Origin of the sequence: Streptomyces sp. NPDC127190, from assembly GCF_042672505.1 — a bacterium.
In the GTDB taxonomy this organism is placed as follows: domain Bacteria; phylum Actinomycetota; class Actinomycetes; order Streptomycetales; family Streptomycetaceae; genus Streptomyces.
Genome location: NZ_JBHXVE010000010.1, coordinates 17,988 through 72,120, shown reverse-complemented (window position 1 = coordinate 72,120; position 54,133 = coordinate 17,988). Strand labels below are relative to the sequence as shown.

Sequence of the window (54,133 nt, the reverse complement as noted above, 5' to 3'; positions counted from 1 at the left end):
CCAACAAGCACGACGACCCGGTGGCCGGCCCCACAGGCGGCCCCCATGGAGGCTCACTGCCCAGCGGCTCGGCCACCCCCTCCTTCGCGCCCACCAGCGCCCCGCCGCCACTGGACCCGAAGGAGTTCATCTCCAGCGCCAAGAAGGACACCGCCCCGCTCAGCGCCGACACCCTCTTCCCGGGCACCCGGCTGACCGAGAACGGGACGGTGTACAAGAAGGGCCTCACGGCCGACACCACCCGCTGCACCACGGCCGCCGGCGGCACCCTGCCCAAGATCCTCACCGCCAACGGCTGCACCCGGCTGCTCCGCGCCACCTACACCGACGGCTCCGGCATCGCGGTCACCGTCGGCGTCGCCGTCTTCGACGACCAGGCGCAGGCCACCAAGGTCAACAAGCAGGCCACCAAGAACGCCATGGTCCGCTCCCTGCCCGGCAAGGGGGTCAAGGACTTCTGCGACTCCGCGGTCTGCCTGACCACGACGAACGCCGTCGGCCGCTACGCCTACTTCACCACCAGCGGCTTCATCAGCGGCAAGAACGTCACCGACAAGGACACCAAGGTCTTCCGCGTCAGCAAGGACCTCCAGCAGTTCATCTTCAACCAGATCTACCGGCGCGGTCAGGCCCAGGCCTCGGCGGCCGCCAACCAGTAGGTCAGCAGCACCCCGCCGACGGCAGCGAGCGCTTGTTCCGCGCCTCCCTGCTGCGCGCCGCCAGCAGCTCGTCGGCGGGGTAGCCGACCTCCTCCAGGGTCAGCCCGTGCGGCCGTACGACATGGACGGCCGAGTCCCGCACCCCCGCGGCCAGCACCTTCCCGGGCCACTCGGGATCCCGGTGCCCGTCCCCCACGAACAGCAGCGCCCCGATCAGCGAACGCACCATGTTGTGGCAGAACGCGTCGGCCCGCACGGTGGCGGTGACGATCCCGTCGGCGCCCCGTTCCAGGCTCAGCTGCTGCAAGGTGCGGATGGTGGTCGCGCCCTCCCGCTTCTTGCAGTACGCGGCGAAGTCGTGCTCCCCGAGCAGCGCCCGCGCGGCCTCGTTCATGGCGTCCACGTCGAGCGGCCAGTCGTGCCACAGGACGTGGTTGCGCAGCAGCGGGTCCACTCCGCCGGGGTTGTCGGTCACCCGGTACGCGTACCGCCGCCAGATCGCCGAGAAGCGCGCGTTGAAGCCGCTGGGCGCCTCCCGCAGCGCCCACACCCGCACATCCTTGGGCAGCCGCCCGGCCAGCCGCTTGAGCAGCTTCTCGTGATGCTCGCGCCAGACCGCCTCGGGCAGATCGACATGCGCCACCTGCCCCCGCGCATGCACCCCGGCATCGGTCCGGCCGGCCACGGTCAGGTCGTAGTTCTCCCGGGACCGGGTGACGGTCCGCAGCGCGTCCTCGATCTCGCCCTGCACCGTCCGCTTGCCGCCGGCCTGCTTGGCCCAGCCGTGGAAGTCCGTGCCGTCGTAGGACAGGTCGAGGCGGACACGTACGAACCCGGGCTGTACTTCTTCGCTCACGTGCACATCCTCTCAAGTACGCGAAAGCGGGCCCGCCCCGTAGGGCGGACCCGCTCAGGCGTCAGGCAGAGCCTCAGGCCTCGGTGGCCTCGTCCGCGGCCGGAGCCGCGTCCTCGACCTTGGTCTCCTCGACCTTGGTCTCCTCGGCCTCCTTGACCGCACGCTTGGTGGCGGCCTCGGCCTCACCCACGGCGGTCTGCTGCACCGTCAGCGCCTCGACCAGCTCGATGACGGCCATGGGCGCGTTGTCGCCACGGCGGTTACCGATCTTGGTGATGCGGGTGTAACCACCGGGACGGTTCTCGTAGCGCGGGCCGATCTCGGCGAAGAGCGTGTGGACGACGCTCTTGTCCGTGATGACCTGGAGCACCTGACGGCGGTTGTGAAGGTCGCCCTTCTTCGCCTTGGTGATCAGACGCTCGGCGTACGGGCGCAGGCGGCGGGCCTTCGCCTCGGTGGTGGTGATACGGCCGTGCTCGAAGAGGCTCTTCGCCAGGTTGGCGAGGAGCAGCTTCTCGTGCGCGGCGCTGCCGCCCAGACGGGCACCCTTGGTGGGCTTCGGCATGTTCATTCTCCTGTGTGTCTGCCCCGGCCGTGTCAGGTACCGGGGTCAGGAACCCGATGAGCGGATGCTCACCGGCAACGACCGGTCAGTACGGTCAGTACTGCTCGGTCTCCACGAAACCCGCGTCCGCGTCGTCGTCGGCGCCGAAGGCGTCGGCAGCGGCCGTGGGGTCGAATCCGGGCGGGCTGTCCTTCAGGGCCAGGCCCATGCCGGCCAGCTTCGCCTTGACCTCGTCGATGGACTTCGCACCGAAGTTGCGGATGTCCAGGAGGTCGGCCTCGGAGCGGGCGACGAGCTCACCCACGGAGTGGATGCCCTCACGCTTGAGGCAGTTGTAGGAGCGGACCGTGAGCTCCAGCTCCTCGATCGGCAGCGCGAGGTCGGCGGCCAGGGCGGCGTCCGTCGGGGACGGGCCCATGTCGATGCCCTCGGCGTCGATGTTCAGCTCGCGGGCGAGACCGAACAGCTCGACCAGGGTCTTACCGGCCGACGCCATGGCGTCACGCGGGCGCATGGCCTGCTTGGTCTCGACGTCGACGATCAGCTTGTCGAAGTCGGTGCGCTGCTCGACACGCGTGGCCTCGACCTTGTACGTGACCTTCAGCACCGGCGAGTAGATGGAGTCGACCGGGATACGGCCGATCTCCTGGCCCGCCTGCTTGTTCTGCACGGCGGAGACGTAACCGCGGCCGCGCTCGACCGTCAGCTCCATCTCCAGCTTGCCCTTGCCGTTGAGCGTGGCGAGGACGAGGTCGGGGTTGTGCACCTCGACACCGGCCGGGGGCGCGATGTCGGCGGCGGTGACCAGACCCGGGCCCTGCTTGCGCAGGTACATCACGACCGGCTCGTCGTGCTCCGAGGAGACGACCAGCTGCTTGATGTTGAGGATCAGGTCGGTGACGTCCTCCTTGACGCCCGGCACGGTGGTGAACTCGTGCAGGACGCCGTCGATGCGGATGCTGGTGACAGCAGCGCCGGGGATCGACGACAGGAGGGTGCGGCGGAGGGAGTTGCCGAGGGTGTAGCCGAAGCCCGGCTCCAGCGGCTCGATCACGAACCGGGAGCGGAACTCGTCGACGACCTCTTCGGTCAACGAGGGACGCTGAGCGATCAGCATGTGTGGATCAGATCCTTCATTCGTGGACGCCCGCTATTTGACGTCCGACGGAAACCGCGCCCATGAAAAGCGCGGGTACTGCAAGGGTACGGGCGATACGGCCCTTTTACGGAGCCGTACCGCCCGAAAAGCCCTGAAGCAGCCGGTGCGTCAGACGCGGCGGCGCTTCGGCGGGCGGCAGCCGTTGTGCGGGGTCGGGGTGACGTCCTGGATGGAGCCGACCTCGAGGCCCGTGGCCTGGAGCGAGCGGATCGCGGTCTCACGACCGGAACCCGGGCCCTTCACGAACACGTCGACCTTGCGCATGCCGTGCTCCTGGGCGCGGCGGGCAGCCGACTCGGCGGCCATCTGCGCGGCGAACGGCGTGGACTTCCGGGAGCCCTTGAAGCCGACGTGGCCGGCGGAGGCCCAGGAGATCACGTTGCCGGACGGGTCCGTGATGGAGACGATCGTGTTGTTGAACGTGCTCTTGATGTGCGCGTGGCCGTGAGCGACGTTCTTCTTTTCCTTGCGGCGCACCTTCTTGGCAGCGCCCTGACGACCCTTGGGGGGCATCTATAACTCCTACGGGAGGTGGTCGGTCCTACAGCGAAGACCGCTGGACGGCGAGTCCGCTGCGGACTACTTCTTGCCCGGCTTCTTCTTGCCGGCGATGGCGCGACGCGGGCCCTTGCGGGTGCGGGCGTTGGTGCTGGTGCGCTGACCGCGGACCGGCAGGCCGCGACGGTGACGGAGACCCTGGTAGCAGCCGATCTCGACCTTGCGGCGGATGTCGGCCTGGATCTCGCGACGGAGGTCACCCTCGGTCTTGATGTTGTTGTCGACGTACTCGCGGATCGCGACCAGCTGCTCTTCGGTCAGGTCACGAACGCGGGTGTTCGGGTCGACGCCGGTCGCAGCCAGCGTCTCCTTCGAGAGGGTCCGGCCGATGCCGAACACGTAGGTGAGGGCGACCTCCACGCGCTTTTCGCGCGGGATGTCAACACCGGAAACGCGTGCCATTCAATGGCTCCTGGTGATTCTTCGGAGGTCTTCCGCAGAACCGGATTCCCAGCCGCCGTATCAGGTACGAACTGGGTCCCCGGCCTCCGAACCGGGGGTGTCGAGCCATCTTCCGGCTCGGGTTCTGCGTATGAACATATTCAGCTCGCGTCGCGCGAATCTCTGCGATAGAGGTGCAGAGGGTTCAGGTCGTGCGTCAGCCCTGGCGCTGCTTGTGGCGCGGGTTCTCGCAGATGACCATGACCCGGCCGTGACGGCGGATCACCCTGCACTTGTCGCAGATCTTCTTGACGCTCGGCTTGACCTTCATTGGGTGAGGTTCTCCGGGTCAGTTGCCGGCGGCCCCGCGTCACCGCGGGACTGTGGGCAAGATCTACTTGTAGCGGTAGACGATCCGGCCACGCGTCAGGTCGTACGGAGACAGCTCCACCACGACCCGGTCGTCAGGGAGGATGCGGATGTAGTGCATACGCATCTTGCCGCTGATGTGTGCCAGGACCTGGTGGCCGTTCTGGAGCTCGACCTTGAACATGGCGTTCGGCAGAGACTCGACGACAGTGCCCTCGATCTCGATGGCACCTTGCTTCTTGGCCACGCTTCGCCCTTCGAATCGACTACCTTGATCGACTTTTGTCCCACTCCCACGCACGAAGGCATGAGGGTGCACAAGAGCCGACGAGTCAGTCTACGTCGGCACCCCGAGAAAGGCGAATCGAGAAAGTCTGCCCTACCCGGAAGATCACTAAGCGAGCGGATGTTCCCTTTGAGCGGCTGCGCCGACCGGCGGTCCCGGTCGGGCTCCCGGTCGGGCGGCGGATCAGGCCAGCGGGTCCGGTGCTGCCGTGACGCCGTACTCCGCCAGCTTCGCCTTGCCGCCGTCGGGGGCGGTCAGGACCAGGGGGCCTTCGTCGGTCAGGGCGACGGAGTGTTCCCAGTGGGAGGACCAGGTGCCGTCGGTCGTGATGACCGTCCAGTCGTCCTCGAGGACCTCGGTGCGCGGGGTGCCGAGGGAGACCATCGGCTCGATCGCGAGGCAGAAGCCGGAGACCAGCTTGGGGCCCTTGCCGCGGCGCCGGTCGACGTAGTTCAGCAGATGCGGGTCCATGTGCATCTCGGTGCCGATGCCGTGGCCGCCGTAGTCCTCGATGATGCCGTAGCGGCCGCCGCCCGGCTTGGGCTGGCGGCGGATGTAGGTCTCGATGGCCCGGGAGATGTCGACCAGGCGGTTGCCCTGCTTCATCGCCGCGATGCCGGCCCACATCGATTCCTCGGTGACACGGGACAGCTCGATCAGCTCCGGGGCGTGGCCCGAGCCGACGAAGGCCGTGTACGCGGCATCCCCGTGCCAGCCGTCCACGATCGCGCCGCAGTCGATGGAGATGATGTCGCCGTCCTTCAGGACCACCTCGTCGGACGGGATGCCGTGCACCACCACGTCGTTCACCGAGGTGCAGATGGTCGCCGGGAAGCCGCCGTACCCGAGGAAGTTCGACTTCGCGCCGTGCTCGGCGAGCACCTTGCGGGCGACCTCGTCCAGGTCCTTGGTGGTGGCGCCGGGCACCGCGGCCTCGCGGGTGGCCGCGTGGATGGCGGCGACGACCAGACCCGCCGCACGCATCTTGGCGATCTGCTCGGGCGTCTTGATCTGCACCATGGGGGCCTGCGCTCTCCGTCACTCACGTCGACTGGGTTACGTACACGAACACGTACGCACACAACACTACGGCCGCGGCGCCCGGGAGGGCACCGCGGCCGGAAGGACCGCGAACTGCTAGTGCTGGGCCTTCTCGCGCTTGAGCGCCTCCAGCGCCCGCTGCGTGATCTCGTCCACCGGGCCCAGGGCGGAGATCGTGACGACCAGGCCCTGCGCCTTGTAGTAGTCGATGATCGGCTCGGTCTGCGTGTGGTAGACCTCCAGCCGCGTGCGGACCGTCTCCTCGGAGTCGTCGTCACGCTGGTACAGCTCGCCGCCGCAGACGTCGCAGACGCCCTCCTGCTTCGGCTTGCTGTAGGTCACGTGGAAGACGTGCGAGGAGTCGTTGCGGCAGATGCGCCGGCCGGCGATCCGCTTGACGACCTCGTCCTCGGGGACCTCCAGGTCCAGCACCGCGTCCAGCGTGATGGCCTCGGTGCGGAGCAGCTCGTCCAGCGCCTCGGCCTGCTGCACGTTCCGCGGGAAGCCGTCCAGCAGGAAGCCGCCCTCGGCGTCCGGCTGCTCCATGCGGTCCTTGGCCATCGCGATGGTGACCTCGTCCGGGACCAGCTCACCCTTGTCCATGTAGGACTTGGCCAGCTTGCCCAGCTCGGTCTGCTGGCTGATGTTGGCGCGGAACAGGTCTCCCGTGGAGATGTGCGGGATGGCCAGCTTCTCGGCGAGACGGACGGCTTGCGTTCCCTTACCGGCGCCCGGCGGCCCGACGAGGACGATACGCATCAGCGGAGGAACCCTTCGTAATTGCGCTGCTGGAGCTGGCTCTCGATCTGCTTCACCGTCTCAAGACCCACACCCACGATGATCAGGATGCTGGTCCCGCCGAAGGGGAAGTTCTGGCTCGCCCCGAAGCCAACCAACGCCATCGTCGGTACGAGAGCGATCAGTCCCAGATACAGCGAACCCGGCCAGGTGATCCGGTTGAGCACGTAGCTCAGGTACTCAGCGGTCGGTCGGCCAGCCCGGATGCCCGGGATGAAGCCACCATACTTCTTCATGTTGTCGGCGACTTCCTCGGGGTTGAAGGAGATCGCCACATAGAAGAACGCGAAGAAAACGATGAGCAAGAAGTACAAAGTGATGTAAATCGGGTGGTCGCCCTTGGTGAGGTTCGTCTGGATCCATTGCTTCCAGTTCGAATTGCCCCCCGCGAACTGCGCCACGAGCGCCGGGATGTAGAGCAGCGAGGAGGCGAAGATGACGGGAATCACACCCGCCTGGTTCACCTTGAGCGGGATGTAGGTGGACGTACCACCGTAGGAACGGCGGCCGATCATGCGCTTCGCGTACTGGACCGGGACACGGCGCTGGGCCTGCTCGACGAAGACCACCAGCGCGACCATGACCAGGCCGACCAGGATGACCGTGCCGAACTCGATCCAACCGCCGGCCAGGGTGCCCTGCTTCTTGATGGCCCACAGCGCGGACGGGAAGGTCGCGGCGATCGAGATGAACATCAGGATCGACATGCCGTTGCCGATGCCGCGGTCGGTGATCAGCTCACCGAGCCACATCACCACGGCGGTGCCGGCGGTCATGCAGATGACCATGGTGATCGTCGTGAAGATCGCCTGGTCCGGGACGATGCTCGTGGCGACCGAGCAGCCGTTGAAGAGAGCGCCGCTGCGGGCGGTGGCGACCAGGCCGGTGCCCTGAAGGATCGCGAGGGCGACCGTCAGGTACCGGGTGTACTGCGTGATCTTCGCCGTACCGGCCTGGCCCTCCTTCTTCAGGGCTTCCAGACGCGGGATGACCACGGTCAGCAGCTGAAGAATGATGCTGGCCGTGATGTACGGCATGATGCCGAGCGCGAAGACCGTGATCTGGAGCAGGGCGCCACCACTGAACATGTTCACAAGGCCGAACAGGCCCTGGTTGCCCTGTGCCTCGGTCACACACTGCTGGACGGCCTTGTAGTTGACGCCGGGGATCGGGATGTGGGTACCGACCCGGTAGACCACGATGATGGCCAGCGTGAAGAGCAGCTTCTTGCGCAGGTCGGGCGTCCTGAACGCCCGGGCGAACGCGGTGAGCACGGTGCCTCCTGCGACCCCCGCGCAACTGCGTCAAGGGTGACGGTCTGAGGTTCGACGAATACGAAGAAAGAACAGTGCAGGCCACCTTACCGGCGACACTGCCCCCCTAGGAACGACCGACCGGGGATACCTCATTGTGAGGTATCCCCGGTCGGGTTCGTTTACGTCATCAAGCCGACGCCTGAGGGTGTCAGACGAGCTCGGTGACCGTGCCGCCGGCGGCGGTGATCTTCTCCTTGGCGGAACCGGAGACGGCGTCGACCGTCACCTGGAGCGCCACGGAGACCTCGCCCTGGCCGAGGACCTTGACGAGGCTGTTCTTGCGAACGGCACCCTTGGCCACCAGACCCTCGACGGTGACCTCGCCACCCTCGGGGTAGAGCGCGGCCAGCTTGTCGAGGTTCACGACCTGGTACTCGGTCTTGAACGGGTTCTTGAAGCCCTTCAGCTTCGGGAGGCGCATGTGGAGCGGCATCTGGCCACCCTCGAAGCGCTCCGGAACCTGGTAGCGGGCCTTGGTGCCCTTGGTACCACGACCGGCCGTCTTACCCTTCGACGCCTCACCACGACCCACACGGGTCTTGGCGGTCTTGGCGCCCGGGGCGGGACGGAGGTTGTGGATCTTCAGCGGGTTCTGCTCCGCCATGATCAGTCGACCTCCTCGACCGTCACGAGGTGGCGGACGGTGTGCACCATGCCGCGGAACTCGGGGCGGTCCTCCTTGACGACCTGCGTGTTGATGCCCTTGAGACCAAGGGACCGCAGGGTGTCGCGGTGGTTCTGCTTGCTGCCGATGTAGGACTTGACCTGCGTGATCTTGAGCTGCGCCATGATTACGCACCCGCCCCGGCACGCGCACGCAGCAGAGCCGCGGGAGCGACGTCCTCGAGCGGCAGACCACGGCGGGCCGCGATCTCCTCGGGACGCTGCAGGCCCTTCAGGGCCTCCACGGTCGCGTGCACGATGTTGATGGCGTTGTCGGAGCCGAGCGACTTCGACAGCACGTCGTGGATACCGGCGCACTCGAGCACGGCGCGCACCGGACCACCGGCGATAACACCGGTACCCGGGGACGCGGGCTTGAGCAGCACGACGCCGGCAGCCTTCTCACCCTGGATCGGGTGCGGGATGGTGCCCTGGATGCGGGGGACCTTGAAGAAGTGCTTCTTGGCCTCCTCAACGCCCTTGGCGATGGCGGCCGGCACCTCCTTGGCCTTGCCGTATCCGACACCCACGGTGCCGTCACCGTCGCCCACCACGACCAGCGCGGTGAAGCTGAAGCGACGACCACCCTTCACAACCTTGGCGACGCGGTTGATCGCGACGACGCGCTCAACGTACGCGGTCTTCTCGGCGGCAGCAGCGCCGCCGTCACGGCCCTTCCGGTCCCGCCGCTCGCCGCCACCGGCACCGCTACCGCGGCGCTGGGGTCCAGCCATTGGATTACCTCTCTCTTTCCGCTAGCTACAAGCGGCTCAGAACTTGAGCCCGGCCTCGCGGGCGGCGTCCGCCAGGGCGGCGATGCGCCCGGCGTACTGGTTGCCACCTCGGTCGAACACGACGGCCTCGACACCGGCGGCCTTGGCACGCTCGGCGACCAGGGCGCCGACCTGCTTGGCCTGCGCGGACTTGTCGCCCTCGCCACCGCGGATCGAGCTGTCCAGCGTGGACGCCGACGCCAGGGTGTGGCCCTTGAGGTCGTCGATCACCTGCGCCACGATGTGGCGGTTGGAGCGGGTCACGACCAGACGGGGACGCTCCGCGGTACCCGAGATCCGCTTGCGGATCCGGATGTGACGGCGCTTGATCGCGGCGCGCTTGTAGGCGTCACCCTTGAGGATCTTCTGCCCGTATGCCATGGCTTACTTACCCGCCTTTCCGACCTTGCGGCGGATGACTTCGCCCTCGTACTTGACACCCTTGGCCTTGTACGGGTCGGGCTTGCGCAGCTTGCGGATGTTGGCCGCAACCTCGCCGACCTTCTGCTTGTCGATGCCCTCGACCTGGAAGCGGGTCGGGGTCTCCACCTTGAAGGTGATTCCCTCGGGCGCCTCGACGGTGATCGGGTGGCTGTAGCCGAGCGCGAACTCGAGGTTCGAGCCCTTGGCGGTCACGCGGTAACCGACACCACTGATCTCGAGCTTCTTCACGTAACCCTGGGTCACGCCGGTGATCATGTTCGCCACCAGCGTGCGGGACAGGCCGTGGAGGGCCTTGTTCTGACGCTCGTCGTTGGGGCGGGTCACCTGGAGGGTGCCGTCCTCGTTCTTGACGATCTCGATCGGCGCCACGACGGTGTGAGTCAGCGTGCCCTTGGGCCCCTTGACCGAAACCGTGCTGCCGTCGATGGTGACGTCCACGCCGGCGGGAACCGCGATGGGGAGCTTGCCGATACGCGACATAGCTGTTTCCTCCGTTCCCTTCTGCTACCAGACGTAGGCGAGGACTTCCCCGCCCACGCCCTTCTTGCCGGCCTGCTTGTCGGTGAGGAGCCCGTGCGACGTGGAGATGATCGCCACGCCGAGGCCGCCCAGCACCTTGGGCAGGTTGGTGGACTTCGCGTACACCCGGAGACCGGGCTTGGAGATCCGCTTGATGCCCGCGATGGAGCGCTCACGGTTCGGGCCGAACTTCAGCTCGAGGGTGAGGTTCTTGCCCACCTCGGCGTCCTCGACGCGCCAGCCCGTGATGAAGCCCTCCTGCTGGAGGATCTCCGCGATGTGAGACTTGATCTTGGAAGCCGGCATCGTCACGGTGTCGTGGTACGCCGAGTTCGCGTTCCGCAGACGCGTCAGCATGTCTGCGATCGGATCAGTCATGGTCATGAATTGGCCTGTGGCCTTTCTCGCCGGGGTTTCCTATATGCGCCATCCCTCTCCCCGTACTTCGAAGACGGGACGGGTGCGGCGCGGGGACCTACGGCGTAGTAAGTCGTTCAGGGCGGCAGAGGCCCAACCCTCCTAGCCTAAGCCATGAGGGGTGGCACCCCTGCCGTCCCGGTTGCTTACCGAGAGGTCCAGGAATCCCTAAAAAGCAGGGATTACCAGGAGCTCTTGGTCACGCCCGGCAGCTCGCCACGGTGAGCCATCTCACGAAGGCACACGCGGCAGAGGCCGAACTTGCGGTACACGGAGTGCGGACGGCCGCAGCGCTGGCAGCGCGTGTAGCCACGCACACCGAACTTGGGCTTGCGAGCAGCCTTAGCGATCAGAGCCTTCTTCGCCATCTCGCTCACGCCTCCTTGAAGGGGAAGCCGAGGTGACGAAGGAGCGCACGGCCCTCAGCGTCGTTGGTCGCCGTGGTCACCACGGTGATGTCCATACCCCGGACGCGGTCGATCTTGTCCTGGTCGATCTCGTGGAACATGACCTGCTCCGTGAGACCGAAGGTGTAGTTGCCACGGCCGTCGAACTGCTTGGGGGACAGGCCGCGGAAGTCGCGGATGCGCGGCAGCGCGAGCGACAGGGTGCGGTCCAGGAACTCCCACATGCGGTCGCCACGGAGCGTGACGTGGGCACCGATCGGCTGACCCTCGCGCAGCTTGAACTGCGCGATGGACTTGCGGGCCTTGGTGACGGCCGGCTTCTGACCGGTGATGGTGGTCAGGTCGCGGATCGCGCCCTCGATCAGCTTCGAGTCACGGGCGGCGTCGCCGACACCCATGTTGACCACGATCTTGACGAGGCCGGGAACCTGCATGACGTTCTCGTACTTGAACTCGTCACGCAGCTTGCCCGCGATCTCCTCGCGGTACTTCTGCTTCAGACGCGGAGTGGTGGTGGTAGCCATCAGATGTCCTCACCCGTCCGCTTGGCAACGCGGATCTTGTTGCCCTCTTCGTCGAAGCGGTAGCCGACACGCGTGACGACCTTCTTGCCGTCCTGCTCCACGACCAGCTGGACGTTGGAGACGTGGATCGGCGCCTCGGTCGTAACGATGCCACCGGCCTGCGAACCGCGAGCGGTCGGACCGGCCTTGGTGTGCTTCTTGACCCGGTTGACACCCTCGACCAGGACGCGCTCCTCGCGCGGGTAAGCGGCAATGACCTTGCCCTGCTTGCCCTTGTCCTTACCGGTGATGACCTGGACCAGGTCGCCCTTCTTGATCTTCATGCTTACAGCACCTCCGGCGCGAGCGAGATGATCTTCATGAACTTCTTCTCGCGCAGCTCACGGCCGACCGGGCCGAAGATGCGGGTGCCGCGAGGGTCGCCGTCGTTCTTCAGAATGACGGCGGCGTTCTCGTCGAAGCGGATGTACGAGCCGTCCGGACGGCGGCGCTCCTTGACGGTGCGAACGATGACCGCCTTGACGACGTCACCCTTCTTCACGTTGCCACCGGGGATCGCGTCCTTGACGGTGGCGACGATGACGTCACCGATGCCCGCGTAGCGGCGACCGGAGCCACCGAGCACACGGATGCAAAGGATCTCCTTCGCACCAGTGTTGTCGGCGACGCGCAGTCGCGACTCCTGCTGGATCACGTCTATCTCCTGTTTGTCTGCCGGTTCCCGGCAGGGGCCCTGTTACGAGCCCCTGCCGAGCCTGGCGGAACTGACCTGCGGGTTTTCCCCGCAGGAATTACTTGGCCTTCTCGAGGATCTCGACGACGCGCCAGCGCTTCGTCGCGGACAGCGGCCGGGTCTCCATCAGGAGGACGCGGTCGCCGACACCCGCAGCGTTCTGCTCGTCGTGCGCCTTGAGCTTGTTCGTACGGCGGATGACCTTGCCGTACAGCGCGTGCTTCACGCGGTCCTCGACGGCGACGACGACGGTCTTGTCCATCTTGTCGCTGACGACGAGACCCTCACGGGTCTTGCGGAAGCCGCGGGCCTCTGCGTTCTCAGTCACGTTGCTCTCGCTCATGCGTTCTCCACCGTTTCGATGCCCAGCTCACGCTCGCGCATCAGGGTGTAGATCCGCGCGATGTCCTTACGGACGGCCTTCAGCCGACCGTGGTTTTCGAGCTGACCCGTGGCCGCCTGGAAGCGGAGGTTGAACAGCTCTTCCTTGGCCTCGCGGAGCTTCGCCAGAAGCTCCTCGTTGCCCAGCTCGCGCAGCTCGGACGCCTTGGTACCGGCCGACATCACGCTTCACCTGCCTCGCGCTTGACGATCCGGCACTTCATCGGCAGCTTGTGGGCCGCACGAGTCAGCGCCTCACGGGCGATCTTCTCGTTGGGGTACGACAGCTCGAACATCACACGTCCGGGCTTGACGTTGGCGATCCACCACTCCGGAGAACCCTTACCGGAACCCATGCGGGTCTCGGCAGGCTTCTTGGTGAGGGGACGGTCCGGGTAGATGTTGATCCAGACCTTGCCGCCACGCTTGATGTGGCGGGTCATCGCGATACGAGCCGCCTCGATCTGGCGGTTCGTCACGTAGGCCGGGGTCAGCGCCTGGATGCCGTACTCGCCGAACGCAACCTGCGTGCCACCCTTGGACATACCGTTGCGCTTCGGGTGGTGCTGCTTGCGGTGCTTGACCCTACGGGGGATCAGCATGACGGTCAGGCCTCCGTTCCGGTGCTCTCAGCCGGAGCGGCAGCGGGAGCCTCGGCCTTGGGGGCCTCGGCGCCGGCAGCCTGCTGCGGCTTACGACCACGCCGCTCGCCACCGCGGCCACCACGGGCCGGGCGGTCGGCGCCACCGCGGGCCGGGCGGTTACCCGCACGGGCGGCAGCGTTCTCGGCGCGGACCTCGGCGATGTTCTTGACGTCGCCCTTGTAGATCCAGACCTTCACACCGATGCGGCCGAAGGTCGTCTTGGCCTCGAAGAAGCCGTAGTCCACGTTCGCGCGGAGCGTGTGCAGGGGCACACGGCCCTCGCGGTAGAACTCCGAGCGGGACATCTCGGCGCCGCCGAGGCGGCCACCGCACTGGATCTTGATGCCCTTGGCGCCGGCCTTCATCGCCGACTGCATGCTCTTGCGCATGGCACGGCGGAAGGAGACGCGGGAGGACAGCTGCTCGGCGACGGCCTGGGCCACCAGCTGAGCGTCCGTCTCCGGGTTCTTGACCTCGAGGATGTTCAGCTGGACCTGCTTGCCGGTCAGCTTCTCCAGGTCACCGCGGATGCGGTCGGCCTCGGCGCCGCGGCGGCCGATGACGATGCCCGGGCGAGCGGTGTGGATGTCCACCCGGACGCGGTCACGGGTGCGCTCGATCTCAACCTTCGAGATGCCGGCGCGCTCCATGCCGGACGTCATCATCCGACGGATGGCGACGTCTTCCTTGACGTAGTCCTTGTACAGCTTGTCGGCGTACCAACGCGACTTGAAGTCGGTCGTGACACCGAGCCGGAACCCGTGCGGGTTTACCTTCTGGCCCATTACCGGGTTCCTTCCTTGCTGCTGACGACCACGGTGATGTGGCTGGTCCGCTTGCGGATCCGGTAGGCACGGCCCTGGGCACGCGGACGGAACCGCTTCAGGGTCGGGCCCTCGTCGACGTAGGCCTCGGAGACGAAGAGGCTGTCGACATCGGTGTGGTCGTAGTTGTGCGCGGCGTTGGCGATGGCGCTGTCCAGCACCTTGCCGACCGGCACGGAGGCTGCCTGCGGAGCGAATCGCAGAACAGCCTGGGCCTCCGTGGCGTCCATGCCACGGATGAGGTCCACCACACGGCGGGCCTTCATGGGCGTGACGCGGATGTACCGCGCCTGGGCCCTGGCTTCCATGGTTGTCCCTTCAGAGTTACTTACGTGTCTGAATGCGATCCGCTACTAGCGGCGCTTCGACTTCCGGTCTTCCTTGACGTGGCCCCGGAAGGTGCGAGTCGGCGAGAACTCGCCGAGCTTGTGGCCGACCATCGACTCGGTGACGAACACCGGGATGTGGGTCTTGCCGTTGTGCACCGCGATCGTGTGGCCGAGCATGGCCGGGACGATCATCGAGCGACGGGACCAGGTCTTGATGACGTTCTTGCTGCCCGCTTCGTTCTGGGCGTCCACCTTCTTGATCAGGTGGTCGTCGACGAAGGGCCCCTTCTTCAAGCTACGAGGCATCTCAACCCGTCCTTAGCGCTTCTTGTTCGTCTTGCGGCGGCGGACGATGTACTTGTTCGACGCCTTCTTGGGCGAACGAGTACGGCCTTCCTTCTTGCCCCACGGGGACACAGGGTGGCGACCACCGGAGGTCCGGCCCTCACCACCACCGTGCGGGTGGTCAACCGGGTTCATGACCACACCACGGACGGTCGGGCGAACGCCCAGCCACCGCTTACGGCCGGCCTTACCCCAGTTGATGTTGCTCTGCTCGGCGTTGCCGACCTCGCCGACGGTGGCGCGGCAGCGGACGTCGACCAGGCGGATCTCGCCGGACGGCATGCGCAGGTGGGCGTAGGCGCCCTCCTTCGCGAGCAGCTGCACGGAGGCACCGGCGGAGCGGGCGAACTTGGCACCGCCACCGGGACGGAGCTCGATCGCGTGGATCGTGGTACCGACCGGGATGTTGCGGAGGGCCAGGTTGTTGCCCGGCTTGATGTCGGCCCCGGGACCGTTCTCCACGGTGTCGCCCTGCTGGAGGTTACGCGGGGCGAGGATGTAGCGCTTCTCGCCGTCCGCGTAGTGCAGCAGCGCGATGCGCGCGGTGCGGTTGGGGTCGTACTCGATGTGCGCGACCTTCGCCGGCACGCCGTCCTTGTCGTGACGACGGAAGTCGATCACACGGTAGGCGCGCTTGTGTCCGCCACCCTGGTGGCGAACGGTCACACGACCGGCGTTGTTACGGCCGCCCTTGCTGTGCAGGGGACGGACCAGCGACTTCTCCGGCGTGGACCGCGTGACCTCGACGAAGTCGGCAACGCTGGCGCCACGACGGCCCGGCGTAGTCGGCTTGTACTTGCGGATTCCCATTTCTCAGTCCTCGTCCGATATCGGACGATCCGGACCGCCCTTAGGCGGTCGGACCGCCGAAGATGTCGATACGGTCGCCCTCGGCGAGGGTCACGATCGCGCGCTTGCTGCCGGCACGCTGACCGAAGCCGGTCTTCGTGCGCTTGCGCTTGCCCTGGCGGTTGATCGTGTTGACCCCGGTGACCTTGACGTCGAAGACCGCCTGGACGGCCTGCTTGATCTGGGTCTTGTTGGCGTTCGGGTCGACGATGAACGTGTACTTGTTCTCGTCGAGGAGCGCGTAGCTCTTCTCCGAGACGACCGGCTTCAGCAGGACGTCACGGGGGTCCGTGTACGACTTGCTCAGCGGGGTCTCGACGGTGTTCTTGCCCTCGGTGGCGTGGCGCTTCGCCTTGGCGACGCGCGCGGCCTTGGCGGCCTTGGCCGCCTTCGAGGCGATAGCGGGGTGACGGATAGCCATCAGGCCTCGCTCCCTTCGGTGTCAGCGGCCTTGGGGCCAGACACGAAGGACTCGAACGCGGCCTGGGTGAAGACCACGTCGTCCGAGACGAGAACGTCGTACGTGTTCAGCTGGCCCGGCTCCAGGATGTGGACCTGGGGCAGGTTGCGGGCGGACAGCCACGCGGCCTCGTCGGAGCGCTCGACGACCAGGAGCAGGTTCTTGCGCTCGCTGATCTTGCCGAACAGGCTCTTCGCGGCCTTGGTGGAGACCTGGCCCTCGACCACGCCGGAAACGACGTGGATGCGGTTGTGACGCGCCCGGTCGGTGAGGGCACCGCGCAGGGCGGCGGCCTTCATCTTCTTCGGGGTCCGCTGCGAGTAGTCACGCGGCACGGGACCGTGCACGACGCCACCACCGGCGAACTGCGGCGCGCGGGTCGAACCCTGGCGGGCGCGACCGGTGCCCTTCTGGCGGTACGGCTTCTTGCCACCACCGCGGACCTCGCCACGCGTCTTGGTCTTGTGCGTGCCCTGACGGGCCGCGGCCAGCTGCGCGACGACGACCTGGTGGATCAGCGGGACGCTGACCTTGGCGTCGAAGATCTCCGCGGGGAGCTCGACGGAACCGGCCTTCTCGCCCGCCGGCGAAAGGATGTCAACAGTGCTCATCGGTTACCTCAGGCCCCCTTGGCCGCGGTGCGGACCAGGACGAGGCCGCCGTTCGGACCGGGAACCGCGCCCTTGATGAGCAGCAGACCCTTCTCCGCGTCAACGGCGTGGACGGTCAGGTTCTGGGTGGTGACCCGCTCGTTGCCCATGCGACCCGCCATGCGGAGGCCCTTGAACACACGACCCGGGGTGGCGCAGCCACCGATGGAACCGGGGGAGCGGTGCTTGCGCTGGGTGCCGTGTCCGGCGCCGAGGCCACGGAAGTTGTGGCGCTTCATGACGCCGGCGAAGCCCTTGCCCTTGCTCTTGCCGGTCACGTCGACCTTCACGCCGGCCTCGAACACCTCAGCGGTGATCTCCTGGCCCAGCGTGTACTCGGAGGCGTCCGCGGTGCGGATCTCGACGAGGTGGCGACGGGGGGTGACGTCGGCCTTGGCGAAGTGGCCCTTGAGGGGCTTGTTCACCTTGCGCGGGTCGATCTCGCCGAAGGCGATCTGAACGGACTCGTAGCCGTCGACGTCGTTGGTACGGACCTGGGTGACGACATTGGGGCCGGCCTTGACGACGGTGACCGGAACAACACGGTTGTTCTCGTCCCACACCTGCGTCATGCCGAGCTTCTCGCCCAGGATGCCCTTGATCTGCTTAGCCATTCTCAGCTCACCAGCCTCAGAGCTTGATCTCGATGTCGACACCGGCCGGGAGGTCGAGTCGCATCAGAGAGTCAACGGTCTTGGGGGTGGGGTCGAGAATGTCGATCAGGCGCTTGTGCGTGCGCATCTCGAAGTGCTCGCGCGAGTCCTTGTACTTGTGCGGCGACTTGATGACGCAGTACACGTTCTTCTCAGTGGGCAGCGGCACCGGGCCCGCGACCGACGCACCAGTGCGGGTCACCGTCTCGACGATCTTCTTCGCCGAGGAGTCGATGACCTCGTGGTCGTAGGCCTTGAGCCGGATGCGGATCTTCTGTCCCGCCATGGCTACTCAGTAGTCCTGTCTCTCTACAGCTCTGGAACCTGGTGTTCCTTTGACTTTCGCCGACCCACGCGGTCGGGCGTGTCGCGTTCCCGCTGACACAGATGTCCCTTGTTCGAACATCCCTTGTCTTGGGGAAGAGGTTCACCGGGTGCCTGGCCGGTGCCGCACCACACTTCCCGGAAGATTCCCGTACGTCCGCCCCAGCGCTGCCATGTGGCAGTTAAGGCGACGAGTACTGTGGGACTCGCTTCCGGTCCTCCCGGCGGGAGGCGCGCAGCATCAACACTCGACCGAGCAACTCGGACAGTCTGCCATATGGGGCACCCTCGATGCCAATCGAGCCGAAGAGATTACCCCGAGAGTGACGTAGGTCAAACCGAAGGCCGGTCCGGGCGCGGCTCGGGGTCGGCCCGGGCTCGGCCCGGGCTCGGCCCGGGGGTCGGCCCGGGCTCGGCCCGGGGGTCGGCCCGGGCTCGGCCCGGGGGTCGGCCCGGGCTCGGCCCGGGGGTCGGCCCGGGCTCGGCCCGGGGGTCAGATCCGCCGGCTCTCGACCGGGCCCAGATACAGCTCCGGCAGCCCGCCCGTGTCGATCAGCAGCCGCTGGACCACCACCGTGGGGTCCACCATCCAGAATTTCAGCCGGTGCACGACGCCCGGTCCCACCGCGTGCTGGGTGGCGGTGCGGTTGATGTTGTCCGAGGTGTTGCGGGCCCACACCGCGTTCAGGGCGCCGTCGTCCGCGCCCGCCGTGATGTCCACCGTACGGACCGGGCCGTCGTCGAGGGAGACGCCGTAGCGCAGGCCGGACACCTTGGGCACGGCCGGGTTGCGGGGGGACAGCAGGGCCCAGACCGTCACCTCGGTGTCCGGCTCCGACACCAGGCTCACCTCGTACTCCAGGCGCGGCGAGGAGCCGCCCGGGGCCCGGGAGGGGGCCGTCACCGGCCACGGGGTCATGCCCGCGCCCGTGCGGCCGATGCCCTCGATGCGGCGCCACCGCCCGACCGCCCGGTCGTAGTGGTCCGCGTCGATCGCCACATAGCCGCCGGCCTCCACGAAGCCCCGCAGGCCCCGGGCGGCCGAGCGGACGGCCACACAGCGCACCGGGACCGACGCGCCCGCGCCGCTCACCGTGAGCGTGCCCTCGGTGCGGCCGGCCGGGGCCCGGGACCAGTCGACGCGGACCTCCAGCCGGACCTGCTGCTCGACGCGGCCCGCCGGGTGGTCCACCCGCAGCCAGGGGACCGAGGAGGACACCCGGTAGTCGAAGGGGGTCCCGCCCCGGTTGAAGACCTCCAGGTACTGCTGGGGGCGGGTCTGGTACGGGCTGAACTCCGGCAGCACCGCCTCCCCCAAGGCGCCCCCCGGCCACCACTGGCCCGCGTCCTCCGCGCCGTCCACCGACACCCCCAGCCGGGCGTCCGGGGGCAGCTGGATGCGGCGTACCGCGGGGAAGAGGACGTCCGGCAGGGCCACGTTGTCCTTCTCCGGCTGCTGCCAGCCCGCGTTCGGGCCGTAGCGGTCGACGTCGCCGTAGTCGATGTGCGGCTGGGTCTGGAAGCCCTGCCATTTCCCGTTCGCCACACGGGAGTTGAAGCGGTCGGCCAGGGCGAGGTCGCGGGCGAAGGCGGCCTCCGCCCGGGCCGCGCGGTCGTTCGTCGCCGCCCGGCCCTGCCCGGCGAACAGCAGGTTCGTGAACTCCGCCGAGCGCAGCGCGTACAGGTTCGCGGTCGCCGTCACCTCGTAGCCGACCAGCTCGAACCAGGCGTCCTGCCGCTCCGGCGGCAGCCGGCGGGCGATGCGCTCGGCGCGGCCGCCCAGCTCCTGCCACTCCTCGGTCACCCGCTCCAGCTCCCGGTGCGCGAAGCGGTACGGGGTCTGCCGGTCGTCGTAGACCACCTGGCCGTCGGCGGAGAGCGTGATACGGCGGTTCAGCAGCTCCGGCTTGCGGCGGGCCTGGAGCCGGCCGTACTCCGCCAGCACCGCGGCGATGTCATGGGCCGACGCCTCGCCGAAGTTCTGCCGGGCGTAGCGCCTCTCCCACTCCCCCAGCCGTTCCAGGGGCCAGCGGTCGGGGTCCCAGGCGTAGCTCAGGAAGAACTCGGTCGGCAGCTCGTTGCCCTTGAGATCGCCGACGTTCGCCACCCACAGGCCGTGGTTGCCGTACGCGTGCGCCTGGTGGAGCTGGTCCCAGACGTTGCGGAGGTTGGCCGTGTCGACCCACTTGTAGTTGCGGCCGGCCCCGACGTAGTCGAAGTGGTAGTAGAGGCCGTAGCCGCCGCTGCGGGGGCTGTCCGGGTGCTTCCGGATGTTTCCCCAGTTGTCGTCCGTGAGGACCACCGTGACGTCGTCGGGGGCGCGCAGACCGCGGTCCCAGTAGCGCTGGACCTCCTTGTAGAGGGTCCAGACCTGCGGGGTCTCGGCGGCCGGCCGGCCGGTCACCTCCTCGATGATCCGGCGCTGGTCGTCGATGATCTGCTGCATCAGCTCGATGCCGTCGCCGTCGGGCAGGCCGATGTCGCCGTTGCCGCGCATCCCGAGGGTCACCACGCCCTCGAAGCCCTGGTCCACCATGCGCTGGATGCCGGCTCGCCAGTAGGCCCGCAGAGCGTCCGCGTTGCGGCGGTACGACCACTCCCCCGTGCCCCCGTAGGGGTCGTGGCCGGGGCCGGCGTGCCGGTTCCACTCCTCGATGCCCCGCATCATCGGCGCCTCGTGGGAGGTGCCCATGACCACGCCGTACTCCGCCGCCCTCCGGTGGTTGTCCGGGTCGTCCTCGGCGAAGGCCCGGCCCCACACCGCCGGCCAGAGGTAGTTGCCCTTCAGCCGCAGCAGGACCTCGAAGACCTTGGCGTAGAAGACGGAGTTGAAGCCGTTGGGATATCCCGGCGCCTTGCCCGGTCCGAAGTACGCCGGGGCCCAGGTGCCGAGGGCCGGGTTCTCGTCGTTGATGAAGAAGCCCCGGTATTTCACCCGGGGGGTGCCCTGGGTGAAGCGTCCGGGGCGCACCCAGACCCCGGTGCGCCGCACCGGCGGCACGTCGTCCCACCAGTGCCAGGGCGAGACCCCGATCCCGTACGAGACGTCGTACGCCCCGAAGATCGTGCCCCGTGGATCGCTGCCCGCGACGACGAACGCCCGCTCCACCCCGGGCAGCGGATGCTCCACGACGGTCTGGAGCGAGGTCTCCCAGCCGCCCCGGACCCCGGTCACGTCCAGCTTTCCGGAGCGGACCAGGCCGTCGATCAGCGGGCTGCGGCCGATCGTGCCGAGCAGCACGGGGAAGCGGCCGATGGTGGTGCCGGGGCGGACGCCGGTCACGCGCTCGAGGTCGTCGCGGAGGTCAGATGCGACCCGTACGACCCCGGGGTGGTCGTCGGGGCTGACCACCACGGGGGCGCCGACCAGCGAGAAGGCGCCGCCGGTGAAGGAGATGTACGCCCCGGGGTCGGTCACCGTCAGGTCCGCGGCCCCTCCCTGGGCCCGGGCGGTCCCCGAGGTCAGCACGGGCACGGCGGCCAGTCCCGCCCCCAGCACCGTTCTGCGCGCCACGGACATGCGTCCCCTCCCTCTGCACGGCCTCTATTTGCCAAGTGGCATGACAAATAGTGAAGGGAGGGGGCGGTGGGGGGAATGGGTCGGCGGCGCCGAATAGTTTCGAAGCGCGGCGGCCGCTCAGGGGCCGTCCGGCACCAGGTTGTTGGCGCTGAGCAGGCCGCCGCCCGCCGGCAGCCCGACCGCGGTGCGCAGCGTGCCGACCGCCGGTTCCCGCACCGACACGGTCAGGGTGTAGGCCGGCTGCCCGGTGATGGTGTTCGAGGAGTCCGTCGGGATCCGCAGGCCCTCCGTCACCGTCTCGGCGTCGTACCCGGGGCACAGGGCCGTCAGCGGGAGGGTGATCTCGCCGCCGCCACCGTCCGTGACGTCGATGTGCTGCCGGTCGGCGCCGCCGGCCTTCCCGGGGGCGGCCCAGGTGACGGGCAGGCCGTGCGCCCCGGCGACCAGGCCGTGCGGGCCCTCGATCTCCACCGCGACGCCCTCGCCGTGCAGATCGCGGGAGAGCACCAGCGGGCGGTGGGTGCCCGGCGCGAAGAGCAGCCCGATGCCGAAGCTGCCGGGCGTCCGGCCGGACAGCTTCTCGTAGCCGTAGGAGCCGAGCGTCAGCTGCGGGCCGGGCTGTCCTTCGGCGGACTGCGGGGCGGGCGCGGAGGCGGCCGCGGGCAGCGGGAAGTAGTGGTAGCCCTGCTCGCCGCAGTGGGCACCGTCGGTGACACCGCCGCCGGGCAGTGCGACGGCCCTGGCCGGGCCGGACTCGGCCGAGTCGCTCCCGTCGCCCCAGGAGAGCAGCCCCCACTGCCAGGCGCCGTACAGCAGTACGGCCGCGGCGACCAGCCAGGGGACCACGGCCTGGAGCACCTCGCGCGGCGACGGCCGTGCGGGACGCCGGGGCCTCGGCCGCGCGTCGGCCGCGGACGCGGACCTCTCGCGGAGCCTGCGGGCCACCATCCGGGCGCGCGCCGACGGCTCCTTCGGCGCGGCGGACCCGTCGTCCTCGGCCGCGGCGCGCAGGAACGCGGCCCACTGCTCGTCGGGTATGGAGGACCGGAAGGAGTCCGGGCCCTCGTCGGGGCCTTCGGCGGGCGGGACGGTATTCACAGGGAGAACCGTAAGGGTCCAAGGTGACGCGGACATGCGAAGAGGCCCGTACGACCGGAGTCGTACGGGCCTCTCACAGGTCAGAAGACCTTCAGGTCAGTCAGTGACCTCAAGCAAGCGGAACTTACTTGACGATCTTGGTGACCTGGCCGGCGCCCACGGTGCGACCACCCTCACGGATGGCGAACTTCAGGCCCTCCTCCATGGCGATGGGCTGGATGAGCTGCACCGACATCTCGGTGTTGTCACCCGGCATGACCATCTCGGTGCCCTCGGGGAGGGTCACAACGCCCGTCACGTCCGTGGTACGGAAGTAGAACTGCGGACGGTAGTTGTTGAAGAACGGCGTGTGGCGGCCACCCTCGTCCTTGGACAGGATGTAGGCCTGCGCCTCGAACTCGGTGTGCGGGGTGACCGAGCCCGGCTTGATGATGACCTGGCCGCGCTCGACGTCCTCGCGCTTGATGCCGCGGAGCAGCAGACCGACGTTCTCACCGGCCTGGCCCTCGTCGAGCAGCTTGCGGAACATCTCGATGCCGGTGACCGTGGTGGTGGTCTTCTCGGTCTTGATGCCGATGATGTCGACGGTCTCGTTGACCTTGAGGACACCACGCTCGATACGGCCGGTGACGACGGTGCCACGACCGGTGATCGTGAAGACGTCCTCGATCGGCATCAGGAACGGCTTGTCGACGTCGCGCTCCGGCTCCGGAATCGCGGTGTCGACGGCGTTCATGAGGTCCAGGACGGACTGGGTCCACTGGGCGTCGCCCTCGAGCGCCTTCAGCGCCGAGACCTTGACGACCGGGACGTCGTCGCCCGGGAACTCGTACTCGGAGAGGAGCTCACGGACCTCGAGCTCGACGAGCTCCAGGATCTCCTCGTCGTCCACCATGTCGGCCTTGTTCAGGGCGACGACGATGTACGGAACGCCGACCTGGCGGGCCAGGAGCACGTGCTCCTTGGTCTGCGGCATCGGGCCGTCGGTGGCGGCGACCACCAGGATCGCGCCGTCCATCTGCGCGGCACCGGTGATCATGTTCTTGATGTAGTCCGCGTGACCCGGGCAGTCGACGTGGGCGTAGTGACGCGCCTCGGTCTGGTACTCGACGTGCGCGATGGAGATGGTGATACCGCGCTGACGCTCCTCAGGAGCCTTGTCGATGTTGTCGAACGGGGTGGCCTCGTTCAGGTCCGGGTACGCGTCGTGCAGCACCTTGGTAATGGCGGCCGTGAGGGTCGTCTTACCGTGGTCGATGTGACCGATGGTGCCGATGTTGACGTGCGGCTTAGTCCGCTCGAACTTCGCCTTCGCCACTGGGGTCCTCCTGTGGAGTGGTTCTGTACGCCTTACTTCATCGGCGCCAGGTGATCTTTGCTGTAAAGGCCCGGAACCCGGGGGCATTCCGTCCGCGATTGCGGGGGAATGCCCCTGGAGGCTCCGGAGTCAAGCCTACGGCGTGGGAACGCGGAGCGTTACTCGCCCTTGGCCTTCGCGATGATCTCCTCGGCGACGTTCCGCGGAACCTCGGCGTAGGAGTCGAACTGCATCGAGTAGCTTGCGCGACCCGACGTCTTGCTGCGGAGGTCGCCGACGTAGCCGAACATCTCCGACAGGGGCACGAGGCCCTTCACGACGCGGGCACCGGCCCGCTCCTCCATGGCCTGGATCTGGCCACGGCGGGAGTTGATGTCGCCGATGACCTCGCCCATGTAGTCCTCGGGCGTGGTGACCTCGACGGCCATCATCGGCTCGAGCAGCACGGGGCTGGCCTTGCGCGCGGCCTCCTTGAAGGCCTGCGAACCGGCGATCTTGAAGGCGAGCTCGGAGGAGTCGACCTCGTGGTAGGCGCCGTCGTGGAGGATGACACGGACACCGGTCATCTCGTAGCCGGCGAGGATGCCGAACTGCATGGCCTCCTGCGCACCGGCGTCGACCGAAGGGATGTACTCCTTCGGGATACGACCACCGGTCACCTTGTTCACGAACTCGTACGAGGTGTCGCCACCCTCGAGCGGCTCGATGCCGATCTGCACCTTCGCGAACTGACCGGTACCACCGGTCTGCTTCTTGTGGGTGTAGTCGACGCGCTCGACGGCCTTGCGGATCGTCTCGCGGTACGCCACCTGCGGCTTGCCGACGTTGGCCTCGACCTTGAACTCACGGCGCATGCGGTCGACCAGCACCTCGAGGTGCAGCTCGCCCATACCGCCGATGATGGTCTGGCCGGTCTCCTCGTCCGAGTGGACCTGGAAGGACGGGTCCTCCTCGGCCAGGCGCTGGATCGCGACGCCGAGCTTCTCCTGGTCGCCCTTCGACTTGGGCTCGATGGCGACCTGGATGACCGGCGCCGGGAAGTCCATGGACTCCAGGATGACCGGGTTCTTGTCGTCGGACAGCGTCTCACCGGTGGTGGTCTGCTTCAGGCCCATGACGGCGACGATGTCGCCGGCGCCCACCGACTCGATCTCCTCACGCTTGTTGGCGTGCATGCGGTAGATCTTGCCGATGCGCTCCTTCTTGCCCTTGACGGAGTTCAGCACGGCGGTGCCGGACTCCAGGCGGCCGGAGTACACGCGGACGAAGGTGAGCTTGCCGAGGTGCGGGTCGCTCATGATCTTGAACGCCAGCGCCGACAGCGGCTCGTCGTCGGACGGCTTGCGCTTGACGACCTCCTCCGGGTCGTTGACCGCGTGGCCCTCGATGGCCTCGATGTCAACGGGGGAAGGCAGGTAGCGCACGACCGCGTCGAGCAGGGGCTGGACGCCCTTGTTCTTGAACGCGGTACCGCAGAACACCGGGGTGATGGTGGTGCCGGTGCCCTTGCCGGACGCGATGGTGATACGACGGATCGCGGCGTACAGCTGCTCCTCGGTGGGCTCCTGGCCCTCCAGGAACAGCTCCATGATCTCTTCGTCGTTCTCGGCGACGGCCTCGACCAGCTTGCCGCGCCACTCCTCGGCGGCCTCGACATGCGTGTCCGGGATGTCGACGACGTCGTACATCTCGCCCTTGGTCGCCTCGGCGGACCACACGAGCGCCTTCATGCGGACCAGGTCCACGACGCCCTTGAAGTCGGCCTCGGCACCGATCGGGAGCTGCATGACGATCGGCTGCGCGCCCAGGCGGTCGACGATCATGTCGACGCAGCGGTGGAACTCGGCACCGGTGCGGTCGAGCTTGTTGACGAAGCAGATACGCGGAACGCCGTAGCGGTCCGCCTGACGCCACACGGTCTCGGACTGCGGCTCGACGCCGGCGACGCCGTCGAACACCGTCACGGCACCGTCGAGCACACGCAGGGAACGCTCCACCTCGACGGTGAAGTCGACGTGACCCGGGGTGTCGATGATGTTGATGGTGTGGTCGACGTTCTCCAGCGGCCAGTGGCAGGTGGTGGCAGCAGAGGTGATCGTGATGCCACGCTCCTGCTCCTGCTCCATCCAGTCCATGGTGGCAGCGCCGTCGTGGACCTCACCGATCTTGTAAGACACACCGGTGTAGAACAGGATCCGCTCGGTGGTGGTCGTCTTGCCCGCGTCGATGTGGGCCATGATGCCGATGTTGCGCACCTTGGCCAGGTCAAGCGAAGTGGTAGCCATAAGGCTTCAGTCTTCTCTCGGTCTCGATGTGGACTGCGACTACCAGCGGTAGTGCGCGAAGGCCTTGTTGGACTCGGCCATCTTGTGCGTGTCCTCGCGCTTCTTGACGGCCGCACCGAGGCCGTTCGAAGCGTCGAGAAGCTCGTTGAGCAGACGCTCGGTCATGGTCTTCTCGCGACGGGCGCGGGAGTAGCCGACGAGCCAGCGCAGCGCCAGGGTGTTGGCACGGCCGGGCTTGACCTCGACCGGGACCTGGTAGGTGGCGCCACCGACACGGCGGGACTTGACCTCGAGGGTCGGCTTGATGTTCTCAAGAGCGCGCTTCAGCGTGATGACCGGGTCGTTGCCGGTCTTCTCGCGCAGGCCCTCCATGGCGCCGTAGACGATGCGCTCGGCGGTGGAGCGCTTGCCGTTCAGCAGCACCTTGTTGATCAGGGAGGTCACCAGAGGAGAACCGTAGACCGGGTCGATGATGACCGGGCGCTTCGGGGCGGGGCCCTTACGAGGCATTCTTACTTCTCCTTCTTGGCGCCGTAACGGCTGCGAGCCTGCTTGCGGTTCTTGACACCCTGGGTGTCGAGCGAACCGCGGATGATCTTGTAGCGAACACCCGGCAGGTCCTTCACACGGCCGCCGCGCACGAGCACGATGGAGTGCTCCTGCAGGTTGTGTCCCTCACCCGGAATGTAAGCGGTGACCTCGATGCCACTGGTCAGACGCACACGCGCGACCTTACGCAGGGCCGAGTTCGGCTTCTTCGGGGTGGTCGTGAACACACGCGTGCAGACGCCACGACGCTGAGGGGAACCCTCGAGTGCGGGCGTCTTGTTCTTCTCGACCTTGTCCTGCCGGCCCTTACGGACCAGCTGCTGGATCGTAGGCACTACTTCTCCGGTTTCTGTGTGCCGATAGGTACAGCTAACCTGGAACGTCGCCGACCCACGCGGTCGGGTGTGTCGAATCCGTCAGGCCCTTGCCGCCAGGCGAAAAGGGGCACGGATTACGGTGGCCGATCACGGCTCGCTGCACGGAGTGAAGGCACGCGCAAGAGCCAGGGCACACCCCAGGCACAAGGTCTGAGCGTACCTACCTCATTCGCTGCGGTCAAAACAAATGGAACCGACCCCGCGCCAGGCTGCGGCCGCTGTCAAGGGCGCGTACCTTAGTCGATCTTCGTTCCGGCCGCCCCAGCCCCTCCGGCCGCCTCAGCCCCCCGGCCGCCCCCGACGACCTCGCCGGACCTCCGGGCCGCCCTGGAGCGGCTGGAGGCGGCACAGCGGGCCGGTACGGACACCTCCTGGGCGCCCGGGAGTCCCACCGAACCCCACTGAACGCCGAAGGGCGGCCACCCCCGTACGGGAGTGACCGCCCTTCATGCTGCTCGCTTACTGGTTGTACGGACCGTAGTCGTAGTCCTCCAGCGGAACGGCCTGGCCGGAGCCGGTGCCGAACGGCGAGTAGTCGATGTCGTCGTAGCCGACGGCCGAGTACATCGCGGCCTTGGCCTCCTCGGTCGGCTCGACCCGGATGTTGCGGTAGCGGGACAGACCCGTACCGGCCGGGATGAGCTTACCGATGATGACGTTCTCCTTGAGGCCGATGAGGCTGTCGGACTTGGCGTTGATCGCCGCGTCCGTCAGAACTCGGGTCGTCTCCTGGAAGGAGGCGGCCGACAGCCAGGACTCCGTCGCCAGCGAGGCCTTGGTGATACCCATCAGCTGCGGACGACCGGAGGCCGGGTGACCGCCCTCCTGGACCACACGACGGTTCTCGGTCTCGAACTTCGAGCGCTCGACCAGCTCACCGGGCAGCAGCTCGGCGTCGCCGGACTCGATGATCGTCACGCGGCGGAGCATCTGCCGGATGATGATCTCGATGTGCTTGTCGTGGATCGACACACCCTGCGAGTTGTAGACCTTCTGGACCTCGCCGACCAGGTGGACCTGGACGGCACGCTGACCCAGGATGCGCAGCACGTCGTGCGGGTTGGTGGCACCCACGGTGAGCTGCTGGCCCACCTCGACGTGCTCGCCCTCGCGGACCAGGACCTTGGCGCGCTTCGAGATCGGGTACGCCGTCTCGTCGCTGCCGTCGTCCGGGGTGACGACGATCTTCTTGGTCTTCTCGGTCTCCTCGATCCGCACGCGGCCGGAGGCCTCGGAGATCGGGGCGACACCCTTCGGGGTACGGGCCTCGAAGAGCTCGACGACACGCGGCAGACCCTGGGTGATGTCGTCACCGGCCACACCACCGGTGTGGAAGGTACGCATCGTCAGCTGGGTACCGGGCTCACCGATGGACTGGGCGGCGATGATGCCGACCGCCTCACCGATGTCCACCAGCTTGCCGGTGGCCAGCGAACGGCCGTAGCACATCGCGCAGGTGCCGACGGCGGACTCGCAGGTCAGGACCGAACGGGTCTTGACCTCCTCGACGCCACGGGCGACCAGCTCTTCGATGAGCACATCGCCCAGGTCGGTGCCGGCCGGGGCCAGCACCTGGCCGTCGACCACGATGTCCTCGGCGAGGCAGCGCGCGTACACGGAGGTCTCGACGTCCTCCGCCTTGCGCAGCACGCCGTCCTCGTCGCGCCCGGCGATGCGCAGACGCAGACCACGGTCGGTGCCGCAGTCCTCCTCGCGGATGATGACGTCCTGGGAGACGTCGACCAGACGACGGGTGAGGTAACCCGAGTCGGCGGTACGCAGAGCGGTGTCCGCCAGACCCTTACGGGCACCGTGCGTGGAGATGAAGTACTCCAGCACGGACAGGCCCTCACGGAAGGACGCCTTGATCGGACGCGGGATGGTCTCGTTCTTCGCGTTCGACACCAGACCACGCATACCGGCAATCTGACGCATCTGCATCATGTTGCCTCGGGCACCCGAGTTCACCATCATCGAGACCGGGTTGGTCTTCGGGAAGTTCGCGTTCATGGCCTCGGCAACCTCGTTGGTCGCCTTGGTCCAGATCGCGATGAGCTCCTGGGTGCGCTCTTCCTTGGTGATCAGACCGCGCTCGTACTGCTTCTGGACCCGCTCGTCCTGCGCCTCGTAGCCGCGGACGATCTCCTTCTTCGCGTCGGGGACGACGACGTCGGAGATGGCCACGGTGACACCGGAACGGGTGGCCCAGTAGAAGCCGGCCGCCTTCAGGTTGTCGAGCGTCGCCGCCACGATGACCTTCGGGTAGCGCTCGGCGAGGTCGTTGACGATCTCGGAGAGCTGCTTCTTGCCGACCTCGTAGTCGACGAACGGGTAGTCCTCGGGCAGCAGCTCGTTGAAGAGCGCGCGGCCCAGCGTGGTGTTCAGGCGGAAGCTGTCACCCTGCTGCCACTCCGGCTCGCCCTCCTCGCGCACCGGCGGGGTCCAGCCGCGCGGCGGGATGGTGCCCACCGGGAAGCGGATGTCCACGCGCGACTGGAGCGACAGCTCGCCGGCGTCGAACGCCATGATCGCCTCGGCCACGGACGCGAACGAACGGCCCTCGCCCTTGACGTTGCGCATCTCGCCGTCGGTGGTGAGGAAGAACAGACCGAGGACCATGTCCTGGGTCGGCATCGTCACCGGACGGCCGTCGGCCGGCTTGAGGATGTTGTTCGAGGACAGCATCAGGATGCGGGCCTCGGCCTGCGCCTCCGCGGACAGCGGCAGGTGCACGGCCATCTGGTCACCGTCGAAGTCCGCGTTGAACGCGGTGCAGACGAGCGGGTGGATCTGGATGGCCTTGCCCTCGACCAGCTGCGGCTCGAAGGCCTGGATGCCGAGGCGGTGCAGGGTGGGCGCACGGTTCAGCAGCACCGGGTGCTCGGCGATGACCTCTTCGAGGACGTCGTACACCACGGTGCGGCCGCGCTCGACCATGCGCTTGGCCGACTTGATGTTCTGCGCGTGGTTCAGGTCGACCAGGCGCTTCATCACGAACGGCTTGAAGAGCTCCAGCGCCATCGCCTTCGGCAGACCGCACTGGTGCAGCTTCAGCTGCGGACCGACGACGATCACGGAACGCGCCGAGTAGTCGACACGCTTACCGAGCAGGTTCTGACGGAATCGACCCTGCTTACCCTTCAGCATGTCGCTGAGGGACTTCAGCGGACGGTTGCCGGGGCCCGTGACCGGGCGGCCGCGGCGGCCGTTGTCGAAGAGCGCGTCGACGGCCTCCTGGAGCATGCGCTTCTCGTTGTTCACGATGATCTCGGGCGCACCGAGGTCGAGAAGGCGCTTCAGGCGGTTGTTGCGGTTGATGACACGGCGGTACAGGTCGTTCAGGTCGGAGGTCGCGAAGCGGCCACCGTCCAGCTGCACCATCGGACGCAGGTCCGGCGGGATGACCGGGACGCAGTCCAGGACCATGCCCTTGGGGCTGTTGGAGGTCTGGAGGAACGCGGAGACGACCTTCAGCCGCTTGAGGGCACGGGTCTTCTTCTGGCCCTTGCCGGTGCGGATGATCTCGCGGAGCTTCTCGGCCTCCTCCTCGAGGTCGAAGGACTCCAGGCGCTTCTGGAGCGCCGCGGCACCCATCGAGCCGTCGAAGTACGTGCCGAAGCGGTCGCGCAGCTCGCGGTAGAGCAGCTCGTCGCCCTCGAGGTCCTGGACCTTGAGGTTCTTGAACCGGTTCCACACCTCGTCGAGGCGGTCGATCTCGCGCTGCGCACGGTCGCGCAGCTGCTTCATCTCGCGCTCGGCACCCTCGCGCACCTTGCGGCGCACGTCGGCCTTGGCGCCCTCGGCCTCCAGCTCGGCCAGGTCGGACTCGAGCTTCTTGGCGCGGGCCTCGAGGTCGGCGTCGCGGCGGTTCTCGATCTGCTGGCGCTCCACCGAGACATGCGCCTCCAGGGAGGGCAGGTCGCGGGTACGGCGCTCCTCGTCGACGTACGTGATCATGTACGCCGCGAAGTAGATGACCTTCTCCAGGTCCTTCGGGGCGAGGTCCAGCAGGTAGCCCAGCCGGGACGGGACGCCCTTGAAGTACCAGATGTGGGTCACGGGAGCGGCCAGCTCGATGTGGCCCATCCGCTCACGGCGCACCTTGGCGCGCGTGACCTCGACGCCACAGCGCTCGCAGATGATGCCCTTGAAGCGGACACGCTTGTACTTGCCGCAGTAGCACTCCCAGTCCCGCGTAGGACCGAAGATCTTCTCGCAGAAGAGTCCGTCCTTTTCGGGCTTCAGGGTGCGGTAGTTGATGGTCTCGGGCTTCTTGACCTCGCCGTGGCTCCACTGACGGATGTCGTCAGCGGTGGCCAGGCCGATCCGGAGCTCGTCGAAGAAGTTGACGTCGAGCACTATGCGTCAATCCCTCTCAGGGTCGAAAGTCTGTGGTCTGAAACGGGGGCCTGGGGGTCGGCGGGGGCCTCACACGGTGGCGAGGCCCCTACCGGACTCCCGTCAGACCTCTTCGACGCTGCTCGGCTCGCGCCGGGACAGGTCGATACCGAGCTCCTCCGCAGCGCGGAAGACGTCCTCGTCGGTGTCGCGCATCTCGATGGACATACCGTCGCTGGACAGCACCTCCACGTTCAGGCAGAGCGACTGCATCTCCTTGATGAGCACCTTGAAGGACTCGGGGATGCCGGGCTCGGGGATGTTCTCGCCCTTGACGATGGCCTCGTAGACCTTCACGCGGCCGGTGACGTCGTCGGACTTGATGGTCAGCAGCTCCTGGAGGGCGTACGCGGCGCCGTAGGCCTCGAGGGCCCACACCTCCATCTCACCGAAGCGCTGGCCACCGAACTGCGCCTTACCACCCAGCGGCTGCTGGGTGATCATCGAGTACGGACCGGTCGACCGGGCGTGCAGCTTGTCGTCGACCAGGTGGTGCAGCTTCAGGATGTACATGTAGCCGACCGAGATCGGGTCCGGGAACGGCTCACCGCTACGGCCGTCGAACAGCCGCGCCTTGCCGGACGGGAGCACCATGCGCTCGCCGTCGCGGTTCGGGATGGTGTGCTGCAACAGACCCGCCAGCTCGTCCTCGCGGGCACCGTCGAAGACCGGGGTCGCGACGTTGGTGCGCGGGGCGACCTTGTCGGCGCCGATCGCCTGGAGGCGCTGGGCCCACTCGTCCGCGAGGCCGGAGACGTCCCAGCCGCGGCTGGCGAGCCAGCCGAGGTGGATCTCCAGGACCTGTCCCGGGTTCATTCGGGACGGCACACCCAGCGGGTTGAGGATGATGTCGACCGGGGTGCCGTCCTCCAGGAACGGCATGTCCTCGATCGGCAGGATCTTGGAGATGACACCCTTGTTGCCGTGACGGCCGGCGAGCTTGTCACCGTCGGTGATCTTGCGCTTCTGCGCGACGTAGACGCGGACCAGCTGGTTCACGCCCGGCGGCAGCTCGTCGCCCTCCTCGCGGTCGAAGACGCGGACGCCGATGACCTTGCCGGTCTCGCCGTGCGGCACCTTCAGCGAGGTGTCACGGACCTCACGGGCCTTCTCACCGAAGATCGCGCGCAGCAGGCGCTCCTCGGGGGTCAGCTCGGTCTCACCCTTCGGGGTGACCTTGCCGACGAGGATGTCGCCGGCGATGACCTCGGCACCGATGCGGATGATGCCGCGCTCGTCGAGGTCGGCGAGGACCTCCTCGGAGACGTTCGGGATGTCCCGGGTGATCTCCTCGGGGCCGAGCTTGGTGTCACGGGCGTCGACCTCGTGCTCCTCGATGTGGATCGAGGAGAGGACGTCGTCCTGCACGAGGCGCTGCGACAGGATGATCGCGTCCTCGTAGTTGTGACCCTCCCACGGCATGAACGCCACGAGCAGGTTCTTGCCGAGGGCCATCTCGCCGTTCTCGGTGGCCGGGCCGTCGGCCAGTACCTGGCCGGTGATGACGCGGTCGCCCTCGTTGACGATGACCTTCTGGTTGACCGAGGTGCCCTGGTTGGACCGGGAGAACTTGGCCAGGCGGTACGTGATGTACGTGCCGTCGTCGTTGGCGGTGGTGATGTAGTCCGCGGAGACCTCCTGGACCACACCGTCCTTCTCGGCCTTGACCACGTCGCCGGCGTCGACCGCGGAGCGGTACTCCATGCCGGTGCCGACGAGCGGGGCCTCCGACTTAATCAGCGGCACGGCCTGACGCATCATGTTCGCGCCCATGAGGGCACGGTTGGCGTCGTCGTGCTCGAGGAAGGGGATCATGGCGGTCGCGACCGACACCATCTGGCGCGGCGAGACGTCCATGTAGTCCACGTCCTCGGGGCCGACGTAGTCGACCTCGCCGCCACGGCGGCGGACCAGCACGCGGGCCTCGGCGAAGTGGAGCTCGTCCGTCAGCGGCGCGTTGGCCTGCGCGATGACGAAGCGGTCCTCCTCGTCGGCGGTCAGGTAGTCGACCTCGTCGGTGACGACACCGTCGACGACCTTGCGGTACGGCGTCTCGATGAAGCCGAAGGGGTTGATCCGGCCGTACGAGGCGAGCGAGCCGATCAGACCGATGTTCGGGCCTTCCGGCGTCTCGATCGGGCACATGCGGCCGTAGTGCGAGGGGTGCACGTCACGGACCTCGAAGCCGGCCCGCTCACGGGAGAGACCACCCGGGCCGAGGGCGTTCAGACGACGCTTGTGCGTCAGCCCCGACAGCGGGTTGTTCTGGTCCATGAACTGGGACAGCTGGCTGGTGCCGAAGAACTCCTTGATGGAGGCGACGACCGGCCGGATGTTGATCAGGGTCTGCGGCGTGATCGCCTCGACGTCCTGGGTGGTCATGCGCTCGCGCACGACGCGCTCCATACGGGCGAGACCCGTACGGACCTGGTTCTGGATCAGCTCGCCGACGTTACGGATACGACGGTTGCCGAAGTGGTCGATGTCGTCGGTCTCGACCATGATCGTGCGACCGCTGGCGGTCACCGTCTCGGTCTCGCCGGCGTGCAGCTGCACCAGGTACTTGATGGTGGCGATGATGTCGTCGGTGGTGAGCACACCGGCGTCCAGCGGCTCGTCCGCACCGAGCTTCTTGTTGACCTTGTAGCGGCCGACCTTGGCCAGGTCGTAGCGCTTCGGGTTGAAGTACAGGTTCTCCAGCAGCGTCTGAGCGGCCTCACGCGTGGGGGGCTCGCCCGGACGCAGCTTGCGGTAGATGTCGAGCAGCGCGTCGTCCTGGCCCTGGGTGTGGTCCTTCTCCAGGGTGGCGCGCATGGACTCGTACTCGCCGAACTCCTCGAGGATCTGCTCGGTGGTCCAGCCGAGCGCCTTCAGCAGAACGGTGACCGACTGCTTGCGCTTGCGGTCGATGCGGACACCGACCATGTCGCGCTTGTCGATCTCCATCTCCAGCCAGGCACCCCGGGACGGGATGATCTTGGCGGAGAAGATGTCCTTGTCGGACGTCTTGTCGATGGAGGAGTCGAAGTAGACACCGGGGGAACGGACCAGCTGCGACACCACGACACGCTCGGTGCCGTTGATGACGAAAGTGCCCTTGTTCGTCATGAGCGGGAAGTCGCCCATGAAGACCGTCTGGGACTTGATCTCACCGGTCTCGTTGTTGGTGAACTCGGCGGTGACGAAGAGCGGGGCGGCGTACGTGAAGTCGCGCTCCTTGCACTCGTCGATCGAGTTCTTCGGCGGCTCGAAGCGGTGGTCCCGGAACGTCAGCGACATCGACCCCGAGAAGTCCTCGATCGGGGAGATCTCGTCGAAGATCTCCTCCAGACCGGACGTGGTGGGGACGTCCTGACCGTTCTCCAGAGCCTCCTCGACCCGACTCTGCCAGGCGGTGTTGCCGAGCAGCCAGTCAAAGCTCTCGGTCTGCAGCGCGAGCAGGTTCGGAACCTCGAGAGGCTCCTTGATCTTTGCAAAGGAGATGCGCAGCGGGGCGGTGCTGGCGCCGTTGTTCGTATTCGCGGTCGAGGCAGTGCGCGAGGCGGCCAAGAGGGGGTCCTTCCGAGGGCTCGGACTCACTACGCGCGTACCGGTCCCTCTCCCGTACGCAGAGACGGAAACCCCAGGTCAGAGGTGCTTCGGTCGTCTGTGCTCGAGTGAGGGCAGACCCCTGGTGACGGGCAGGGGACAGCTAACAGGCAGCGCAAAGGGTCAGTGTAGCCACTTGGCACACTGATGTCCAGTGCGGGTTTTCGAGACCCCTCGTCGTGCTCACCGCTGTTGTCAACGCCCTCCGGCCTGCTGCCCTCAACGCACGTTGATACTGCCCTCTCCGTCGTCGATCCATGCCTCGGATTCGGATCCTTGTGACGACGCGTCCTGAGAATTGCGCGCTGCGTGCGGTTCGTCAAGGGCCCCCAGCCGGAACCGCGCCGTCCGGAGACACGACGAAGATCACCATACCCCTCGCCGCAGCGAGCGCAAGGCAACCGCGGTCGGCCTCCCCGAGACGCCGAAGAGCGACCACCCGGATGGATGATCGCTCTTCGGTGCGTCCGCGTTACAGCCCGGCAGGGCCGATCTCAGCGCGCAGTCGAGTCCCTGGGGACCCGGAAGGTGTTACTTGACCTCGACGGAGGCGCCGGCGCCCTTGAGGGCCTCGGCGGCCTTGTCAGCGGCCTCCTTGTTGACCTTCTCGAGGACCGGCTTCGGGGTGCCGTCGACGAGGTCCTTGGCCTCCTTCAGACCCAGCGAGGTCAGCTCACGCACGACCTTGATGACCTGGATCTTCTTGTCGCCGGCGCCGGTGAGGATGACGTCGAACTCGTCCTTCTCCTCCTCGGCCTCGGCGGCGGCGCCACCAGCGGCACCACCGGCGACGACGACCGGCGCGGCAGCGGCGGCGGTGACGTCGAACTTCTCCTCGAAGGCCTTCACGAACTCGGAGAGCTCGATGAGGGTCATCTCCTCGAACTGGGCAAGCAGCTCGTCCTGGGACAGCTTCGCCATGATGGCGGTCCTTCCACTCAAATCGGCAGGTGCCGGATGTACTGGGTAAGGCGGGCGTACGTCGGCCCGCTGCGACCCGAGCCGTAGGGCCGGGTCAGAAAGCGAGCCGAATTACTCGGCACCGCCCTGCTCGGCCTGCTTGGCGCGCAGCGCGTCCACGGTGCGGACGAGCTTCGACGGCAGCGCCTGGAAGACGGAGGCAGCCTGGGACTGCTTCGCCTTGAAGGCACCGGCCAGCTTGCTGAGCAGAACCTCGCGGGACTCGAGGTCCGCAAGCTTCTTGATCTCGTCGGCGGAGAGGGCCTTGCCCTCGAGCACACCGCCCTTGATGACGAGATTCGGGTTTTCCTTGGCGAAGTCACGGAGACCCTTCGCCGACTCCACCGGGTCACCGGTGACGAAGGCGACGGCCGTCGGGCCAGCGAAGAGCTGGTCCTCCAGCGTGATCCCGGCCTCCTGGGCCGCGATCTTGGTCAGCGTGTTCTTCACCACGGCGTACTGGGCGTTCTCACCGAGAGAACGGCGCAGCGTCTTGAGCTGCGCCACGGTGAGACCGCGGTACTCGGTCAGCACGGCGGCGTTCGAGTTGCGGAACTTGTCCGTCAGCTCGGCAACCGCGGCAGCCTTGTCGGGCCTCGCCATAGAGCCTCGGCCTCCTTCCGGGTGATTCGGACCGCGCGGACCCGAAGGAGGACTGGGTAAAACGAAACGCCCCGGCGCAGGCGCTCGGGGCGGACTCGACCGGCCGTACACGCGCTGAGGCGCGCACTCCGGGAGTTCTTCCACTGACACCTGCGCGGGTCGCCCACTTTTCAGCGGATCCTTCGGCCACCGCACCCTCATTCGAGCGCACGGCAACGACCAGCGGTCTTTGGCTTCGGGAAGGAGACTACGGGACCGCCCCACCCCAGAGCAAATCGGGCCCTACGGCCCTACGGCGCTACGGCACAGGTCGGCCGGCAGGGGCGGCCGGCAGCTGCGGCCGGCGGGCGGCCCAGGAAGGCGCCCAGGAGGTCATAGGACGGCCCGTGCGGGCGCGGAAGGCGCCGGCACGGGCCGCTCTGCGATGCGCCGGAGCGCGGTGGCTCAGGAGCTGAGGCCGGTGCCGCCCGCGGTGGTGCCGGCCGTGCCGCTGCTGCCGCCCGCCGTCATGCCGCCGGACTTCATCAGGTCGGCGAAGTCCATGGTGTCGCCGGCCGGCGGGGCCTCGGCGCTGACCTTGACGCCGTAGTCGCTGTAGTAGGCGGTGTTGACCATGGTGCCCTGAGTCATGTCCACCTTCTCGGTCTTCTTGACCAGCAGGTTCTGGTCGTTGACCCAGATGTCGACGGTGTCGGTGGTGGCACCCATCTGGGTCATCTGCTTCTTCAGGGCCGCCAGCTGGTCGGGCTTGAGGTTGCTGGTCTTGCCCGCCAGGTCGGCCATGTCCAGCGTGCCCGAGTAGTGCGTGGTGCGGACGCCGGAGAGCGTCTCCTCGCCGACCTTCTTGACGTCCCCGGAGGCCAGGAGCATCTTCACGGACTGGTTCGGCGTGGCGGTGCGCAGCTGGTCCTTCATGTACGAGCCGGAGGCGCCGCCGAGCTTGGCGAGGTCGTCGTAGGAGTACTTGAGCCAGTGCTTGCCGCCGGTCTGCCGGGCGAAGGCGTCGCTCATCTTCGCGTAGTAGGCGTCCGGCAGATAGCGGGCCTGCATCGACGTGTTGCCGGACTTCTTCATCATCTCGGCCATCTGGCCGCCGGTGTACGTCAGCGTGAGGTTGCCCGTCAGGCCGTGGCCCCAGGTGAGGGAACCGGTCGAGGAGATCGACATGAGGTTGCCCACGGACGTGGTGGAGCGCACCTTGGCCGACTCGGCCTTGTCCGTGGACTGCTCGGCGGAGCGCAGGGCGGCGATGGGGCTGACGTTGATGACGGTGTCGCCGGCCGCCTTGTCGCCCTTGGCGCCCTTCCCGGAGCCGGAGGTGCCGCAGGCGGCCACCCCGGTGAGCGCGGCGACCACCGCGATGGACAGGGTCATCCGGCGCACGGTCGTGCTCTTCATTCTTGTCCCACCCCTATTGCGAGTCCTGTGCCTGCACCGTAACCCAGGCCGCTGACAGTCGTACGAAAGGTCGCACAAAGAAAGGACGGACCCCGCAACCAGAAGGTTGCAGGGCCCGCCCTTTCTTACGCGTTCCTGACGCGGCTACCGGGTGAGCGCAGGGCTCAGACGGCGGCCGGGTCCTCCTCGACGAGGAGGTTGCGGGTGCGGTTCGGGTCGACCGGGATGCCGGGGCCCATCGTGGTGGTGATGGCGGCCTTCTTGATGTAGCGACCCTTGGCGGCGGACGGCTTCAGACGGAGGATCTCCTCCAGCGCGGCGCCGTAGTTCTCCACCAGCTTGTCGTCCTCGAAGGACGCCTTGCCGATGATGAAGTGCAGGTTCGAGTGCTTGTCGACGCGGAACTCGATCTTGCCGCCCTTGATCTCGGTGACGGCCTTGGCGGTGTCGGGGGTGACGGTGCCGGTCTTCGGGTTCGGCATCAGACCACGGGGGCCGAGGACGCGGCCGAGGCGGCCGACCTTGCCCATGAGGTCCGGGGTGGCGACGACGGCGTCGAAGTCCAGACGGCCCTTCGCCACCTCGTCGATCAGCTCGTCGGCGCCGACGATGTCGGCGCCCGCGGCACGCGCGGCCTCGGCACGGTCGCCGGTCGCGAAGACCAGGACCCGGGCGGTCTTACCGGTGCCGTGCGGAAGGTTCACGGTGCCACGGACCATCTGGTCGGCCTTGCGCGGGTCGACACCCAGACGGAAGGCGACCTCGACGGTGGCGTCGAACTTGGTCGTGGAGGTCTCCTTGGCGAGACGGACGGCCTCGAGCGGGGCGTACAGCTTCTCCCGGTCGACCTTGGCGTCCGCAGCGCGGAGAGCCTTGCTGCGCTTGCTCACAACTTGCTCCTGTGTGTTCTGAAAGGAGTCGTGGTCCCTGGGCCGAGCAGGCCCTGCCACGTGCGACCGGCTACGGCCGCATGACTGCTACGAGGTTTGAGGTCAGCCCTCGACCGTGATGCCCATGGAACGGGCGGTGCCGGCGATGATCTTCGACGCGGCGTCCAGGTCGTTGGCGTTGAGGTCGGGCATCTTGGTCTGGGCGATCTCGCGGACCTGCGCCTCGGTGATCTTGGCGACCTTGGTCTTGTGCGGCTCGCCGGAGCCCTTCTCGACGCCAGCGGCCTTGAGGATCATCTTCGCGGCCGGCGGAGTCTTGGTCACGAAGGTGAAGGAGCGGTCCTCGTAGACCGTGATCTCCACCGGGATGACCCAACCACGCTGCGACTCGGTCGCCGCGTTGTAGGCCTTGCAGAACTCCATGATGTTGACGCCGTGCTGACCGAGCGCGGGGCCGACCGGCGGGGCCGGGTTCGCCGCACCGGCGTTGATCTGGAGCTTGATGAGCCCCGTGACCTTCTTCTTCTTGGGAGGCATAGCTCTCCGGGTCCTTTCATTCGGGTCCATGCCCGCGCACGGATCGCGATCCAGACGCAGGCATACCGCACAACGATAACGGGTATAGATGCGCGGCTAAAAACCGAGCAGGTCAGGCGCCCGGTGACGGTCTGCCTGACCTGCTCGGAAGCACGAAGTCCAGCGGAAACTAGTTCTTCTGGATCTGGTCGAAGGAGAGCTCGACCGGCGTCTCGCGGCCGAAGATCTCCACCAGGCCCTTGACCTTCTTCGAGTCGGGGTTGATCTCGTTGATGGTCGCCTGGAGGGTGGCGAACGGGCCGTCGGTGACGGTGACCGAGTCGCCGACCTCGAAGTCCAGCACCTGGACCTCGACCTTGCGCTGCGGGGCGGGCTTGCCCTCGGCCTCGGCGGCCTCGCGGGCGGCCTTCTCCTCGGCCTCCGGGGCGAGCATCTTGACGATCTCGTCCAGGGTCAGCGGGTACGGGTCGTAGGCGTTGCCGACGAAGCCGGTGACGCCCGGGGTGTTGCGGACGACGCCCCAGGACTCGTTGGTCAGGTCCATGCGGACCAGGACGTAACCCGGCAGCTTGTTCTGCTTGATCGTCTTGCGGTCGCCGTTCTTGATCTGGACGACCTCTTCCTGCGGCACCTCGGCCTGGAAGATGTAGTCCTCGACGTTCAGCGAGACGGCGCGCTGCTCCAGGTTGGTCTTCACGCGGTTCTCGTAACCGGCGTAGGTGTGGATGACGTACCACTCGCCGGGCAGCGAGCGGAGTTCCTCGCGCAGGGCCTCGATGGGGTCGACGGGCGCGGCCGGCTCGGCCTCGGTGGCGGCCTCCTCGGCCTCCTCCTCGGCTGCCTCGGGCTCCTCGGCGCTCTCGTCCTCGTCCTCGACGTGCAGGGCGGCCTCTTCGGCCGGCTCGCCCGACTCGGCCTCGGCAGCCTCGAACTCGTCCTGCTCGTCCGCGCCCTCGACGATGTCGAGCTCGTCGTCCACCATCTCGTCCGGCTCGATGGCGTCGTTCAGGTTCGGGTCAGACACGATGGCTGCTTCTTCCTGGATACATAGGGGTGGAACATGCGAAAAGGGGCGCCGGTACCACGGCGCCCTTCGCTCTTGGCTCAGCCGAAAACGTACTTGGCCGCGTGGTTGAGCCCATAGTCAATCACGGTCACCAGCGCGATCATGATGGCGACGAAGAAGATCACCACGGTGGTGTACGACGTCAGCTGGTTGCGAGTCGGCCAGACGACCTTGCGGAGTTCCGCGACGATCTGGCGGTAGAAGGTGGCGAGGCGCTTCAGCGGGCCCTTCTTGGCGCGCTTGCCGCCCTTGCGGGCCTTCTTCTTGGACTCGGGCAGCTCGTCCTGGGCGTCAGGCGTGTCGATGGAGCCCACGGCGTCCGTCATAATCCTCACCTGATCCCGGGTCGTGGCCGTGCCGCGCCCGGTTTCTGAGCCGCACGGCGGTGCATTGCTGTACGTACATGCGCACACATCCTGGCGGTGTGTGTAGCAGGGCCGGAGGGACTTGAACCCCCAACCGCCGGTTTTGGAGACCGGTGCTCTACCAATTGAGCTACGACCCTTTGTGTGTCCCCCAACGTACCGCATCCGACCGGGTGCGGGGTGTGCACCGGTTCCGGCAGCGGCTGTTGGTGGCCAACGAGGTGAGAGTGTACGTGGTCCGCGGCCCTGCGTCGAACAGAAAGTGCCCGCCAGGGCGGTGCCGGGCGAAGATCGTCCTGGCCGGGGCCCGGATTCGGACCCGTGTTCACGCATTGACCCCTGGCTGCTCAGTCCGTGAAACCCGTGTGCCGGGGACATTTCCGGTCTGGAACGATGGGCCGCATGAGCGCTGCAACCCCACCCACCGAGCGCCGGGTCTCCGCCCGAGTCGGCGCGATCTCCGAGTCCGCCACCCTCGCCGTGGACGCCAAGGCCAAGGCCCTGAAGGCAGCCGGGCGTCCGGTGATCGGCTTCGGCGCCGGTGAGCCCGACTTCCCGACCCCGGACTACATCGTCGAGGCGGCCGTCGAGGCCTGCAAGAACCCGAAGTACCACCGCTACACGCCGGCCGGCGGCCTGCCCGAGCTGAAGGCCGCGATCGCCGCGAAGACGCTGCGCGACTCCGGCTGGGAGCCCGACGTCTCCCAGATCCTCGTCACCAACGGCGGCAAGCAGGCCATCTACGAGGCGTTCGCCGCGATCCTGGACCCGGGCGACGAGGTCATCGTCCCGGCGCCGTACTGGACGACGTACCCCGAGTCGATCCGGCTCGCGGGCGGTGTCCCGGTGGAGGTCGTGGCCGACGAGACGACCGGCTACCGGGTCTCGGTGGAGCAGCTGGAGGCGGCCCGCACGGAGAGGACGAAGGTCGTGCTCTTCGTCTCCCCGTCCAACCCGACCGGCGCGGTCTACAGCGAGGCCGAGACCGAGGAGATCGGCCGCTGGGCCCTGGAGCACGGCCTGTGGGTGCTCACCGACGAGATCTACGAGCACCTGGTCTACGGCGACGCCGCCGCCGTCTCCCTGCCCGCCCTGCTGCCCGAGCTGCGCGACAAGTGCATCGTGGTCAACGGTGTGGCGAAGACGTACGCCATGACCGGCTGGCGGGTGGGCTGGGTCATCGGCCCCAAGGACGTCGTCAAGGCCGCGACCAACCTCCAGTCGCACGCCACCTCGAACGTCTCCAACGTGGCCCAGGCGGCCGCCCTGGCCGCCGTCTCCGGCGACCTGGAGGCCGTGGCCAAGATGCGTGAGGCCTTCGACCGCCGGCGCAGGACGATCGTACGGATGCTCAACGAGATCGACGGCGTGTTCTGCCCCGAGCCCGAGGGCGCCTTCTACGCCTACCCGTCGGTGAAGGCGCTGCTCGGCAAGGAGATCCGCGGCAAGCGCCCGCAGGACACCGTCGAGCTGGCCGCGCTGATCCTGGAGGAGGCCGAGGTCGCGGTCGTCCCGGGCGAGGCCTTCGGCACGCCGGGCTATCTGCGGCTGTCGTACGCGCTCGGTGACGAGGACCTCGTCGAGGGCGTGAGCCGCATCCAGAAGCTGCTGGCCGAGGCCAGGGACTGACGGTTCGGTTTCCGGACAGGAGCACCTACGGACGTTCGTAGGTGCTCCTGTTCGTTTGTGCGAGCAAGACCACGTCCGGGGAAACGGCTACCGGGACGGCAGGGGCGTACGGCAGGATCTGGGAATGGAGCCTGTACGTGATGTCTCTGAACTGCCGAAAGCCCATCTGCACCTGCACTTCACCGGCTCGATGCGGCCGGGAACCGTCCTGGAGCTCGCCGACAAGTACGGCGTACGGCTGCCCGAGGCGCTGACGGACGCGCTGGTCAGCGGGGAGCCGCCGCGGCTGCGGGCCACGGACGAGCGCGGCTGGTTCCGCTTCCAGCGGCTCTACGACGCGGCGCGCTCCTGTCTGCGCACCCCGGAGGACATCCAGCGGCTGGTCCGGGAGGCGGCCGAGGAGGACCTCCGGGACGGCTCGGGCTGGCTGGAGATCCAGGTGGACCCGACGTCGTACGCGCCCCGGCTGGGCGGGCTGATCCCGGCGCTGGAGGTCATCCTGGACGCGGTGGAGACGACCTCCCGGGACACCGGTCTCGGTATGCGCGTCCTGGTGGCGGCGAACCGGATGAAGCACCCGCTGGACGCGCGCACGCTGGCCCGTCTCGCGGTGCGGTACGCGGACCGGGGCGTGGTCGGCTTCGGGCTCTCCAACGACGAGCGGCGGGGCATGGCGCGCGACTTCGACCGGGCCTTCCACATCGCGCGCGAGGGCGGCCTGCTGTCGGCGCCGCACGGCGGCGAGCTGACCGGCCCGGCCTCGGTCCGCGACTGCCTGGACGACCTGCACGCCGCGCGGATCGGGCACGGGGTGCGCGCGGCGGAGGACCCACGGCTGCTGAAGCGGCTCGCCGACCGGGGCGTGACCTGCGAGGTGTGCCCGGCGTCGAACGTGGCGCTCGGCGTCTACGAGAAGCCGGAGGACGTCCCGCTGCGCACGCTCTTCGAGGCGGGGGTGCCGATGGCGCTGGGCGCCGACGACCCGCTGCTGTTCGGCTCGCGGCTGGCCGCCCAGTACGAGATCGCCCGGCACGCCCACGACTTCACGGACGCCGAGCTGGCCGAGCTGGCCCGCCAGTCGGTACGCGCCTCGGCGGCCCCGGAGGACGTCAGGAGGCGGCTGCTGGCGGGCATCGACGACTGGCTGGCCCACCCGGCCGCCTGACACGGCCGCGCGGCGGATACGGCGTCCTACGGCGTCGGGATCACGCCCCGCCGTCCGGTGCCGCGGCCGAGATTCCGCTCAGCAGTGTCCTGGCGAGGCGGGCGGCGAAGGTGTCGACGGGCGGGCGTTCGCCGCTGTCGGTGGCGTCGTAGGCGAAGGCGCGCTGGGCGCAGGCGCCCAGGAGCAGGGAAGCGGCGGCGAAGGTGTCGGCGTCGGCGCGGACCCGGCCGACGGCCTGCTCGGCGCGGAGGTAGGCGTCCAGGTCCTCGATGGGGCGGTGCGGGCCGGAGCCGAGCCCGCGGAGCACGTCGTCGTTGCGGCGTTTGAGCTGCGGCTCGGCGTACAGGGACGCGGCGATCGGGAAGCTCTGCTCGTAGAAGAGGGCGGCCTGGCGGGCGATGTGGGTGAGGTTCTCCTCCAGGGTGCCCTGGCCGGGCTCGGCGGCGAGGCTGCCGAGCAGCGGGGTGAGGCGGGGCAGCCGTTCGGCGAGGACGCGGACGAACAACTCCTCCTTGCTGGCGAAGTACTTGTAGAGGGCCGCCTCGGAGCAGCCGGCCGCCCGGGCGATCTCCTTGGTGGTGGCGCGGGCGAGGCCGACGGTGAGCATCAGCTCGTGCGCGGCGTCGAGGATGCGGACGCGGGCCGGTCTGGTCTGCACGGGTCGTCCTCTCGGGCGTGGCGGGTGGCTCCGGGCTGGGCCGGCGGCCTGCCGGACTTGACGGGTGAGTGAATGCTTACCCACTCTAGATGCCATGGGGTGAGTGAACACTCACCCACCTCTTCGCAACAGGGGGCGAGGTCATGAAGCTCACCGTTTTCGGCGCCACAGGCGGGGTCGGCAGGCAGCTGGTCCGGCAGGGCCTGGACGCCGGGCACGAGGTCACCGCCGTCGTACGGGACCCGGCCCGGCTCACCGTCACCGGCGACCGTCTGGAGGTCGTCCGCGCCGACCTGACCGACCCGGAGCAGGTGCGCCCCGCGGTCCGGGGCCGGGACGCGGTCCTGTCCGGCCTGGGCGCGCGCAGCATCAAGGACGCCGGGGTGGCCACCCGGCTGACCCGTACGGTCCTGCGGGCCATGGAGGCGGAGGACGTCCGCCGGCTGCTGGTCGTCAGCGCCGCTCCGGTCGGTCCGGCGGCCGAGGACGGCCTGCTGGACCGCGCGCTGCGCGGCGTGGTCTCGGCCATCCTCAAGGACGTCTACGCCGACCTGCGCGCGATGGAGGCCGAGCTGGCCCGCAGCAGCACGGACTGGACCTCGGTACGGCCGCCCCGGCTCCAGGACAAGCCGGTGACCGGCCGCTATCGCACGGTCATCGGCGGCTTCCCACCCAAGGGGCGCTTCCTCGCGCGCGCGGACGTCGCGCACGCCATGCTGTCGATGATCGACGACATGGCGACGGTGAAGCAGGGCGTGGGCGTCGCCTACTGACCGCGCCGGTACGCCTCAGAGGCTGACGCCGACCGTGACCGGCTCGTTGACCAGGGTGATGCCGAAGGCCTCGCGCACCCCGGCGACGACCTCCCGTGCCAGTGCAAGGAGGTCTTCGGTGGTGGCCTCGCCCCGGTTGGTGAGCGCGAGGGTGTGCTTGGTGGAGATGCGAGCGGGCCCGCTGCCGTAGCCCTTGGTGAAGCCCGCCTTGTCGATGAGCCAGGCCGCGGAGGTCTTCGTACGGCCCTCCCCCGCCGGGTAGGCGGGCGGCTCGACGCCCTCCCCGAGCCGCTCGCGCACGCGCGCGTGGAAGGCGGCGAACTGCTCGTCGGTGAGGATCGGGTTGGTGAAGAAGGACCCGGCCGACCAGGTGTCGTGGTCCTCGGGGTCGAGGACCATGCCCTTCCCCGCGCGCAGCTTCAGCACGGTCTCCCGGGCGGCGGCCAGCGGCACGCGCTCGCCGGGCTCGACACCGAGCGCGCGGGCCGCCTCCGCGTACCTGACGGGCGCGGACAGGCCGTCGGCGTCCTCCAGCCCGAAGCGGACGCGCAGCACGACATAGCGCTCGGGGTCGGCCTTGAAGCGGCTGTGCCGGTACGAGAAGCCGCACTCCTCGTTCGTCAGCGTGACGGTCTCGCCGGCGCGCCGGTCGTAGGCGACGACCTCGGTGATGGTGGAGGAGACCTCCTGGCCGTAGGCCCCGACGTTCTGGATCGGGGTGGCGCCGGCCGAGCCGGGGATGCCGGCCAGGCACTCGATCCCGGCGAGCCCGGCCTCGACGGTGCGGGCGACGGCGTCGGTCCACACCTCGCCGGCCGCCAGCTCCAGGGTGCTGCCGCGCAGCTCGACACCGCGGGTGGCGATGCGCAGGGCGGTGCCGTCGAAGCCCTTGTCGCCGATGACGAGGTTCGAGCCGCCGCCGATGAGCAGCAGTGGCGTCCCGTGGTCGTCGGCCTCGCGCACGGCGGCGATCACCTCGGCGTCGGTCACGGCGGTGACGAGCCGCACCGCGGGACCGCCCAGCCGGAAGGTGGTCAGCGGGGCAAGGGGGGCATCGTGAAGTACCTGCACGGCCCCAAGCCTACGAGACCCCTCGGACACCGCCCGCACAGCCGCCGACAGGCCGCGGGCGGTCACGCTAGCTCACGCCAGCTGCGGGCGGTCGTGCCGCTGGGGCGATGGGGGTACCCCCTGCTCGAGCGAAGCCGAGAGCTTGGGGGAGGCACCCGGCCGGCGCCGGCACGCGAAACGCCCCCCCCGGCCCACACCAGCGCCATGGCCACCGCAGTACCGACACGCGTGCCGCCCCGCACCCTCAACGGGACACGGCCTCCGCAACCGGCGCGGGCGCCGCCTCGGCCACCACGGCGGGCCGCACCGTCCGCCGCCCCGGTATCAGCAGCGCCGCGACCGCCGCGAGAGCGACCACCCCCGCCCCCGTCACGAGCGCCGGCCGCAGGCCGTCCACGAAGTTCTGCGGACTGGCGTACCCGCCCTGCGCGGAGAAGATCGACGACATGACGGCGATCCCGAGCGCCCCGCCCACCTCGCGCAGCGCGTTGTTCGCGCCGGACGCGATGCCCTGCTCCTCGGGGCGCACGCTGGACATCACCAGGTTGGCGGCCGGCGCGAAGAACAGGGCCATGCCGACACCGTTGACGATCAGGGCGGGCAGCTGGACGGCGTAGGAGGCGTGCGCGGTGGCCACGGCGGCCATCCAGGCGAGACCGGTGGCCTGCAGGAAGAGTCCCGCGGCGACGACCGGGCGGCCGCCGATGCGGTCGGACAGCATCCCGGCGACCGGCGCGACCAGCATCGGCATACCGGTCCACGGCAGCATCCTGAGCCCCGCCTCGGTGGGCGAGTAGCCGAGCACGCCCTGCATGTACTGGCTGAGCAGGAAGATCGAGCCGAACATGCCCACGAACATCAGCAGGCTGGCCGTGTTGATCCCGGAGAAGGCGCGGGAGCGGAACAGCCGCATGGGCAGCATGGGCTGGGCCGCGCGGGTGCTGTAGAGGACGAATCCGACGAGCAGCGCGCCGCCCGCGAACAGCGAGGTCAGCACGGTGGTGTCGGTCCAGCCGTCGGCGGGGCCGCGGACCAGGCCGTAGACGACCCCGAAGAGCCCGCCGCTGGCGAGCAGCGTGCCGGGCAGGTCGAGGCGGGCGCCGGTGCCGTGGGACTCGGCGAGACGCAGCCGGGCGAGCGGCATCGCGACCAGGCCGAGCGGAACGTTCAGCCAGAAGATCCAGTGCCAGGAGACATGCTCGGTGAGGCTGCCGCCGATGAGCGGCCCGGAGGCGACGGCGAGGCCGTTGACGGCGCCCCAGATGCCGTACACCATGCCGCGCCGGGCGGCGGGCACGGCGGCCGTGAGCAGGGTGAGCGTGAGCGGCATCATCACGGCCGCGCCCACGCCCTGCACCGCGCGGGCGGCGATCAGGGTCCCGATGCCGGGCGCCAGGGCCGCGGCGGCGGAGGCGCCGGTGAAGACGGCGAGCCCGGCGATGAAGAGCCGGCGGCGGCCGAAGCGGTCGCCGAGCGCGGCGCCGGTCATCAGCAGGACGGCGAAGGTGAGCGTGTAGGCGCTCACGGTCCATTCGAGGTCGTCCAGCGCCCCGCCGAGATCCTTGCGGATGGAGGGCAGCGCGGTCGTGACGACGAGGTTGTCGAGGGCCGCCATGAACCCGGCGACGCTGGTGATGGCCAGGGCCCACACGGCTCTGGCCCGGCTCGATCCGGTGGACGGTACTTCGGTCGGATGCGACATCGCTCCCCCAAGAGTGCATCTGATTAGTTATTGATTACTAACTTTCTTGGCCAGGAAAAGGCGCCACGCCTTCCCGGCCCCCGCTACGCCTCGCGGCCCTCCTTGGCCCGGGCCGGCGAGTCCAACCCATCCCACACCCGGTGCCCGGGCGGAAAGCCCATGGCGACCAGACAGTTGATGAGCATGCCGTACGCCAGGAACGTGGTCGTGTCGTTGACGTCGGCGCCGAGCGGCACATGCACGGTGTCCCACAGCCGCATCCAGCCGGCCCGGACCTGCTCCCCGAACTCCCGGTCGCACTCCTGCTCGGCGGCCGCCACGGCGATGTACGTCTGCATCTGCATCAGCAGCACTTCCGGCCGCTCCGCGATGACCTTGGTGTACGCCTCGGCCATGGAGTGCAGGGCCGCTTCGCCCCGCAGTCCCTGTGAGGCTTCCTCGAAGATGCGGATGATGTCCTCCACGCAGCGGTCCGCCGCCGCGAGGAAGATCGCCTTCTTGCCCGGGAAGAGCCGGAAGAGGTACGGCTGCGAAACCCCCACGCGTCTGGCGATGGCCTCGGTGGAGGTGCCGTGGTAGCCACCGCGGGCGAACTCGGCGGTCGCCGCGCGGATGACACTCTCGCGTCGCTCCGCTGCACTCATCCTGGGCATGCGGCCAAGTTAGTACTCAATCACTAACTCGGCAACCAGGTTCCTGCGACGGCAGATGTAAGGGGCGCTCCGCCATGGAGAACGCCCCTTACCCGCACCCCGCAGGGCCACCGGCCGTGCCGTCAGGCCAGCCGTACGACGGCCCGGGACATGCCGAGCACCTTCTGGCCGGCGCTGGTCGCCACCAGGTCCACCCGCACGGTGTTGTCGTCCAGCTTGGCCGCGACCTTGCCGGCGACCTCGATCAGCGCACCCGTGTCGTCGTTCGGGACGACGACGGGCTTGGTGAAGCGGACGCCGTACTCCACGACCGCACCGGGGTCGCCCAGCCAGTCGGTGACCACGCGGATCGCCTCGGCCATGGTGAACATGCCGTGCGCGATGACGTCCGGCAGGCCCACCTCCTTGGCGAACTTCTCGTTCCAGTGGATCGGGTTGAAGTCCCCCGAGGCTCCCGCGTAGCGCACCAGCGTCTCGCGGGTCACCGGAAAGGTCTGGGCCGGCAGTTCCGTGCCGACCTCGACGTCGCTGTATGCGATCTTCGCCGTCATCGGTTCCTCACGCCTCCCCGGCCGCGCGGGCCACGAGCTTCGTCCAGGCGGTCACGACGTGCTCGCCCGCCTCGTCGTACACCTCACCGCGGATGTCCAGGATGTCGTTGCCCGCGAGGCTCTTGATCGCCTCGATGGTCGAGGTGACCGTGAGCCGGTCGCCGGCGTGGACGGGGCGCTTGTAGGCGAACTTCTGGTCGCCGTGCACCACCCGGCTGTAGTCCAGGCCGAGCTGCGGGTCCTGCACGACCTGCGCGCAGGCACGGAACGTGATGGAGAACACGAAGGTCGGCGGGGCGATCACATCGGGGTATCCGTACGCCTTGGCGGCCTCGGGATCCGTGTACACCGGGTTGGTCTCGGCGACCGCCTCGACGAACTCGCGGATCTTCTCCCGGCCTACCTCGTAAGGGGCGGTGGGCGGGTAGGTCCGTCCCACAAAGGACTGGTCGAGCGCCATGGCCCGGCACCTCCTGGATGTTTGCTGTGACGGCCCCAAATTAGCCGGAAGCCGACCGGTGAAACGCCGAGAGGCCGCCCCCTCGGAAGGGGACGGCCTCGCGAACGAGCCTTTTTATCGCGTTTCGCGGTGCGCGGTGTGCGCGTTGCAACGCGGGCAGTGCTTCTTCATCTCAAGACGGTCCGGGTTGTTACGCCGGTTCTTCTTGGTGATGTAGTTCCGCTCCTTGCACTCCACGCAGGCCAGCGTGATCTTCGGGCGGACGTCGGTGGCAGCCACGTGAGTGCTCCTAAGACGAACGGGTGGACTGATTCAACGCAAGAAAGAGTAGCCGATTGAAGGACCGACCCCGCAATCGGCTACTGTCAGTAGCGGTGACCGGACTTGAACCGGTGACACAGCGATTATGAGCCGCTTGCTCTACCGACTGAGCTACACCGCTTTGATGAGATCAGTCCCCGCCTTGCGGCGGGAACCTCTCACACCAGAGCCCCAAAACGGAATCGAACCGTTGACCTTCTCCTTACCATGGAGACGCTCTGCCGACTGAGCTATTGGGGCGAGCGAGGAAGACATTACACGGTCCGCAGCCGTTCACCCAAATCCGTATCCCGGCCCGGCCCGCATCACGATCACCGGCCCTCCCGGCGGCCCCTCGCGCCGCGCCGGACGTCCCGGAATCCCGCGGCGCGGCCGCCCGGGCCGGCGTCCACGGAGGCGGTGTGCGCCGCGTCCACGGAGGCGGTGCGCACCACGCGCGCGGGCGACACGTGTACCGCCTGGGGCGGACCACACCGGTACGACTATTGCGCTCCTACGGGCCCCGCACGGCTCGCCACCCTAGGCTCGACTCGCTCTGCGTGATCTTGGGCGGCGCACGGGCTCGCATCCCTCAGGCCGCCGCCGTCCCGAGCCGTCCCGAACCAGCCCCGGCCCCCCCTGGAGCGCGATGCCCGACAGCCAGCCACAGCCGCAGCCGCCGTCGAACCCGTCGGGCTCCTCCGGTTTCCCGGGCCCGTCCGAGCAGAGCGCCCTGTTGTTGTGCGGGGCGCGGCTCACCGACGGCCGGACGGTGGACGTACGGCTGGGCGGCGGGCGCATCGAGGCGGTCGGCACGGCCGGCAGCCTCGCGCCGGGCCCGCTGCGCACCGGCGCCTCCCGGGTGGACCTGAGCGGCTATCTGCTCCTGCCGGCCCCGGCCGAACCCCACGCCCACGGCGACACCGCCCTGTCCGCCGAGCACCCCGGCCCGGTCTCGTACGCCCCCGAGGACGTCCAGCGGCGGGTCACGGAGGCCGCGCTGCTCCAGCTGGGGCACGGCGCGACGGCGGTACGCGCGCACGTGCGGGTGGGCGACGTCCAGGGGCTCGGCGCACTGGGCGCAGTCCTCCAGGCGCGGCGGTCGCTGCGGGGGCTCGCGGAGCTGACCACGGTGGCGATGCCGCGGCTGCTGACCGGGGTGGCCGGGGCCGACGGGCTCGCGGTGCTGCGGGACGCGGTGAAGATGGGCGCGTCCGTGGTGGGCGGCTGCCCGGACCTGGACCCGGATCCGACCGGCTATGTGGAGGCGGTGCTGGAGGTGGCCTCCGAGCACGGCTGCCCGGTCGACCTGCACACGGACGCCGCCGACCCGGCCCGGCTGTCCCGGCTCGCGGCCATGGCGGGGGGCCTGCGCCCCGGCGTGACGATCGGGCCCTGCGCCGGTCTCGCGCGCCTGCCCGCCGAGGCGGCCGCGCGCGTCGCGGACCAGCTGGCGGCCGCCGGCGTGACGGTGGTGTGCCTGCCCCAGGGCGGCTGCTCCGGCACGGACCGGCGGGGCACGGCTCCGGTACGGCTGCTGCGCGCCGCCGGGGTCCGGGTGGCGGCCGGCAGCGGCGCCCTGCGCGATGCCTCGAACCCCGTCGGCCGCGCCGACCCCCTGGAGGCGGCCTACCTCCTCGCCTCCGCCCACGGCCTGCGCCCCGAGGACGCCTACGACGCGGTGAGCGCCTCCGCGCGGGCGGCGCTGGGGCTGCCGGACGTACGGCTGGAGGCGGGCTTCCCCGCCGAGCTGCTGGCCGTCCGCGGCGACCGCCTGGCCGGCGCCCTCTCCCTGGCCTACAGCCGGATCGTGGTGCACCGGGGCCGCGTGGTGGCCCGCACGAGCGCGGTCCGGGAGTACTGCAACTCGACGACGACAGCAGAACTGGGCCTCCCCCGCCAGGGCCGCGGCGAGCCGTCGTAGGCGGGGCGGGAGGTCGTGAGCGGGATTTCTGCGTCCTCCGGTCACGGCGATCAAGTCATGCGGCGAATGCGGCCATTCGGGCGTACGGTCGGAAACATGCGCATTGTCATCGCTGGTGGTCATGGTCAGATCGCGCTGCGGCTGGAGCGTCTGCTCTCCGCGCGCGGGGACGAGGTCGCGGGGATCATCCGCAAGCCGGAGCAGGGCGACGATCTGCGGGCGGCCGGGGCCGAACCGGTCCTGCTCGACCTGGAGTCCACCACGGTGGAGGGGGTCGCGGCGTACCTCCAGGGCGCGGACGCGGCGGTCTTCGCGGCCGGCGCCGGTCCGGGCAGCGGCACGGACCGCAAGGAGACGGTGGACAAGGGCGCGGCGGTGCTGTTCGCGGACGCGGCCGTACGCGCGGGCGTGCGTCGCTTCGTCATGGTGTCCTCCATGGGCGCGGATCCGGCACACCAGGGCGACGACGTGTTCGACGTGTATCTGCGGGCGAAGGGCGAGGCGGACGCCCATGTGGCCCGCCAGCAGGCTCTGGACTGGACGATCCTGCGTCCGGGTTCGCTGACGGACGAGGCGGGGACCGGCCTGGTCCGGCTGGAGGCGCACACGGGGCGCGGCGAGGTCAGCCGGGACGATGTGGCGGCCGTTCTCGCGGAGCTGGTGGACACGCCGGCGACGGCGGGGCTGACGCTGGAGCTGATCGGCGGCTCGACGCCGGTGTCGGTCGCGGTGAAGTCGATCGCCGGGAACTGAGGGCGGCCGTCGTCCGTTGCACGGGTAGGCCCCCGCTGCCGGCCCGGCGGGGCGTCAGATGTCAGAACAGCGGTAGCTGTCCGGGGAATTCGGGCACGGCGTATCCGTCCAAGGACGGCTGGACCGCGCCCAGTTGTGCCTGCCGTCGGGACCCGGCGCAGGAGACGAGTTCGCCGTGTTCCCGCGCCCCGGGCGGGTCGTGCCGTGCGAAGCGGCCCGCGACGACGGCGATGTCTCGGCGGCACACGGGGCAGGTTCGGCGTCGGGAGGACATGCCGCCAGTGTGCCCCGTACCCGCGCGCGGGTGAACCGCCGTCAGGTCCGCGTCTCCGCTTCCCATCGGTCCGGCCCCACCCCGCGCCAGTCGATCAGGGGCGAGTCGGCCACCTGTTCCGGCTCGATCTCCAGCCCGGCCCGGCGCAGGAACTCGACCAGGTCCCGCACGTTGTGGGCCAGGCCGAGGATCTCGCCGTCCACCCGGACCCGACGGCCGCCGCTCGAGGAGGGCAGGTGCACGACGATCGGACGTTTCCCGGCCATGGCTCCAGCATCGTCCGGACCGCCCGGCCTCGCACCCGGGCCGGTCGGGCGAAGAGTCCCGGCACGGTGTCCGGCCGGCGCGACTCGGCGCACCTTCGGCGCGCGGGCGGGGAACGCCGGTGGCACGCTGGAAGTGCTTCTGCGTGCCCTGACGGCCCTCTGCACAGGTGCGGTCTCTCGTCACCGTTCTGTCACAAGCAGCCGCCGCACGAAACGCCGCCGCTCTCCCACCCTGTCTGGACTCACGTACCACGACCACCCATACCGCGGGCGACAACCAACGACCGAAGCCCGCGGACGACATGACTCAGGGGGACGACACCATGCGTTACAGCAACGGCATTCGCAGGGCGGCGCTGGCGACGACGGCGGCCGCGGGCGTCGCGGCGGCGGTGACCGGCATCCTGCCCGGCACCGCCATGGCGGCGAGCACCACCTCCACCCCGCCGCCCGCCTGCTCGGCCTCCGCCCTTCAGGTCAGCGCCTGGCAGGCCGCCCACCGGCCCGTCGGGACCGGGGTCGGGGCGGCGGTCGTGCAGTTCACCAACGTCTCCCGGACGACGTGCACCCTGAAGGGCCACCCGACGGTCGCGGGCGCCGGCAACGGCTCCCCCGACCACAACGCCCCGCTCAAGGTCACCCCCACCGGCAAGGCGACCACCGTGACGGTCAAGCCGCACGGCAAGGCGTGGCTGAAGCTGACCTTCGTCCAGGTCCAGGGGGAGGCCGACGGCTACTGCGTGTCGGGCGCGAAGCCGGTGGCGTACCCGACGATGGTCATCGGGCTGCCGCACACCGGGAAGCACCAGGTCGGCCTGAAGGACGGGGGGCTGTGGGCCGAGTGTGACAACAAGGTGACCGCCACCGCGGTCTCGTCGGTCAAGCCTTCCTGACCCACCGTCCATCAGCGCAGGTCGGCGACTCGGTGCACCTTCGGTGTGCCGAGTCGCCGCCTGTGCTGATCCAACTCCGGGCACGGACAACGACAAAGGCCCCCGGGGGGGGGGCCCCCGTTAGACACCGGGGAGGGGGGGGCGGGGGAGTTAAACTGTTCGACCCTGTGGGGGTGGGTTAA

63 protein-coding genes and 3 tRNA genes (1 of these 66 running past the window's edge) are annotated in these 54,133 nt (G+C 68.5%); 7 read left to right on the top strand and 59 right to left on the bottom strand.

The features are described from left to right. Positions 1-659, top strand: partial view of a hypothetical protein gene (locus ACFVIU_RS17505; protein ID WP_385843361.1) — the 3' portion only. 220 nt of this gene lie to the left of the window's left edge; the window shows 659 of its 879 coding nt (coding positions 221-879); its start codon lies off the left edge, out of view; it ends in the stop codon at positions 657-659. 1 nt (position 660) lies between these two features. Here ACFVIU_RS17505 and truA read toward each other — a convergent pair whose 3' ends face one another. From truA to ACFVIU_RS17270, 47 genes are all read right to left on the bottom strand, one after another. Further along, positions 661-1,515: a tRNA pseudouridine(38-40) synthase TruA gene (gene truA / locus ACFVIU_RS17500; protein ID WP_385843360.1), complete on the bottom strand. Its 855-nt coding sequence runs from the start codon at positions 1,513-1,515 to the stop codon at positions 661-663. A gap of 73 nt (positions 1,516-1,588) precedes the next feature. Then, positions 1,589-2,080, bottom strand: a complete 492-nt coding sequence (gene rplQ, locus ACFVIU_RS17495; protein WP_385843359.1) for a 50S ribosomal protein L17 — start codon at positions 2,078-2,080, stop codon at positions 1,589-1,591. A 94-nt stretch (positions 2,081-2,174) separates the two neighbouring features. Beyond that, on the bottom strand, positions 2,175-3,197 hold the full coding sequence (locus ACFVIU_RS17490) for a DNA-directed RNA polymerase subunit alpha (RefSeq protein ID WP_024755423.1): 1,023 nt from the start codon (positions 3,195-3,197) through the stop codon (positions 2,175-2,177). Between the two features lie 150 nt (positions 3,198-3,347). After that, complete coding sequence (gene rpsK / locus ACFVIU_RS17485) at positions 3,348-3,752, bottom strand: 30S ribosomal protein S11 (RefSeq protein ID WP_003956432.1); 405 nt, start codon at positions 3,750-3,752, stop codon at positions 3,348-3,350. A 66-nt stretch (positions 3,753-3,818) separates the two neighbouring features. Continuing rightward, positions 3,819-4,199 (bottom strand): 30S ribosomal protein S13, encoded by a 381-nt coding sequence (gene rpsM, locus ACFVIU_RS17480; RefSeq protein ID WP_023547369.1) that lies wholly within the window; start codon positions 4,197-4,199, stop codon positions 3,819-3,821. Between the two features lie 196 nt (positions 4,200-4,395). Continuing rightward, positions 4,396-4,509 carry a 50S ribosomal protein L36 gene (rpmJ, locus tag ACFVIU_RS17475; protein WP_003998809.1) on the bottom strand — a complete coding sequence of 38 codons (114 nt, stop codon included), beginning with the start codon at positions 4,507-4,509 and terminating at the stop codon, positions 4,396-4,398. A gap of 63 nt (positions 4,510-4,572) precedes the next feature. Beyond that, positions 4,573-4,794: a translation initiation factor IF-1 gene (gene infA / locus ACFVIU_RS17470; RefSeq protein WP_003948620.1), complete on the bottom strand. Its 222-nt coding sequence runs from the start codon at positions 4,792-4,794 to the stop codon at positions 4,573-4,575. Between the two features lie 222 nt (positions 4,795-5,016). Continuing rightward, a complete protein-coding gene (gene map, locus ACFVIU_RS17465) occupies positions 5,017-5,853 on the bottom strand; it encodes a type I methionyl aminopeptidase (RefSeq protein WP_385843358.1) in 837 nt (278 codons plus the stop codon). A gap of 117 nt (positions 5,854-5,970) precedes the next feature. Further along, on the bottom strand, positions 5,971-6,633 hold the full coding sequence (locus ACFVIU_RS17460) for an adenylate kinase (RefSeq protein WP_385843357.1): 663 nt from the start codon (positions 6,631-6,633) through the stop codon (positions 5,971-5,973). Then, positions 6,633-7,946, bottom strand: coding sequence for a preprotein translocase subunit SecY (gene secY / locus ACFVIU_RS17455; RefSeq protein ID WP_385843356.1), 1,314 nt, complete (start codon positions 7,944-7,946; stop codon positions 6,633-6,635). The genes ACFVIU_RS17460 and secY overlap by 1 nt, the downstream gene beginning before the upstream one ends. 190 nt (positions 7,947-8,136) lie before the next feature. Further along, a complete protein-coding gene (gene rplO, locus ACFVIU_RS17450; RefSeq protein ID WP_030745257.1) occupies positions 8,137-8,592 on the bottom strand; it encodes a 50S ribosomal protein L15 in 456 nt (151 codons plus the stop codon). A 2-nt stretch (positions 8,593-8,594) separates the two neighbouring features. After that, positions 8,595-8,777 (bottom strand): 50S ribosomal protein L30, encoded by a 183-nt coding sequence (gene rpmD, locus ACFVIU_RS17445; protein WP_003974250.1) that lies wholly within the window; start codon positions 8,775-8,777, stop codon positions 8,595-8,597. 2 nt (positions 8,778-8,779) lie between these two features. Then, on the bottom strand, positions 8,780-9,385 hold the full coding sequence (rpsE, locus tag ACFVIU_RS17440; RefSeq protein ID WP_019753099.1) for a 30S ribosomal protein S5: 606 nt from the start codon (positions 9,383-9,385) through the stop codon (positions 8,780-8,782). A 36-nt stretch (positions 9,386-9,421) separates the two neighbouring features. Next, a complete protein-coding gene (rplR, locus tag ACFVIU_RS17435; protein ID WP_028420764.1) occupies positions 9,422-9,805 on the bottom strand; it encodes a 50S ribosomal protein L18 in 384 nt (127 codons plus the stop codon). 3 nt (positions 9,806-9,808) lie between these two features. Beyond that, positions 9,809-10,348 (bottom strand): 50S ribosomal protein L6, encoded by a 540-nt coding sequence (gene rplF, locus ACFVIU_RS17430; RefSeq protein ID WP_385843355.1) that lies wholly within the window; start codon positions 10,346-10,348, stop codon positions 9,809-9,811. Positions 10,349-10,372: 24 nt separating this feature from the next. After that, the gene (gene rpsH / locus ACFVIU_RS17425; protein ID WP_100827756.1) at positions 10,373-10,771 is read right to left on the bottom strand and encodes a 30S ribosomal protein S8; all 399 of its coding nucleotides are present in this window, start codon (positions 10,769-10,771) and stop codon (positions 10,373-10,375) included. A 215-nt stretch (positions 10,772-10,986) separates the two neighbouring features. Beyond that, positions 10,987-11,172 (bottom strand): type Z 30S ribosomal protein S14, encoded by a 186-nt coding sequence (locus ACFVIU_RS17420; RefSeq protein ID WP_003948630.1) that lies wholly within the window; start codon positions 11,170-11,172, stop codon positions 10,987-10,989. A 5-nt stretch (positions 11,173-11,177) separates the two neighbouring features. Further along, positions 11,178-11,735, bottom strand: coding sequence for a 50S ribosomal protein L5 (gene rplE / locus ACFVIU_RS17415; protein WP_019753095.1), 558 nt, complete (start codon positions 11,733-11,735; stop codon positions 11,178-11,180). Then, positions 11,735-12,058, bottom strand: coding sequence for a 50S ribosomal protein L24 (rplX, locus tag ACFVIU_RS17410; protein WP_385843354.1), 324 nt, complete (start codon positions 12,056-12,058; stop codon positions 11,735-11,737). The genes rplE and rplX overlap by 1 nt, the downstream gene beginning before the upstream one ends. 2 nt (positions 12,059-12,060) lie before the next feature. After that, positions 12,061-12,429: a 50S ribosomal protein L14 gene (rplN, locus tag ACFVIU_RS17405; RefSeq protein ID WP_003998823.1), complete on the bottom strand. Its 369-nt coding sequence runs from the start codon at positions 12,427-12,429 to the stop codon at positions 12,061-12,063. A 97-nt stretch (positions 12,430-12,526) separates the two neighbouring features. Further along, positions 12,527-12,811 (bottom strand): 30S ribosomal protein S17, encoded by a 285-nt coding sequence (rpsQ, locus tag ACFVIU_RS17400; protein WP_385843353.1) that lies wholly within the window; start codon positions 12,809-12,811, stop codon positions 12,527-12,529. Continuing rightward, entirely contained in the window at positions 12,808-13,032 is a 225-nt protein-coding gene (gene rpmC / locus ACFVIU_RS17395; RefSeq protein WP_007494763.1) for a 50S ribosomal protein L29, read from the bottom strand. Before rpmC ends, rpsQ begins: the two co-directional genes overlap by 4 nt. Then, positions 13,032-13,451 carry a 50S ribosomal protein L16 gene (gene rplP, locus ACFVIU_RS17390; RefSeq protein WP_009190136.1) on the bottom strand — a complete coding sequence of 140 codons (420 nt, stop codon included), beginning with the start codon at positions 13,449-13,451 and terminating at the stop codon, positions 13,032-13,034. Before rplP ends, rpmC begins: the two co-directional genes overlap by 1 nt. Positions 13,452-13,456: 5 nt before the next feature. After that, positions 13,457-14,278 carry a 30S ribosomal protein S3 gene (rpsC, locus tag ACFVIU_RS17385; protein ID WP_014674374.1) on the bottom strand — a complete coding sequence of 274 codons (822 nt, stop codon included), beginning with the start codon at positions 14,276-14,278 and terminating at the stop codon, positions 13,457-13,459. Next, positions 14,278-14,625, bottom strand: coding sequence for a 50S ribosomal protein L22 (rplV, locus tag ACFVIU_RS17380; protein ID WP_030778516.1), 348 nt, complete (start codon positions 14,623-14,625; stop codon positions 14,278-14,280). The genes rpsC and rplV overlap by 1 nt, the downstream gene beginning before the upstream one ends. A 45-nt stretch (positions 14,626-14,670) precedes the next feature. Then, positions 14,671-14,952 carry a 30S ribosomal protein S19 gene (gene rpsS, locus ACFVIU_RS17375; RefSeq protein WP_095748093.1) on the bottom strand — a complete coding sequence of 94 codons (282 nt, stop codon included), beginning with the start codon at positions 14,950-14,952 and terminating at the stop codon, positions 14,671-14,673. 12 nt (positions 14,953-14,964) lie between these two features. Further along, a complete protein-coding gene (gene rplB / locus ACFVIU_RS17370; protein ID WP_030601203.1) occupies positions 14,965-15,801 on the bottom strand; it encodes a 50S ribosomal protein L2 in 837 nt (278 codons plus the stop codon). Positions 15,802-15,841: 40 nt separating this feature from the next. Further along, entirely contained in the window at positions 15,842-16,261 is a 420-nt protein-coding gene (gene rplW / locus ACFVIU_RS17365; protein ID WP_385843352.1) for a 50S ribosomal protein L23, read from the bottom strand. Then, positions 16,261-16,911, bottom strand: a complete 651-nt coding sequence (gene rplD, locus ACFVIU_RS17360; RefSeq protein ID WP_385843351.1) for a 50S ribosomal protein L4 — start codon at positions 16,909-16,911, stop codon at positions 16,261-16,263. Before rplD ends, rplW begins: the two co-directional genes overlap by 1 nt. Before the next feature lie 8 nt (positions 16,912-16,919). Beyond that, a complete protein-coding gene (gene rplC / locus ACFVIU_RS17355; RefSeq protein WP_014674369.1) occupies positions 16,920-17,564 on the bottom strand; it encodes a 50S ribosomal protein L3 in 645 nt (214 codons plus the stop codon). 16 nt (positions 17,565-17,580) lie between these two features. Further along, positions 17,581-17,889: a 30S ribosomal protein S10 gene (rpsJ, locus tag ACFVIU_RS17350; protein ID WP_003948644.1), complete on the bottom strand. Its 309-nt coding sequence runs from the start codon at positions 17,887-17,889 to the stop codon at positions 17,581-17,583. A gap of 531 nt (positions 17,890-18,420) precedes the next feature. Continuing rightward, on the bottom strand, positions 18,421-21,447 hold the full coding sequence (locus ACFVIU_RS17345) for a glycosyl hydrolase 115 family protein (RefSeq protein WP_385843350.1): 3,027 nt from the start codon (positions 21,445-21,447) through the stop codon (positions 18,421-18,423). Between the two features lie 117 nt (positions 21,448-21,564). Further along, positions 21,565-22,545, bottom strand: a complete 981-nt coding sequence (locus tag ACFVIU_RS17340; protein WP_385843349.1) for a hypothetical protein — start codon at positions 22,543-22,545, stop codon at positions 21,565-21,567. A gap of 124 nt (positions 22,546-22,669) precedes the next feature. Further along, positions 22,670-23,863 (bottom strand): elongation factor Tu, encoded by a 1,194-nt coding sequence (gene tuf / locus ACFVIU_RS17335; protein ID WP_385843348.1) that lies wholly within the window; start codon positions 23,861-23,863, stop codon positions 22,670-22,672. A 158-nt stretch (positions 23,864-24,021) separates the two neighbouring features. Next, positions 24,022-26,148, bottom strand: a complete 2,127-nt coding sequence (gene fusA / locus ACFVIU_RS17330; protein WP_385843347.1) for an elongation factor G — start codon at positions 26,146-26,148, stop codon at positions 24,022-24,024. Between the two features lie 39 nt (positions 26,149-26,187). Then, positions 26,188-26,658 (bottom strand): 30S ribosomal protein S7, encoded by a 471-nt coding sequence (gene rpsG, locus ACFVIU_RS17325; RefSeq protein ID WP_003998848.1) that lies wholly within the window; start codon positions 26,656-26,658, stop codon positions 26,188-26,190. Positions 26,659-26,660: 2 nt separating this feature from the next. Next, positions 26,661-27,032 (bottom strand): 30S ribosomal protein S12, encoded by a 372-nt coding sequence (gene rpsL, locus ACFVIU_RS17320; RefSeq protein WP_003948652.1) that lies wholly within the window; start codon positions 27,030-27,032, stop codon positions 26,661-26,663. A 501-nt stretch (positions 27,033-27,533) separates the two neighbouring features. Next, a complete protein-coding gene (locus tag ACFVIU_RS17315; RefSeq protein ID WP_385843346.1) occupies positions 27,534-31,433 on the bottom strand; it encodes a DNA-directed RNA polymerase subunit beta' in 3,900 nt (1,299 codons plus the stop codon). A 102-nt stretch (positions 31,434-31,535) separates the two neighbouring features. Beyond that, positions 31,536-35,021 (bottom strand): DNA-directed RNA polymerase subunit beta, encoded by a 3,486-nt coding sequence (rpoB, locus tag ACFVIU_RS17310; protein WP_385843345.1) that lies wholly within the window; start codon positions 35,019-35,021, stop codon positions 31,536-31,538. Positions 35,022-35,591: 570 nt separating this feature from the next. Further along, the gene (rplL, locus tag ACFVIU_RS17305) at positions 35,592-35,981 is read right to left on the bottom strand and encodes a 50S ribosomal protein L7/L12 (protein WP_086697259.1); all 390 of its coding nucleotides are present in this window, start codon (positions 35,979-35,981) and stop codon (positions 35,592-35,594) included. Positions 35,982-36,092: 111 nt separating this feature from the next. After that, positions 36,093-36,623, bottom strand: a complete 531-nt coding sequence (rplJ, locus tag ACFVIU_RS17300; protein ID WP_385843344.1) for a 50S ribosomal protein L10 — start codon at positions 36,621-36,623, stop codon at positions 36,093-36,095. A gap of 444 nt (positions 36,624-37,067) precedes the next feature. Then, complete coding sequence (locus tag ACFVIU_RS17295; RefSeq protein WP_385843343.1) at positions 37,068-38,021, bottom strand: hypothetical protein; 954 nt, start codon at positions 38,019-38,021, stop codon at positions 37,068-37,070. A 164-nt stretch (positions 38,022-38,185) separates the two neighbouring features. Continuing rightward, complete coding sequence (rplA, locus tag ACFVIU_RS17290; RefSeq protein ID WP_385843342.1) at positions 38,186-38,911, bottom strand: 50S ribosomal protein L1; 726 nt, start codon at positions 38,909-38,911, stop codon at positions 38,186-38,188. 102 nt (positions 38,912-39,013) lie between these two features. Next, the gene (rplK, locus tag ACFVIU_RS17285; RefSeq protein ID WP_031167035.1) at positions 39,014-39,448 is read right to left on the bottom strand and encodes a 50S ribosomal protein L11; all 435 of its coding nucleotides are present in this window, start codon (positions 39,446-39,448) and stop codon (positions 39,014-39,016) included. A gap of 169 nt (positions 39,449-39,617) precedes the next feature. Next, on the bottom strand, positions 39,618-40,472 hold the full coding sequence (nusG, locus tag ACFVIU_RS17280; protein ID WP_385843341.1) for a transcription termination/antitermination protein NusG: 855 nt from the start codon (positions 40,470-40,472) through the stop codon (positions 39,618-39,620). 80 nt (positions 40,473-40,552) lie between these two features. Continuing rightward, positions 40,553-40,840 carry a preprotein translocase subunit SecE gene (gene secE / locus ACFVIU_RS17275; protein WP_385843340.1) on the bottom strand — a complete coding sequence of 96 codons (288 nt, stop codon included), beginning with the start codon at positions 40,838-40,840 and terminating at the stop codon, positions 40,553-40,555. A gap of 106 nt (positions 40,841-40,946) precedes the next feature. After that, positions 40,947-41,019, bottom strand: a tRNA-Trp gene (locus ACFVIU_RS17270). A gap of 262 nt (positions 41,020-41,281) precedes the next feature. Between ACFVIU_RS17270 and ACFVIU_RS17265 the strand changes: the two genes are divergently transcribed. Together ACFVIU_RS17265 and ACFVIU_RS17260 are read left to right on the top strand one after the other, a co-directional pair. Next, positions 41,282-42,508, top strand: coding sequence for a pyridoxal phosphate-dependent aminotransferase (locus ACFVIU_RS17265; RefSeq protein WP_385843339.1), 1,227 nt, complete (start codon positions 41,282-41,284; stop codon positions 42,506-42,508). A 124-nt stretch (positions 42,509-42,632) separates the two neighbouring features. Continuing rightward, positions 42,633-43,673, top strand: coding sequence for an adenosine deaminase (locus ACFVIU_RS17260; RefSeq protein ID WP_385843338.1), 1,041 nt, complete (start codon positions 42,633-42,635; stop codon positions 43,671-43,673). A 40-nt stretch (positions 43,674-43,713) separates the two neighbouring features. Here the strand turns inward: ACFVIU_RS17260 and ACFVIU_RS17255 are convergent, their stop codons facing one another. Then, positions 43,714-44,331, bottom strand: coding sequence for a TetR/AcrR family transcriptional regulator (locus tag ACFVIU_RS17255; RefSeq protein ID WP_385843337.1), 618 nt, complete (start codon positions 44,329-44,331; stop codon positions 43,714-43,716). Between the two features lie 143 nt (positions 44,332-44,474). On the opposite strand from ACFVIU_RS17255, the gene ACFVIU_RS17250 reads away from it, so the two are divergent. Further along, positions 44,475-45,104 carry an NAD(P)-dependent oxidoreductase gene (locus ACFVIU_RS17250; protein ID WP_385843336.1) on the top strand — a complete coding sequence of 210 codons (630 nt, stop codon included), beginning with the start codon at positions 44,475-44,477 and terminating at the stop codon, positions 45,102-45,104. A gap of 15 nt (positions 45,105-45,119) precedes the next feature. Here ACFVIU_RS17250 and ACFVIU_RS17245 read toward each other — a convergent pair whose 3' ends face one another. The 9 genes from ACFVIU_RS17245 to ACFVIU_RS17205 all read right to left on the bottom strand — a co-directional run bounded on the left by ACFVIU_RS17245 (position 45,120) and on the right by ACFVIU_RS17205 (position 50,311). Beyond that, positions 45,120-46,175: a UDP-N-acetylmuramate dehydrogenase gene (locus tag ACFVIU_RS17245; protein ID WP_385843335.1), complete on the bottom strand. Its 1,056-nt coding sequence runs from the start codon at positions 46,173-46,175 to the stop codon at positions 45,120-45,122. Positions 46,176-46,419: 244 nt separating this feature from the next. After that, entirely contained in the window at positions 46,420-47,877 is a 1,458-nt protein-coding gene (locus ACFVIU_RS17240) for an MFS transporter (RefSeq protein WP_385843334.1), read from the bottom strand. An 83-nt stretch (positions 47,878-47,960) separates the two neighbouring features. Then, positions 47,961-48,530: a TetR/AcrR family transcriptional regulator gene (locus ACFVIU_RS17235; RefSeq protein WP_385843333.1), complete on the bottom strand. Its 570-nt coding sequence runs from the start codon at positions 48,528-48,530 to the stop codon at positions 47,961-47,963. Positions 48,531-48,652: 122 nt separating this feature from the next. Beyond that, positions 48,653-49,081 (bottom strand): MaoC family dehydratase, encoded by a 429-nt coding sequence (locus tag ACFVIU_RS17230; RefSeq protein ID WP_385843332.1) that lies wholly within the window; start codon positions 49,079-49,081, stop codon positions 48,653-48,655. A 7-nt stretch (positions 49,082-49,088) separates the two neighbouring features. Then, positions 49,089-49,541: a MaoC family dehydratase N-terminal domain-containing protein gene (locus tag ACFVIU_RS17225; protein ID WP_385843331.1), complete on the bottom strand. Its 453-nt coding sequence runs from the start codon at positions 49,539-49,541 to the stop codon at positions 49,089-49,091. Between the two features lie 114 nt (positions 49,542-49,655). Further along, positions 49,656-49,820, bottom strand: coding sequence for a 50S ribosomal protein L33 (gene rpmG, locus ACFVIU_RS17220; RefSeq protein ID WP_003948671.1), 165 nt, complete (start codon positions 49,818-49,820; stop codon positions 49,656-49,658). Positions 49,821-49,910: 90 nt separating this feature from the next. After that, a tRNA-Met gene (locus ACFVIU_RS17215) sits at positions 49,911-49,983 on the bottom strand. Positions 49,984-50,029: 46 nt separating this feature from the next. Then, a tRNA-Thr gene (locus ACFVIU_RS17210) sits at positions 50,030-50,102 on the bottom strand. A 71-nt stretch (positions 50,103-50,173) separates the two neighbouring features. After that, on the bottom strand, positions 50,174-50,311 hold the full coding sequence (locus ACFVIU_RS17205; RefSeq protein WP_385843330.1) for a hypothetical protein: 138 nt from the start codon (positions 50,309-50,311) through the stop codon (positions 50,174-50,176). Positions 50,312-50,490: 179 nt separating this feature from the next. Between ACFVIU_RS17205 and ACFVIU_RS17200 the strand changes: the two genes are divergently transcribed. Next, a complete protein-coding gene (locus tag ACFVIU_RS17200; protein WP_385843329.1) occupies positions 50,491-51,765 on the top strand; it encodes an amidohydrolase family protein in 1,275 nt (424 codons plus the stop codon). Positions 51,766-51,861: 96 nt separating this feature from the next. Further along, positions 51,862-52,518: an SDR family oxidoreductase gene (locus ACFVIU_RS17195; RefSeq protein ID WP_385843328.1), complete on the top strand. Its 657-nt coding sequence runs from the start codon at positions 51,862-51,864 to the stop codon at positions 52,516-52,518. Positions 52,519-52,579: 61 nt separating this feature from the next. Here ACFVIU_RS17195 and ACFVIU_RS17190 read toward each other — a convergent pair whose 3' ends face one another. Both ACFVIU_RS17190 and ACFVIU_RS17185 read right to left on the bottom strand, forming a co-directional pair. Beyond that, positions 52,580-52,792, bottom strand: coding sequence for a hypothetical protein (locus ACFVIU_RS17190; RefSeq protein WP_385843327.1), 213 nt, complete (start codon positions 52,790-52,792; stop codon positions 52,580-52,582). 41 nt (positions 52,793-52,833) lie between these two features. Then, positions 52,834-53,058 carry a hypothetical protein gene (locus ACFVIU_RS17185; RefSeq protein ID WP_385843326.1) on the bottom strand — a complete coding sequence of 75 codons (225 nt, stop codon included), beginning with the start codon at positions 53,056-53,058 and terminating at the stop codon, positions 52,834-52,836. A 323-nt stretch (positions 53,059-53,381) separates the two neighbouring features. Here ACFVIU_RS17185 and ACFVIU_RS17180 point away from each other — a divergent pair, with 323 nt between their 5' ends. Beyond that, positions 53,382-53,951: a DUF4232 domain-containing protein gene (locus ACFVIU_RS17180; protein ID WP_385843325.1), complete on the top strand. Its 570-nt coding sequence runs from the start codon at positions 53,382-53,384 to the stop codon at positions 53,949-53,951. Positions 53,952-54,133 lie beyond the last annotated feature (182 nt).

Bases quoted from the DNA above. Each gene is read 5' to 3' on its own strand.
- rplQ (WP_385843359.1), bottom strand. From the start codon at position 2,080: ATGCCGAAGCCCACCAAGGGTGCCCGTCTGGGCGGCAGCGCCGCGCAC.
- ACFVIU_RS17490 (WP_024755423.1), bottom strand. From the start codon at position 3,197: ATGCTGATCGCTCAGCGTCCCTCGTTGACCGAAGAGGTCGTCGACGAG.
- rpsK (WP_003956432.1), bottom strand. From the start codon at position 3,752: ATGCCCCCCAAGGGTCGTCAGGGCGCTGCCAAGAAGGTGCGCCGCAAG.
- rpsM (WP_023547369.1), bottom strand. From the start codon at position 4,199: ATGGCACGCGTTTCCGGTGTTGACATCCCGCGCGAAAAGCGCGTGGAG.
- rpmJ (WP_003998809.1), bottom strand. From the start codon at position 4,509: ATGAAGGTCAAGCCGAGCGTCAAGAAGATCTGCGACAAGTGCAGGGTG.
- map (WP_385843358.1), bottom strand. From the start codon at position 5,853: ATGGTGCAGATCAAGACGCCCGAGCAGATCGCCAAGATGCGTGCGGCG.
- ACFVIU_RS17460 (WP_385843357.1), bottom strand. From the start codon at position 6,633: ATGCGTATCGTCCTCGTCGGGCCGCCGGGCGCCGGTAAGGGAACGCAA.
- rplO (WP_030745257.1), bottom strand. From the start codon at position 8,592: ATGGCGGAGCAGAACCCGCTGAAGATCCACAACCTCCGTCCCGCCCCG.
- rpmD (WP_003974250.1), bottom strand. From the start codon at position 8,777: ATGGCGCAGCTCAAGATCACGCAGGTCAAGTCCTACATCGGCAGCAAG.
- rpsE (WP_019753099.1), bottom strand. From the start codon at position 9,385: ATGGCTGGACCCCAGCGCCGCGGTAGCGGTGCCGGTGGCGGCGAGCGG.
- rplR (WP_028420764.1), bottom strand. From the start codon at position 9,805: ATGGCATACGGGCAGAAGATCCTCAAGGGTGACGCCTACAAGCGCGCC.
- rplF (WP_385843355.1), bottom strand. From the start codon at position 10,348: ATGTCGCGTATCGGCAAGCTCCCCATCGCGGTTCCCGCCGGCGTGGAC.
- rpsH (WP_100827756.1), bottom strand. From the start codon at position 10,771: ATGACCATGACTGATCCGATCGCAGACATGCTGACGCGTCTGCGGAAC.
- ACFVIU_RS17420 (WP_003948630.1), bottom strand. From the start codon at position 11,172: ATGGCGAAGAAGGCTCTGATCGCTAAGGCTGCTCGCAAGCCCAAGTTC.
- rplE (WP_019753095.1), bottom strand. From the start codon at position 11,735: ATGGCTACCACCACCACTCCGCGTCTGAAGCAGAAGTACCGCGAGGAG.
- rplX (WP_385843354.1), bottom strand. From the start codon at position 12,058: ATGAAGATCAAGAAGGGCGACCTGGTCCAGGTCATCACCGGTAAGGAC.
- rpsQ (WP_385843353.1), bottom strand. From the start codon at position 12,811: ATGAGCGAGAGCAACGTGACTGAGAACGCAGAGGCCCGCGGCTTCCGC.
- rpmC (WP_007494763.1), bottom strand. From the start codon at position 13,032: ATGTCGGCCGGTACCAAGGCGTCCGAGCTGCGCGAGCTGGGCAACGAG.
- rplP (WP_009190136.1), bottom strand. From the start codon at position 13,451: ATGCTGATCCCCCGTAGGGTCAAGCACCGCAAGCAGCACCACCCGAAG.
- rpsC (WP_014674374.1), bottom strand. From the start codon at position 14,278: ATGGGCCAGAAGGTAAACCCGCACGGGTTCCGGCTCGGTGTCACGACC.
- rplV (WP_030778516.1), bottom strand. From the start codon at position 14,625: ATGGAAGCCAGGGCCCAGGCGCGGTACATCCGCGTCACGCCCATGAAG.
- rpsS (WP_095748093.1), bottom strand. From the start codon at position 14,952: ATGCCTCGTAGCTTGAAGAAGGGGCCCTTCGTCGACGACCACCTGATC.
- rplB (WP_030601203.1), bottom strand. From the start codon at position 15,801: ATGGGAATCCGCAAGTACAAGCCGACTACGCCGGGCCGTCGTGGCGCC.
- rplW (WP_385843352.1), bottom strand. From the start codon at position 16,261: ATGGCTATCCGTCACCCCGCTATCGCCTCGAAGGCGGCCAAGGCCGCC.
- rplD (WP_385843351.1), bottom strand. From the start codon at position 16,911: ATGAGCACTGTTGACATCCTTTCGCCGGCGGGCGAGAAGGCCGGTTCC.
- rplC (WP_014674369.1), bottom strand. From the start codon at position 17,564: ATGGCTAAGCAGATCAAGGGCATCCTGGGCGAGAAGCTCGGCATGACG.
- rpsJ (WP_003948644.1), bottom strand. From the start codon at position 17,889: ATGGCGGGACAGAAGATCCGCATCCGGCTCAAGGCCTACGACCACGAG.
- ACFVIU_RS17345 (WP_385843350.1), bottom strand. From the start codon at position 21,447: ATGTCCGTGGCGCGCAGAACGGTGCTGGGGGCGGGACTGGCCGCCGTG.
- fusA (WP_385843347.1), bottom strand. From the start codon at position 26,148: ATGGCTACCACTTCGCTTGACCTGGCCAAGGTGCGCAACATCGGCATC.
- rpsG (WP_003998848.1), bottom strand. From the start codon at position 26,658: ATGCCTCGTAAGGGCCCCGCCCCGAAGCGCCCGGTCATCATCGACCCG.
- rplL (WP_086697259.1), bottom strand. From the start codon at position 35,981: ATGGCGAAGCTGTCCCAGGACGAGCTGCTTGCCCAGTTCGAGGAGATG.
- rplJ (WP_385843344.1), bottom strand. From the start codon at position 36,623: ATGGCGAGGCCCGACAAGGCTGCCGCGGTTGCCGAGCTGACGGACAAG.
- ACFVIU_RS17295 (WP_385843343.1), bottom strand. From the start codon at position 38,021: ATGAAGAGCACGACCGTGCGCCGGATGACCCTGTCCATCGCGGTGGTC.
- rplK (WP_031167035.1), bottom strand. From the start codon at position 39,448: ATGCCTCCCAAGAAGAAGAAGGTCACGGGGCTCATCAAGCTCCAGATC.
- secE (WP_385843340.1), bottom strand. From the start codon at position 40,840: ATGACGGACGCCGTGGGCTCCATCGACACGCCTGACGCCCAGGACGAG.
- ACFVIU_RS17265 (WP_385843339.1), top strand. From the start codon at position 41,282: ATGAGCGCTGCAACCCCACCCACCGAGCGCCGGGTCTCCGCCCGAGTC.
- ACFVIU_RS17260 (WP_385843338.1), top strand. From the start codon at position 42,633: ATGGAGCCTGTACGTGATGTCTCTGAACTGCCGAAAGCCCATCTGCAC.
- ACFVIU_RS17250 (WP_385843336.1), top strand. From the start codon at position 44,475: ATGAAGCTCACCGTTTTCGGCGCCACAGGCGGGGTCGGCAGGCAGCTG.
- ACFVIU_RS17240 (WP_385843334.1), bottom strand. From the start codon at position 47,877: ATGTCGCATCCGACCGAAGTACCGTCCACCGGATCGAGCCGGGCCAGA.
- ACFVIU_RS17235 (WP_385843333.1), bottom strand. From the start codon at position 48,530: ATGCCCAGGATGAGTGCAGCGGAGCGACGCGAGAGTGTCATCCGCGCG.
- ACFVIU_RS17230 (WP_385843332.1), bottom strand. From the start codon at position 49,081: ATGACGGCGAAGATCGCATACAGCGACGTCGAGGTCGGCACGGAACTG.
- ACFVIU_RS17225 (WP_385843331.1), bottom strand. From the start codon at position 49,541: ATGGCGCTCGACCAGTCCTTTGTGGGACGGACCTACCCGCCCACCGCC.
- ACFVIU_RS17200 (WP_385843329.1), top strand. From the start codon at position 50,491: ATGCCCGACAGCCAGCCACAGCCGCAGCCGCCGTCGAACCCGTCGGGC.
- ACFVIU_RS17195 (WP_385843328.1), top strand. From the start codon at position 51,862: ATGCGCATTGTCATCGCTGGTGGTCATGGTCAGATCGCGCTGCGGCTG.
- ACFVIU_RS17190 (WP_385843327.1), bottom strand. From the start codon at position 52,792: ATGTCCTCCCGACGCCGAACCTGCCCCGTGTGCCGCCGAGACATCGCC.
- ACFVIU_RS17185 (WP_385843326.1), bottom strand. From the start codon at position 53,058: ATGGCCGGGAAACGTCCGATCGTCGTGCACCTGCCCTCCTCGAGCGGC.
- ACFVIU_RS17180 (WP_385843325.1), top strand. From the start codon at position 53,382: ATGCGTTACAGCAACGGCATTCGCAGGGCGGCGCTGGCGACGACGGCG.